The 57,671-nt window shown below is 42.0% G+C and carries 49 protein-coding genes and 1 tRNA gene (1 of these 50 only partly in view); 23 read left to right on the plus strand and 27 right to left on the minus strand.

All coding sequences use genetic code 11. The annotated features are described in order from the left end of the window. Nucleotides 1-1,669 carry the 5' portion of an ATP-binding cassette domain-containing protein gene (locus QL898_RS03130; protein WP_290175760.1) on the minus strand. It extends 275 nt beyond the left edge of the window, so the window shows 1,669 of its 1,944 coding nt (coding positions 1-1,669); the start codon lies at nt 1,667-1,669; its stop codon lies beyond the left edge, outside the window. Between the two features lie 226 nt (nt 1,670-1,895). Between QL898_RS03130 and QL898_RS03135 the strand changes: the two genes are divergently transcribed. The 3 genes from QL898_RS03135 to QL898_RS03145 all read left to right on the plus strand — a co-directional run bounded on the left by QL898_RS03135 (nt 1,896) and on the right by QL898_RS03145 (nt 5,672). Further along, entirely contained in the window at nt 1,896-2,153 is a 258-nt protein-coding gene (locus tag QL898_RS03135) for a SlyX family protein (protein ID WP_290175761.1), read from the plus strand. A gap of 219 nt (nt 2,154-2,372) precedes the next feature. Further along, nucleotides 2,373-3,872 (plus strand): outer membrane protein transport protein, encoded by a 1,500-nt coding sequence (locus tag QL898_RS03140; RefSeq protein ID WP_290175762.1) that lies wholly within the window; start codon nt 2,373-2,375, stop codon nt 3,870-3,872. Between the two features lie 375 nt (nt 3,873-4,247). Continuing rightward, nucleotides 4,248-5,672 (plus strand): outer membrane protein transport protein, encoded by a 1,425-nt coding sequence (locus tag QL898_RS03145; protein ID WP_201547974.1) that lies wholly within the window; start codon nt 4,248-4,250, stop codon nt 5,670-5,672. A 592-nt stretch (nt 5,673-6,264) separates the two neighbouring features. Here the strand turns inward: QL898_RS03145 and putP are convergent. Continuing rightward, nucleotides 6,265-7,764 carry a sodium/proline symporter PutP gene (gene putP / locus QL898_RS03150; RefSeq protein WP_290175763.1) on the minus strand — a complete coding sequence of 500 codons (1,500 nt, stop codon included), beginning with the start codon at nt 7,762-7,764 and terminating at the stop codon, nt 6,265-6,267. Between the two features lie 457 nt (nt 7,765-8,221). Continuing rightward, entirely contained in the window at nt 8,222-9,094 is an 873-nt protein-coding gene (locus tag QL898_RS03155; RefSeq protein WP_101205469.1) for a LysR family transcriptional regulator, read from the minus strand. A gap of 375 nt (nt 9,095-9,469) precedes the next feature. On the opposite strand from QL898_RS03155, the gene leuC reads away from it, so the two are divergent. The 5 genes from leuC (at nt 9,470) to QL898_RS03180 (ending at nt 15,190) form a co-directional block, all read left to right on the plus strand. Then, nucleotides 9,470-10,888, plus strand: a complete 1,419-nt coding sequence (gene leuC, locus QL898_RS03160) for a 3-isopropylmalate dehydratase large subunit (RefSeq protein WP_057759320.1) — start codon at nt 9,470-9,472, stop codon at nt 10,886-10,888. Between the two features lie 142 nt (nt 10,889-11,030). Continuing rightward, entirely contained in the window at nt 11,031-11,681 is a 651-nt protein-coding gene (gene leuD / locus QL898_RS03165; protein ID WP_290175764.1) for a 3-isopropylmalate dehydratase small subunit, read from the plus strand. Between the two features lie 136 nt (nt 11,682-11,817). Next, complete coding sequence (locus QL898_RS03170) at nt 11,818-12,537, plus strand: hypothetical protein (RefSeq protein WP_290175765.1); 720 nt, start codon at nt 11,818-11,820, stop codon at nt 12,535-12,537. 62 nt (nt 12,538-12,599) lie between these two features. After that, entirely contained in the window at nt 12,600-13,703 is a 1,104-nt protein-coding gene (gene leuB / locus QL898_RS03175; protein WP_057759326.1) for a 3-isopropylmalate dehydrogenase, read from the plus strand. A 365-nt stretch (nt 13,704-14,068) separates the two neighbouring features. After that, nucleotides 14,069-15,190, plus strand: coding sequence for a L,D-transpeptidase family protein (locus QL898_RS03180; protein ID WP_290175766.1), 1,122 nt, complete (start codon nt 14,069-14,071; stop codon nt 15,188-15,190). Between the two features lie 260 nt (nt 15,191-15,450). Here QL898_RS03180 and infA read toward each other — a convergent pair whose 3' ends face one another. From infA to dinB, 7 genes are all read right to left on the minus strand, one after another. Beyond that, a complete protein-coding gene (infA, locus tag QL898_RS03185) occupies nt 15,451-15,672 on the minus strand; it encodes a translation initiation factor IF-1 (RefSeq protein WP_021814850.1) in 222 nt (73 codons plus the stop codon). A gap of 120 nt (nt 15,673-15,792) precedes the next feature. Continuing rightward, nucleotides 15,793-16,626 carry a tRNA pseudouridine(38-40) synthase TruA gene (truA, locus tag QL898_RS03190; RefSeq protein WP_290175767.1) on the minus strand — a complete coding sequence of 278 codons (834 nt, stop codon included), beginning with the start codon at nt 16,624-16,626 and terminating at the stop codon, nt 15,793-15,795. A 43-nt stretch (nt 16,627-16,669) separates the two neighbouring features. Then, nucleotides 16,670-17,770, minus strand: a complete 1,101-nt coding sequence (locus tag QL898_RS03195) for an asparaginase (protein WP_290175768.1) — start codon at nt 17,768-17,770, stop codon at nt 16,670-16,672. A 162-nt stretch (nt 17,771-17,932) separates the two neighbouring features. Continuing rightward, entirely contained in the window at nt 17,933-19,600 is a 1,668-nt protein-coding gene (locus QL898_RS03200; protein WP_290175769.1) for a FimV/HubP family polar landmark protein, read from the minus strand. A gap of 51 nt (nt 19,601-19,651) precedes the next feature. Beyond that, on the minus strand, nt 19,652-21,409 hold the full coding sequence (locus QL898_RS03205) for a peptigoglycan-binding protein LysM (protein ID WP_290175770.1): 1,758 nt from the start codon (nt 21,407-21,409) through the stop codon (nt 19,652-19,654). Nucleotides 21,410-21,519: 110 nt separating this feature from the next. Next, nucleotides 21,520-22,722 carry a tRNA preQ1(34) S-adenosylmethionine ribosyltransferase-isomerase QueA gene (queA, locus tag QL898_RS03210; RefSeq protein ID WP_290175771.1) on the minus strand — a complete coding sequence of 401 codons (1,203 nt, stop codon included), beginning with the start codon at nt 22,720-22,722 and terminating at the stop codon, nt 21,520-21,522. A 167-nt stretch (nt 22,723-22,889) separates the two neighbouring features. After that, nucleotides 22,890-23,975 carry a DNA polymerase IV gene (gene dinB, locus QL898_RS03215; RefSeq protein ID WP_290175772.1) on the minus strand — a complete coding sequence of 362 codons (1,086 nt, stop codon included), beginning with the start codon at nt 23,973-23,975 and terminating at the stop codon, nt 22,890-22,892. Between the two features lie 503 nt (nt 23,976-24,478). Here dinB and QL898_RS03220 point away from each other — a divergent pair. Continuing rightward, the gene (locus tag QL898_RS03220) at nt 24,479-24,724 is read left to right on the plus strand and encodes a hypothetical protein (protein WP_057759343.1); all 246 of its coding nucleotides are present in this window, start codon (nt 24,479-24,481) and stop codon (nt 24,722-24,724) included. Between the two features lie 79 nt (nt 24,725-24,803). Here QL898_RS03220 and QL898_RS03225 read toward each other — a convergent pair. Next, nucleotides 24,804-24,890 (minus strand) — tRNA-Leu (locus QL898_RS03225). 152 nt (nt 24,891-25,042) lie between these two features. Further along, nucleotides 25,043-25,816 (minus strand): ferredoxin--NADP reductase, encoded by a 774-nt coding sequence (locus QL898_RS03230; protein WP_101205461.1) that lies wholly within the window; start codon nt 25,814-25,816, stop codon nt 25,043-25,045. A 426-nt stretch (nt 25,817-26,242) separates the two neighbouring features. Between QL898_RS03230 and tsaA the strand changes: the two genes are divergently transcribed. Next, nucleotides 26,243-27,088 carry a tRNA (N6-threonylcarbamoyladenosine(37)-N6)-methyltransferase TrmO gene (gene tsaA / locus QL898_RS03235; RefSeq protein ID WP_290175773.1) on the plus strand — a complete coding sequence of 282 codons (846 nt, stop codon included), beginning with the start codon at nt 26,243-26,245 and terminating at the stop codon, nt 27,086-27,088. 59 nt (nt 27,089-27,147) lie between these two features. Further along, entirely contained in the window at nt 27,148-28,935 is a 1,788-nt protein-coding gene (locus tag QL898_RS03240; protein ID WP_290175774.1) for a GspE/PulE family protein, read from the plus strand. Nucleotides 28,936-28,957: 22 nt separating this feature from the next. On the opposite strand, the gene QL898_RS03245 is transcribed toward QL898_RS03240, so the two are convergent. Then, entirely contained in the window at nt 28,958-29,623 is a 666-nt protein-coding gene (locus tag QL898_RS03245) for an acyltransferase (protein WP_101205458.1), read from the minus strand. 256 nt (nt 29,624-29,879) lie between these two features. Here QL898_RS03245 and QL898_RS03250 point away from each other — a divergent pair, with 256 nt between their 5' ends. From QL898_RS03250 to gspK, 6 genes are all read left to right on the plus strand, one after another. Further along, a complete protein-coding gene (locus QL898_RS03250) occupies nt 29,880-30,668 on the plus strand; it encodes a TatD family hydrolase (RefSeq protein WP_201606833.1) in 789 nt (262 codons plus the stop codon). Nucleotides 30,669-30,901: 233 nt separating this feature from the next. Next, nucleotides 30,902-31,585, plus strand: coding sequence for a TetR/AcrR family transcriptional regulator (locus QL898_RS03255; RefSeq protein ID WP_057759351.1), 684 nt, complete (start codon nt 30,902-30,904; stop codon nt 31,583-31,585). A 324-nt stretch (nt 31,586-31,909) separates the two neighbouring features. Then, entirely contained in the window at nt 31,910-32,608 is a 699-nt protein-coding gene (locus QL898_RS03260; protein WP_290175797.1) for a prepilin-type N-terminal cleavage/methylation domain-containing protein, read from the plus strand. 38 nt (nt 32,609-32,646) lie between these two features. Beyond that, on the plus strand, nt 32,647-33,117 hold the full coding sequence (gene gspI / locus QL898_RS03265) for a type II secretion system minor pseudopilin GspI (protein WP_290175775.1): 471 nt from the start codon (nt 32,647-32,649) through the stop codon (nt 33,115-33,117). After that, nucleotides 33,114-33,971: a type II secretion system minor pseudopilin GspJ gene (gene gspJ, locus QL898_RS03270; RefSeq protein WP_290175776.1), complete on the plus strand. Its 858-nt coding sequence runs from the start codon at nt 33,114-33,116 to the stop codon at nt 33,969-33,971. Before gspI ends, gspJ begins: the two co-directional genes overlap by 4 nt. Nucleotides 33,972-34,019: 48 nt before the next feature. After that, nucleotides 34,020-35,099, plus strand: coding sequence for a type II secretion system minor pseudopilin GspK (gspK, locus tag QL898_RS03275; protein ID WP_290175777.1), 1,080 nt, complete (start codon nt 34,020-34,022; stop codon nt 35,097-35,099). Nucleotides 35,100-35,121: 22 nt separating this feature from the next. On the opposite strand, the gene QL898_RS03280 is transcribed toward gspK, so the two are convergent. The 4 genes from QL898_RS03280 to ychF form a co-directional block, all read right to left on the minus strand. Continuing rightward, complete coding sequence (locus tag QL898_RS03280) at nt 35,122-35,802, minus strand: TetR family transcriptional regulator (RefSeq protein ID WP_057759356.1); 681 nt, start codon at nt 35,800-35,802, stop codon at nt 35,122-35,124. A gap of 104 nt (nt 35,803-35,906) precedes the next feature. Beyond that, entirely contained in the window at nt 35,907-37,331 is a 1,425-nt protein-coding gene (locus QL898_RS03285; protein ID WP_290175778.1) for a deoxyguanosinetriphosphate triphosphohydrolase, read from the minus strand. 264 nt (nt 37,332-37,595) lie between these two features. After that, a complete protein-coding gene (locus QL898_RS03290; RefSeq protein WP_290175779.1) occupies nt 37,596-38,246 on the minus strand; it encodes a hypothetical protein in 651 nt (216 codons plus the stop codon). A 128-nt stretch (nt 38,247-38,374) separates the two neighbouring features. Then, the gene (gene ychF, locus QL898_RS03295) at nt 38,375-39,466 is read right to left on the minus strand and encodes a redox-regulated ATPase YchF (RefSeq protein ID WP_102094907.1); all 1,092 of its coding nucleotides are present in this window, start codon (nt 39,464-39,466) and stop codon (nt 38,375-38,377) included. Between the two features lie 409 nt (nt 39,467-39,875). Here ychF and QL898_RS03300 point away from each other — a divergent pair, with 409 nt between their 5' ends. The 3 genes from QL898_RS03300 (at nt 39,876) to QL898_RS03310 (ending at nt 44,064) form a co-directional block, all read left to right on the plus strand. Beyond that, nucleotides 39,876-42,080 carry an ATP-dependent helicase gene (locus tag QL898_RS03300; protein ID WP_290175780.1) on the plus strand — a complete coding sequence of 735 codons (2,205 nt, stop codon included), beginning with the start codon at nt 39,876-39,878 and terminating at the stop codon, nt 42,078-42,080. Nucleotides 42,081-42,423: 343 nt separating this feature from the next. Then, nucleotides 42,424-43,671 (plus strand): FAD-binding oxidoreductase, encoded by a 1,248-nt coding sequence (locus QL898_RS03305; RefSeq protein ID WP_290175781.1) that lies wholly within the window; start codon nt 42,424-42,426, stop codon nt 43,669-43,671. A gap of 54 nt (nt 43,672-43,725) precedes the next feature. After that, nucleotides 43,726-44,064 (plus strand): RidA family protein, encoded by a 339-nt coding sequence (locus QL898_RS03310; RefSeq protein ID WP_356638460.1) that lies wholly within the window; start codon nt 43,726-43,728, stop codon nt 44,062-44,064. A gap of 188 nt (nt 44,065-44,252) precedes the next feature. On the opposite strand, the gene QL898_RS03315 is transcribed toward QL898_RS03310, so the two are convergent. Both QL898_RS03315 and QL898_RS03320 read right to left on the minus strand, forming a co-directional pair. Next, complete coding sequence (locus QL898_RS03315; protein ID WP_290175783.1) at nt 44,253-45,065, minus strand: enoyl-CoA hydratase; 813 nt, start codon at nt 45,063-45,065, stop codon at nt 44,253-44,255. Between the two features lie 221 nt (nt 45,066-45,286). Continuing rightward, nucleotides 45,287-45,787: a lactoylglutathione lyase family protein gene (locus QL898_RS03320; protein WP_290175784.1), complete on the minus strand. Its 501-nt coding sequence runs from the start codon at nt 45,785-45,787 to the stop codon at nt 45,287-45,289. Nucleotides 45,788-45,894: 107 nt separating this feature from the next. On the opposite strand from QL898_RS03320, the gene QL898_RS03325 reads away from it, so the two are divergent. Next, nucleotides 45,895-46,764, plus strand: a complete 870-nt coding sequence (locus QL898_RS03325) for a LysR family transcriptional regulator (protein ID WP_290175785.1) — start codon at nt 45,895-45,897, stop codon at nt 46,762-46,764. A 111-nt stretch (nt 46,765-46,875) separates the two neighbouring features. Here the strand turns inward: QL898_RS03325 and QL898_RS03330 are convergent, their stop codons facing one another. From QL898_RS03330 to ppsA, 8 genes are all read right to left on the minus strand, one after another. Beyond that, nucleotides 46,876-48,012 carry a glycerate kinase gene (locus QL898_RS03330; RefSeq protein ID WP_290175786.1) on the minus strand — a complete coding sequence of 379 codons (1,137 nt, stop codon included), beginning with the start codon at nt 48,010-48,012 and terminating at the stop codon, nt 46,876-46,878. A gap of 112 nt (nt 48,013-48,124) precedes the next feature. Further along, nucleotides 48,125-49,480 carry a GntP family permease gene (locus tag QL898_RS03335; RefSeq protein ID WP_290175787.1) on the minus strand — a complete coding sequence of 452 codons (1,356 nt, stop codon included), beginning with the start codon at nt 49,478-49,480 and terminating at the stop codon, nt 48,125-48,127. Nucleotides 49,481-49,949: 469 nt separating this feature from the next. Continuing rightward, nucleotides 49,950-50,189, minus strand: coding sequence for a hypothetical protein (locus QL898_RS03340; protein WP_179798876.1), 240 nt, complete (start codon nt 50,187-50,189; stop codon nt 49,950-49,952). A 354-nt stretch (nt 50,190-50,543) separates the two neighbouring features. After that, entirely contained in the window at nt 50,544-51,050 is a 507-nt protein-coding gene (gene rplI, locus QL898_RS03345; protein WP_057759378.1) for a 50S ribosomal protein L9, read from the minus strand. A gap of 20 nt (nt 51,051-51,070) precedes the next feature. Further along, nucleotides 51,071-51,301, minus strand: coding sequence for a 30S ribosomal protein S18 (gene rpsR, locus QL898_RS03350; RefSeq protein WP_010198808.1), 231 nt, complete (start codon nt 51,299-51,301; stop codon nt 51,071-51,073). Nucleotides 51,302-51,317: 16 nt separating this feature from the next. After that, entirely contained in the window at nt 51,318-51,722 is a 405-nt protein-coding gene (gene rpsF / locus QL898_RS03355; protein WP_101205443.1) for a 30S ribosomal protein S6, read from the minus strand. A gap of 290 nt (nt 51,723-52,012) precedes the next feature. Beyond that, entirely contained in the window at nt 52,013-52,981 is a 969-nt protein-coding gene (locus tag QL898_RS03360) for an RDD family protein (protein ID WP_290175788.1), read from the minus strand. Between the two features lie 126 nt (nt 52,982-53,107). After that, on the minus strand, nt 53,108-55,492 hold the full coding sequence (gene ppsA, locus QL898_RS03365; RefSeq protein ID WP_191115062.1) for a phosphoenolpyruvate synthase: 2,385 nt from the start codon (nt 55,490-55,492) through the stop codon (nt 53,108-53,110). 754 nt (nt 55,493-56,246) lie between these two features. Here ppsA and QL898_RS03370 point away from each other — a divergent pair. Further along, nucleotides 56,247-57,080 (plus strand): pyruvate, water dikinase regulatory protein, encoded by an 834-nt coding sequence (locus QL898_RS03370; RefSeq protein ID WP_180952637.1) that lies wholly within the window; start codon nt 56,247-56,249, stop codon nt 57,078-57,080. Between the two features lie 129 nt (nt 57,081-57,209). After that, nucleotides 57,210-57,611 (plus strand): DUF4377 domain-containing protein, encoded by a 402-nt coding sequence (locus QL898_RS03375; protein WP_290175789.1) that lies wholly within the window; start codon nt 57,210-57,212, stop codon nt 57,609-57,611. The last annotated feature ends 60 nt before the right edge of the window (nt 57,612-57,671 follow it).

Here is a 57,671-nt window from a genome sequence, read left to right on the forward strand (position 1 = left end):
CATTGTTGGCAGGTGCTTTGGTAGCACGGGATGCTTCTTCGCGGTTCTTTTGTACGAGGTACTCTTGATAACCACCTACATATTCACTAACAGTGCCTTTGCCATCTTCATCTTCGCCAAACACCCACGTAGAGGTAACGACGTTGTCCATGAATGAGCGATCATGACTGATTAGCAAAATCGTACCACCAAAGCTGGCGACTGACTCTTCTAATAGCTCAAGTGTTGCCATATCCAAATCGTTAGTCGGCTCATCGAGTACCAAAATATTGGCAGGTTTTAATAGTTGTTTGGCAAGTAGTACTCGGTTACGCTCACCACCAGACAAGGCTTTGACAGGTGTACGTGCGCGCTCTGGGGCAAATAAGAAATCTTGTAAGTAGCTCATAATATGCGTCTTACGGCCGCCAACTTCGACAAAGTCAGAGCCTTCTGAAACATTCTGTGCAACGCTCGCTTCAAGGTCTAACTGATCACGCAACTGATCGAAGAATGCAATTTTCAGATTAGTACCTAATTCGACACTACCAGACTTGGTAACTTCATCATCAGACATATCGAGTAGGGCTTTAATAAGCGTAGTTTTACCAGCACCGTTAGGGCCGACAATACCAATCTTATCGCCACGCATAATAGTGGTCGTAAAATCATCTACCAAGACGTTGCCGTCATATTCAAGATGTAAGTTTTTAACTTTACAGACAAGCTTACCGCTTTTCTCGCCTTGACCCATTGTGATGTTTACATTGCCCACTTGCTCACGGCGATCGCTACGCTCTTCACGTAAGGCTTTTAGCTCACGGACACGGCCTTCATTACGGGTACGACGGGCTTTGATACCTTGGCGAATCCAAACTTCTTCTTGTGCCAGTTTTTTATCAAAGTTGGCATTATTCTTTTCTTCAGCCTGCAACTGTAGCTCTTTTAGCTCTTGATAGCGCGCGTAACCACCTTCACCTTGTGTTACGTCATAGCTGGTCAATTGGCCACGGTCAAGCTCAATAATGCGAGTCGATAGCTTATTGACGAATGCTCTATCATGAGTCACGAACAACAACGTTAAGCCTTGCCAATCAAGCAAAAAGCGTTCTAACCATTCGATACTTTCAACATCCAAATGGTTGGTTGGCTCATCTAGTAGTAGCACATCAGGCTTAGTAACTAGCGCCCGAGCAAGTAGCACGCGGCGTTTACGACCACCAGATAGAGATGATAAGTCATCTTCTGGATTAAGGCCCATGGTCGTAATCAGACGCATGGCATCGCGTTCTAAGTCCCAGCCATGTACCGCATCGATATCATGCTGCAGTGTCGCCATATGCTCACACGCGTCCATATCACCATTGGCGCACATATCCACTTGCTTATTGTAATTAATGAGCAAATCAGCCGTGCGGCGACTACCACCCATGACGATGTCTAATATGCGACCACTGGTTTCAGGGACGTCTTGCTCTAGCATCGCCACACGCATGCTACTGTTAGTAATAATCTCACCACTGTCAGGCTGTAATGAGCCATTAATCAGTTTGAATAAGGTGGATTTACCTTCGCCATTGCGGCCAATCAAACACACGCGCTCGCCTGAATTGATAGAGAAATCAATACCATCAAGAACAGGCGCAACGCCAAAGGCTAAGTGAATGTCTTTTAAATGAATCAGTGCCATAGAGTATCTTAAGCTTATATAATAGTGAGGTAGGGGTTGTTGCAAAATTGCCTGCAGTATAACATGCCACCGCGTCACTGTAGTGCGAGTAAATAGTTTTATCAGTACTATTTATTGCTTTTACTAACTGCTGCTAGTCAATGACTATGTTTGTAGATTTATCGCTAATCTATAGCACTATTCAAACTCCTTTCACTTTAATACTTACTATGATCTAGAGAAAAATATGAACCAATCTAAAACTACAACCGATACTTCTACAGTGCAAGATGATCTGCAAGCTCAAGTAATCGATTTACAAATGAGCCTCGCGCACCTTGAAGTTACCGTCGAACGACTGGATGACGTAATCACGCGACAAGACAAAGATATTCATACGCTGCAACGTCAACTACAGCTGATTTATAAACAGATTGAGGGCCAAGATACGGAAGGTGGCATTGCACCATTCGATGTAATGGCAGACAGACCGCCACATTATTGATAAGTAAGATTTGGAAAGAAAATCTTTTAATAACGGAAAATATATACGTATTTTTATATATAGATACTGTTTAATGACTATGTGGTCATAACATGGGAATAATGTGTTTTTGTAGTTGTTTTAGTGTTAAAAAATCTTTACTATCTTCCACCTCGGATGCTGATTGCCTATTAATACTGGGTAAAACAGTAAAACAATGCGGATGTTTGGAGATATAAAATGCGCCACACCTTTCATTTAAAAACTCTTGCAGTAGCTGTTGCTACTTTTTCTGTTGCTAGCGTCGCTAGTGCTGCTGGCCTTGATCGCTCAGGCCAAGATATCACCGCATTCCTACAAGACGGCACGTATGCAGAAGCTGTCTACACTTATATCGATGCTGACGTTACCGGTAAAGATACCTCAGGTAATAAAATTGATGACATCGCAGAGTCTTATGACTTTTTCCGTTATGGCGTAAAAACAGATATCAACGATACATTCAGTGTTGGTATCTTATATGACGAGCCTTTCGGTGCAGCAGCCGATTACACTGGAAATAATAACTTTGTAGGCGCACCAACTGATGCTGTTAATAATATTATTGCATCGCGTCTAGGTGGATTAGGCGTTAATAATGTAGAAGAGTTGAAAGGTTTAGTTGAAGGTACTCAAAACCAGTTAACTGCTGCTGAAACTCGTTTAAGTGCAGTTAGAGAGCAAGTAAGACAAGCCCAAGCAGCTGTTAATCAAAACCCAGCACTTGAGCCTGCACTGCGTCCACAGATTAATGCTGGTTTAGCAGGTATCGCCGCTGGCGAAACGCAGCTAGCAGAAGGTCAAGCACAGTTAAATCAACTTGAGCAATTAGAAGGCTTTGCGGATGGTCGCCTTGCGAATGATGAAGGCACAAATGTTGAAGTCCGTAGCGAAAGCATCACAGGTATCCTAGGTGCTAAGTTTGGTCAAAACAAAGAATTCCAAGTGTACGGTGGTCCTGTTGTTCAGCGTATCAAAGCTGATGTAAGTCTTCGTGGTAGTGCCTATAGTGCTGCTACAGGCTATACCGCTCATATTAGTCCTGATACCGACTATGGCTATATCGCTGGTATATCTTATAGTAAACCTGAAATTGCTCTAAAGGCGGCTTTGACCTATCGTTCTGAAATTGACCACAGCTCGAATATCGATGAGATATATCCAGTAGTAGCAGCTCTAGGTGGCGAGGCGAATCAAGGTAATACGCTGGATATCACTACCCCCAAATCAGTTAACTTCGATTTCCAAACTGGTATTAACCCTACAACCTTAGCGACTGCCAAAGTACGCTGGGTACCATGGAGTGATTTTGCAATCGTTCCACCACTTTATAATGAAGTAAGTAAGCAAGCAACTAATGATGATAAAGGTTTATCTTTAGTCAGCTATGACGATGACCAATGGCAAGTAGAGTTAGGTCTGGCCAAACGCTTAGCGCCAGCATTGGCAGTAAGTGGTACTGTCGGTTGGGATAGTGGTGCTGGCAACCCTGTAACTTCATTGGGTCCTATCGAAGGCTACTATAGTGCAGGCTTAGGCGCTAAATACAACGTTACTGAGAACTGGGCCGTATCTGCCGGTGGTAAATATCTATGGTTTGGTGATGCTAAAGGCCAAATCCCAACGAAAGCTATTGTGAGTGACTTTGAAAGTAATGATGGATTTGTACTTGGGGTAAAAGTTTCTTACCAAGCTCAGTAATTTACAGCTTAGTTATATAGTAAATGTTTTAAATGTTATTGATAAAAAAGCGATCCTTAAAAGGGTCGCTTTTTTTATAGGCAGTATTGTAGTCATGGTGAGTCAGTTTTATCCCGAAAAAATTATCTTGTGGACGTATATATTTTTAGAAAATTCACATTTAAAAGTAGAAGTAAACGACATTGTTTGATTTATATCTTATTTGTACTGTTCAGTCATAATCAAGAAATAAAGCACTTTAATTGTTGTTTTAGTGTCAAAAAGCTATTAGTATTCAACTTAGGACACGACTTTGACACTTTCAATGTGAAGCGCAGCAATGCTATATATTGATTATCAAAGTAGTAATACAACAAGGACCGTTGGAGATACACAATGCGCACTACCTTTCACTTGAAAACCCTTGCAGTAGCAATCGCTACTCTCTCTGTCGCTAGCATGACTAATGCTGCTGGTCTCGATCGTTCAGGCCAAGATGTCACTGCTTTCTTTCAAGATGGTACCTATGCAGAAGCCGTCTATACTTATATTGATGCTGATGTAAGTGGTTATGATAGTGCTAACACTAACCCTTCTCAAAGTGATTATGTACGTGGTGATAAGACAGGTGATATTGCTGAGTCTTACGATTTCTTCCGCTATGGCGTAAAAGCAGACATTAACGATACTTTTAGTGTAGGTATTCTATACGACGAGCCTTTCGGCGCAGCTGCTGAATATACTCAAAGTAACTTTGTCTCACAAGGAGATGTCGACGCTTCTATTGCTTCTATTACTAATGGCGCAGCCCCAAGTCTTGCAGCGGCACAGGCTGGAATTGGTGCTCTGGCTGCAGGAGAAACAGCGGGTGTTTTGACTCCAGCACAGCAGGCTCAGTTAGATGGATTGCGTGGAGCAGTAGCAGTAGCACAAGCTGAAGCAGGTACCGCGGGCGAAAATACTAATGTAGAAGTTCGTAGCCAAAGCCTAACGGGTATTCTTGGTATGAAATTTGGTGCCAACAAAAATTTCCAAATTTATGGTGGTCCAGTTGCACAGCGTACTCAGTCTGAAACAAAATTACGCGGTTTAGCTTATGGACCTGCTAGCGGTTACACGTCAAACAGTAATCCTGATATGGACTATGGTTATATAGCAGGTATTGCTTATAGTAAGCCGGAAATTGCGTTAAAAGCTGCTTTAACTTACCGTTCTGAAATCGATCATGATATACAAATATCTGAGTCGTATCCGTTAGTCGCTATTAGAGCTACAGCAGCAGGAGCTACTCCAGAACAAGCGGCTGCAGCAGCAAATAGAAACAGCAAATACGAAATTACTACTCCTAAATCAGTCAACTTTGATTTCCAAACAGGTATCAACCCTACAACACTAGCAACGGCAAAAGTACGCTGGGTACCGTGGAGCGACTTTGTCATTACGCCGCCACTTTATAATGACACTAGTAAAATCAGTTATGGTCCTGATGGATTAAACTTGGTGGAATATAAAGATGACCAGTGGCAAGTGGAACTAGGCTTAGCGAAACGCTTAACGCCAGCATTGGCAGTAAGTGGTACTGTTGGTTGGGATAGTGGTGCTGGTAACCCTGTAACTTCATTAGGCCCGGTCGAAGGCTACTATAGTGTTGGTCTTGGTGCCAAATATAATGTCACGGAAAACTGGGCAGTATCTGTAGGTGGTAAATACCTATGGTTCGGTGATGCCCAAGGTCAATTACCAACAGGCAAAATCGTTGCCGATTTTGAAGACAATGATGGTTATATCGCTGGTGTGAAGCTTTCTTATCAAGGGAAATAATCTTTCTATATAGTTGTTAAATAATAAAAAAGCGACCTATGATGGGTCGCTTTTTTTACTGGTTCTCTGTTAAGTATTCTATTATTAGTGCTTAAATATAGGTACAACAGCAAAGATAATCTTTATAGTATTAATTTATATAGCATATCTACATTTTATTTGCCTAGTTTAGTTTCGTGTCCATAAACAACGCATATTCTTCGGCTTAAGAGTAGATACGCACTTATACCTGATCGAATATCTAGTAAGTAAGCTGTTAATAACAGCATAATATACTCAAGGTGCACAACGACGTATATGTATGAACAGGTAGTAAAATACAATTCTAAAAAGAATTAGTTGCATTAATAAGGTCTATTTCGCAAAAGTGAGCAGCAGTTGGACTGCCAAATAGGCTAGGACAATCTGGCTTAGTATGTCCAGCACAGAGCTGCTAGATACTACTATCGCTGTCCATATTCCAGTCTCACTTACCATAAGTTCTCTTGGTTTGATACTTTAGTAGGTTAAATATACTAAATCGTTACTCATAAAAAAACCTCGCCAATAGTGACGAGGTTTTTTTATAATAATCTTAAGGCATTACGTAAACTTATTTGTTTAAGTTTAACTCCATCTCTTTGTACTTAGCAGAAACTGAAGGTCTTGGGCCACCAGTCATGATACTAACGGCAAAGATAGCGATAGTACTTAAGATAAAGCCTGGAACGATAGCATATAACCAGCTATTTAGTGCCATACCATCTACTTGGAAAGGACCATAGATCCATAGGATAACAGTCAACGCACCAACAACCATACCAGCAACAGCACCATTACGGTTCATACCACGCCATGTAAGGCTGAAGATAACCAATGGACCAAATGCTGCACCAAATCCTGCCCATGCATTAGAAACTAAGTTCAATACTGAGCTATCTGGATTAGAAGCAAGCATGATAGATACTAGCGCAACCACTACGACAGAAACACGACCAACCAATACCTGACGAGCTTCTGGTGCGTCTTTATCAAAGAATAGTTTGTATACATCTTTAGTTAGAGAGCTTGATACAACCAATAGCTGCGATGAGATAGTACTCATAATTGCCGCTAAAATAGCTGCTAATAGGAAACCTGAAACCAATGGATGGAACAAGAACTGAGTGAATACTAAGAAGATAGTCTCAGGATCATCCAGCGTCATCGCAGTTTTTTGTACATAAGCACGACCAGCAAAACCAGTCATCAGTGAACCAATAAGACTCACAACCATCCAGCTCATACCGATGTTACGTGCGGTCGGTACATCTCTCACTGAACGAATTGCCATAAAACGTACGATAATATGCGGCTGGCCAAAGTAACCTAAGCCCCATGCCATGAGTGAGATAATACCGATGACACTCATACCGCTAGTAACGTCTAAAAGGGTTGGATCAATGTTTCTGACCGCTTCTGTAGTGGCTGAAATACCACCAAGATCAGTAAAGGCAACGACAGGTACGATTATCATGGCAAACAGCATGATGACACCCTGTACGAAATCGGTCATAGATACTGCTAAGAAACCACCGAATAGCGTATAAGCCACAACCACACCAGCAGTAACCCATAGGCCAGTACTATACGATAGATTTAGTGAGCTTTCGAAGAGTTTACCACCACCTACAAGACTTGCAGCGGTATAGACGGTAAAGAATAGAATGATGACCACGGCTGAGATGACGCGTAGCATGTGCGACTTGTCTTCAAAGCGGTTGGCGAAATAATCGGGTAGGGTGATAGCGTTGTCAGCCACTTCGGTATAAACACGAAGGCGAGGTGCTACGATGAGATAGTTTAGTAATGCACCTAATGTCAAACCAAGCGCGATCCAAATACTGACCACACCATCGGCAAACATATAACCAGGTAAGCCAAGTAGTAACCAACCTGACATATCTGATGCACCTGCAGAAAGTGCGGTTACTGCTGGGCCTAAGTTACGACCCCCTAACATATAGCCTTCAGTATCATTGGCTTGCTTAAAATAAGCGTAAACACCAATCCCAATCATCACTAAGAAATAGGCGCCGAGTGATATCAGCACGCCACTAGAAACTCCGTTCATATAAATTGTCCTTAACCAACATGGTTGGCTGTAATTATTTTTTAACTATAAAAGTTTTGTCCTGCAAGGCGATGTTCAAAACAATATTTAAAGACAAAAAAAGCCATTAATTGAGACATAATGGCTTTTTTCAGTATCTTCTGTAGTTTTATATGATTGATGTTGTTCTATGGCTAGCACTCATATAGAGATAGAGAACAACGGGAACATCGCATTCCACTTATCTATTGTTATTGCTCGCATCTGCTATTTATATATGAGTATTAGCAACCTACATCATCAATCTAAACCATTAAACCTACTGTTAACCATCATATCTTACTAGAAGTATTCAATATATGACTATCAGTGTCCTTGTGGTAAATTTTTGTTATAAAAGCAACGTCAAGCGTATTATAACGTATGAGAATCACAAATGCGAATAGCTTAATTTTTAGACTGTTATAGTGAGCTCTTTTTATTCAATAGGCGCAAGTAAGTCTAGTAGGGCGGTCACGCTGCTAGATTGAGTTAATTTTGGATTGATAACCACACCTAAATAGCGTTGTAATTCAATATTGTCAGCCATATCGATACGTTCCAAATCTTGACTGACCATCGTTTGTGGTAGTACTGACCAACCAAGACCAACAGATACCAGCATACGGATAGACTCAAGAGGGTTGGTGCTCATCGTGGCATAAGGCTTCAGATTGTGCTTGGCAAACTCAGCCAAGGTAATTTGACTGGTAAAGGTATTGGCAGAAGGCAAAATGGCAGGATAGCGCGCTAACTGCTCCAACGTCACATTAGATTTAGTAGCCAAAGGTGATAGCGTACCCGTCATAAAATAAAGAGGGTCTGACCAGAGCGTGTGATAAGTTAAGCGCTTATCATATACAGGAGGTAGAGTTACAAAGGCTAAAGACAAATCACCATCTAGTACTGCTTTATGAGCTTTTTCAGAATCTACGAAGTGTACTTCTAACTGAACAGCTGGATAAGCTTGAATGAAGTGTTTAAGGACAGGTGCTAAATGATGTAGGCCAATATGATGGCTAGTACCAATGACTAATTTGCCAGAGACGATATGCTGAGAATGCTGCAAGTTGATTTTAAAATTCTCATAATCTTCTAGCCAACGCTTAGCATGAGGTAGCATTTCACTGGCGGCTTGAGTTGGTACAATTCCGCGTCCTACCGTATCAAACAAAGTAATGTTAAACTCGTCTTCTAAGTTTTTGATACGTTTACTGACAGCAGGCTGAGTAATAAACAGCTTTTCTGCGGCGCCTGAGATACTGCCAGTGTGCATAACGGTAACGAATGTCGTCAAGTTTGTGGTATTCAAACGAATGTCCTTAGCTACTTTATGAGCTATAAATAAAAGTTGGCTGAACCAATCACAACGTATTAGAAATAAAAGTTTGCGTCTGGTTAAAAATCATCAATTATTATTATAGGATTTGCCTGCTATAATCACAAGACATCGAGGCCTGTTGTGACATATTTATTTTAAAAAACTAATGATTTACCATTTAAAGCATATTTTTAGGGTTGGTTTTAGTCATATGTTGAGTCTCATGAAGAAATAATGGTTAAATCTTAGATACGACAGTAATTATTAGACATTATAGATAGATATAGTATTTACATAGAATCTTAGCTTAGCAATGTACAAGTAAGTAAAAAATTAAGTAATTAGTAACCTATAAAGGATAGCAACATGGCTGGTCAAACGTTATACGACAAACTTTGGAACGCTCACGAAGTCACCAAGCGTGACGATGGTTCGAGCCTGATTTATATCGATCGCCATCTGTTGCACGAAGTGACGAGTCCGCAAGCATTTGAAGGATTGGAGTTAGCAAATAGAGCGCCATGGCGTTTGTCGGCTAACATTGCCAGTCCAGACCATAATGTGCCAACCGTCACTAAAGAGCGCCTAGAAGGGGTGCCTGGGATTAAAGACAAGGTATCACGCTTGCAGGTTGTCACTTTGGACGATAATTGCACCAAGTTTGATATTGCTGAATTTACTATCAATGATGCGCGTCAAGGAATTTTGCACGTGGTCGGTCCAGAGCAAGGTTTGGTCTTGCCAGGTATGACGGTTGTTTGCGGTGACTCGCATACAGCGACCCATGGAGCACTTGGCTGTTTGGCTCATGGTATCGGAACCTCCGAAGTTGAGCATGTATTGGCAACGCAGTGTTTGATTCAAAAGAAATCAAAAAATATGCAAATCCGTGTCACTGGTCAACTTGGTGCTGGCGTCACTTCAAAAGATGTGGTGTTAGCTATTATTGCGAAGATTGGTACAGCAGGTGGAACAGGACACGCGATTGAATTTGCAGGTCAAGTGTTCGAAGATATGAGTATGGAAGGTCGTATGACCGTCTGTAATATGGCGATTGAGGCAGGTGCACGTGTCGGTATGGTTGCGGTCGATGACACGACGATTGACTATGTCAAAGGTCGTCCATATGCGCCAAGCGAAGCACAATGGGAACAAGCGGAAGCCTACTGGCGTACACTATATTCAGACGATGACGCGGTATTTGATACTGTAGTGGAAATCGACGGTAGTCAGATCGCACCGCAAGTATCTTGGGGTACATCGCCTGAGATGGTGGTAGATATCACGCAATCTGTACCGACACCAGATCAAGCCATTGATGAAGCTCAAGAAGAAGGCTGGTTACGCGCTTATACTTATATGGGGCTAGAAGCTGGTCAGAAAATTACGGATATTCAACTTGACCGTATCTTTATTGGTTCATGTACCAATTCACGTATCGAAGATTTACGTGATGCGGCAGCGGTAATCAAAGGTCGCAAAGTTGCTGATAACGTAAAAGAAGCGATCGTTGTTGCAGGCTCTGGACAAGTGAAACTGCAAGCAGAGGCTGAAGGCTTGGATACGTTATTTACTGAAGCTGGTTTTGAATGGCGTGAGCCGGGCTGCTCGATGTGTCTTGCGATGAATGCAGACAAGCTTGAGCCGCAAGAGCACTGCGCTTCAACGTCTAATCGTAATTTTGAAGGTCGTCAGGGTAATGGTGGTCGTACGCATTTGGTAAGCCCAGCAATGGCAGCTGCCGCCGCGTTGGCAGGTCATTTTGTAGACGTTCGTACGTTTTAAGTCTGATAATAAGTAGCTGACATCATGCTTGTATTAACGATAAATATATGAGCATGCTGTCAAAGATCGTAAAAACTTATTTACTATTTAACATGCTTATCAAGATCATCAGCCAGCAAAAATATAATTGATAGGAAATTTTATGCAAGCTTATAACACCCAAACAGGTATCGTTTGCCCGTTAGATCGCGCAAACGTCGATACCGACCAAATTATCGCAAAACAGTTTTTAAAGTCTATTAAACGTACAGGTTTTGGCGTAAATCTATTTGACGATTGGCGCTATCTTGACGAAGGCTACCCTGGTCAAGACAACAGTACACGAGTCATCAATCCAGAATTTGTATTAAACAAACCACGTTATCAAGGTGCTACTATCTTGCTAGCACGTAGAAACTTTGGTTGTGGCTCTAGTCGTGAGCATGCACCTTGGGCGTTATCAGAGTATGGTTTCCGTACGGTAATTGCGCCTAGTTTTGCAGATATTTTCTACAATAATTGCTTTAAAAACGGTATGTTACCGATTGTGTTGGATGAAGCGATTGTAGACACGTTAATGAAAGCGACTTTCGATAACGAAGGCTATGAGTTGACCGCAGATCTTGAGCGTCAGGTCGTTATTACGCCAACTGGTGAAGAGTATGCCTTTGAAGTAGACGCTTTTCGCAAGCATTGTCTGTTAAACGGACTTGATGACATTGGTCTAACCTTGCAGCAAAGCGATGCTATCAAAGATTATGAGCAAAAAATGATGCAAAAAACACCGTGGATATTTAACGACGTACGAGCGTAGAGGTCTATTCTATAATCTACTGCTAATAAAATATGAGTAGTCGCAACGCAGCGTTGAGTTATGGCGGTGAACTGTCTAAAATGAAGAATAGTTTTTCACTACATTTTATTATCTCTCTTGAATAGTAGCCGCCATTATGAATACAAAACGTTATGCTCTATGGACAAGTACAATTGTTGCTGCAAGCTTATTATTGTCAGGCTGTCAGCTATTGACAGGCTATCAAAAAATAGATGAAGCAGAGAGTGCCGAGGCATGGGTAGGTAAAATTAAACCTATCGCTGGTGAAGTAAATATTGCCTGTGTGGGTACATATCATTGCGAAATTGTGCAGATAGATAAAACGCTCATTATTGCGCCCAACAGTCATGAGCCAATCAGTCCTCAGATTATGACAACCTTACCACGTCAAGAAGGTATGGCAAAAACATCGATGAATATGGATATGACACCACTGGTCAATAAAAATGCCATAAAAGTTGTGCCGTTAGCGCCTTCGAGTATGCCAGGATTGACCAACTATTATGCACGGGTCATGCCTGCCAAACACGAGGTACATGTGAATTTTTATCCAGAGAATAACATGGGCTATGTTGAGCGTTTCGCGATGATTCATGACTTTACTGAAGCAGGTACTTATCAGTTGCGCGCTTATCAAAAAAAGAACACCGAAAAATCAGGCAGTCTATTAGACACAGCATCACCTGAGCCTTTATGTATTGAGCTATTGCAAGGTACTCAAGTACAGCGCCGATTCTGCAAGCAACTAGACGCTGAGCATCAAGGCGAGTTTGTAGAGGCGGGTATGGTCAAAGCAGTAACATCAGCACCCAAAGCCAAAAAAATGGCAGCATAAAATATGAGTATAAAAAGCTCAAAAATATAACCAACCAATAAAAACATTCCAAAAGGATCAGTATGGCAACGATTTTAACATTAGCGGGTGATGGTATTGGCCCTGAAATTATGACCCAAGCCATTGACGTACTCAAAGCTGTCAATGATAAGTTTTCACTTGATTTGACGCTTGAGTCTGGATTGATTGGCGGTGTGGCTATTGATGCAACTGGTGAGCCTTTGCCAGATGAGACATTGGCCCGTGCTCGCGCCGCAGATGCCGTATTGCTAGGTGCAGTTGGTGGTCCTAAATGGGATGCAATCGAGCGTAGTAAACGCCCTGAGCGCGGTCTATTGAAAATCCGCGGCGAGCTTGGTTTATTTGCTAATCTACGCGTAGCCAAGCTCTATCCACAGTTGGCTAATGCCTCAAGTATCAAACCTGAAATTATTTCAGGTTTAGATCTATTGATCGTTCGTGAGCTGACAGGCGGTATCTATTTCGGTGAGCCTCGTGGTATTCGCACATTAGAAAACGGTGAGCAGCAGGGCTATAACACGATGGTGTATAGTACAAGTGAGATTCAGCGTATTGGTAAAGTTGCCTTTGAATTAGCAAAAACGCGTGCGCAAGCAGCAGGCACAGCAGCTAAGGTATGTTCAGTTGATAAAGCCAATGTATTAGAAGTTACCGAGCTGTGGAAACAGACGATGATCGAGATGCAGCAAGCTGACTATAGTGATGTGGCGTTATCACATATGTATGCTGACAACGCTTGCATGCAGTTGATTAAAGATCCTAAGCAGTTCGATGTCATGGTGACGGGAAACATGTTTGGCGATATCCTATCTGATGAAGCTGCGATGTTGACAGGCTCTATCGGGATGTTGCCATCAGCGAGCTTAGATGAGTCAGGTAAGGGCATGTATGAGCCGTGTCATGGTTCAGCACCTGATATCGCAGGACAAGATAAAGCCAACCCATTAGCGACTATCTTATCTGTTGCTATGATGCTGCGTTATACCTTTAAACAGGAAGATGCGGCACAAGCAATTGAACAGGCAGTTAGTGATGTGCTTGATGATGGTTTACGTACGCTAGATATTTTAGATAGCAGCGAAGCTGGACTTAAGCAGGTAGGCTGTAAAGAAATGGGTCAAGCGGTTTTGGCCAAACTGATATAAGTTAACTTGCGTTTAAAGGCTATTCCTATATAGCATTTTCCACAGTCTCATTTTGCGTGCTATATACCCATAAGCTACCAAGTGGCTTATGGGTTTTTTATTGTTTATCTGTTAGTAAAGCTTATCTATAAGTATCGTATTAACAGAGACGCTGTACAACAAAGCTCCTTTTAACACAAAGCTGTTATATGCTCACAAGGTAATATGACAATATTAGTAGCTTATAAAGGAGCTAAAATATTTCGCTTTTAGCAAAAGTAAAATATCCAAAATCTAGATGCCAAAGGTAAGTTCTAAAAATCCAAAAAACTGTAGTATTTGAAAACTGAAAATAAAAATAGAATTTCTTAAATGAGGAGTATTACATGTATCAATTAACAAGAATCAGTAAAGCATTAACAGTGATTAGTCTCTCTAGCTTACTATTAATGGGGCAAAGCATTGCAGCAGAGACAACGGATAGTGTGAACGCAAATAATAGCGTCAAGGCTCCGGCAGAAGTCAGTCCAGTGACTAATGGCGTAAGTCAAAAATTAACAGGAGATAGTAAAGCTGCGACTTCATTGAATAAGCTACTGCCTATTATTAAATACACAACTGAGAACCTATCTGACAATTCGAAAAAAGTAAACAATGTCACTTGGACGGCAGATGCAGATATTGATCGTAACGTAGGAACAAAGCTGCAGGCTCTATTAAACTGGCATCACAACGGAGTAGGGCCTGTTGATGGCTACTGGGGCAAAAATACTCGCAAAGCCATGCAGGCGTTCCAAAAAGCAAATGGTTTAGACGTAACCGATACGTTAAACAATGAGACGTGGCAAGCGCTGACCAAGAATGAGAAGCTCACAACTCAACCAGTGCTAGTCAGTTATCAGCTTACTGAAGCAGACGTGAATGTCAAAACCACAACCATACCTACTGATTCTGTTGCCAAATCCAAGCTTGAGGGAATGTACTACGAAAGTCTTACTGAGGCGTTGGCAGAGAAGTTTCATATTAGTGAGAAATATTTAAAATCGCTTAATCCTGATGCCAGTTTTACTGCCGGTGAAATTATCACGGTATATAACCCTGGTAATCCTAATACCAAGCCTGTGCATCGCGTCGTTGCTGATAAGGCTACTGAGACACTTTACGCTTATGATGAGAACAACAATTTGATCGCTAGCTATCCGACGACAGTGGGCAGTACAGCGACACCATCACCAACAGGTACGCATACTGTCAAAGTAAAGGTGCACGAGCCCAACTATACTTATACGGCCGATGACGGTAGTAAGTCTATCATTCCACCAGGTCCTAACAATCCAGTAGGCTCAGTATGGATTGGACTTAGTAAACCAACTTATGGCATTCATGGGTCACCCGATCCTGCTCGTATCAGTCGTCAAGCATCAGCAGGCTGTGTTCGTTTGACCAACTGGGATGCGCTTAGTTTGCTCGGAGTCATAAAAAACGGCGCAACTGTTGAATTTAGTTAAATACGATAGTACTAAGTCATAAAAAACGGACAAAAAAATACCGCTAAAATCTAGCGGTATTTTTTATGGTAAGTAGAAACAGTCAATACTAAATAACTAAAATATTGATAGGCAATAATGAGCAGATTAGCATTTTCATTATTATTATCAGTTTCACTACCCAAGCGTCATATCAGCTATCAGCGATAACGTAGCTATTCGGCTATTGGCTGTATCTTACCAATGCTAATACTTTCATAACCATATTGGTCAGTCAGTATTTAGTTTTTACCACGGTAGGTGATACGGCCTTTAGATAGGTCATAAGGTGTCATTTCAACTTTAACCTTATCACCTGTCAAGATACGAATATAATGCTTACGCATCTTACCAGAGATATGCGCGATGATTTCGTGCCCGTTTTCTAAACGAACTTTGAACAAAGTATTAGGAAGGGTATCAATGACTTCGCCTTCAAATTCAATAATATCGTCTTTTGCCATAATTTGTATCAATCAATTAAAAAATAAGCCCATATTATACGTAAGTTAGCGGATTAAAGCAATACGAACCTGCTTTTGGCTTGACAGCATGTAAGTGATATGTATGCCAAACCATAACGCTTAATCAGGTAGATTTAACCAGACAGGCGTTAATGGCGCATCTGGCAATAAACTTTGGAAACGTTCAGGATAATAGGCATTGATAAAATACAATCCATCACCTGAAGCGGTAGGTGGTGCAATCGTCCGATCTTTTTTATGCAAAATCTTCAAAAAATCTGCTGGCTCTAGCTCATGTCTACCAATGGCATATAGTGTGCCCATCAAATTGCGAACCATATGATGTAAAAACCCATCTGCTTGTATATCAAATACGATAAATTGACCATGAGCAAAAAGGTTTGCATGGCTAATCGTGCGCACCGGTTGATTGGATTGACAGGCCGCAGCACGGTAACTGCTAAAATCATGTGTACCGACGATATCAGCTGCTGCTTGCTGCATGGCTTCTAAATCAAGCGGTTCATAGATATGAGTCAATTGATGATTTAGTATGGCAGGACGCTGTGCTTGGTTGAGCGTAATATAACGATAGCGACGAGCAATAGCACCAAAACGCGCGTGAAAATCAGCTGGCATGGGTTGTATCCAGCGTAGAGCAATATCATCGGGAAGTAGGCTGTTCACACCGCGTAACCAGTTATGAGTTGGGCGATACGCATGAGTCGTAAAATGGGCAATCATATTGCTCGCATGGACGCTGGCGTCAGTACGCCCAGCTGCGATGACTTCTACAGGCTCATTGGCAACTTTGCCGATAGCTGTCTCTAAGGCTTCTTGTACACCCAAAACCTCTCGTTGCCGTTGCCAGCCATGATAATGAGTTCCTAAGAACTCAATAGCAATCGCTAAAGTGTAGGTTGATTCAGTTTCGATAATTTCAGTCTCAGACATTAGGGTTTCTAAACTTATAAAATTGGAATTAATTAAAAGTCGCTTATCGCTTTTTGATGCTAGTGCCAGTTTGATTGACATTATTCAACCAACGCTGTCTACGTCTTGCAGGACTATCATAGCGAAGTAGCAACCATAGTAATCGGGCATAAATAGCAGGTATGGTCAAACGACCACCAGCAATGACATGATGCTCGTACTGCCAACTGCCTGCCGCATAACTATCGCTGACGCCGCCAAACGGGCATTGACTGGCTGATATCACCATATGTCCACGCTCATGAGCAAGGCTCAGTGTCTCTGCTAGTGCAGCTGAATAAGGGATGTTACCGGCGCCAAATCCTAATAGAATAATGCCACATGGTGGCTGCGACAATAAAGCTTGTAGCTGGTTGTTTATCATCGAAACATCGTTAGGTAGACAGTATAGCGCATGAACACTCGCGTATTCAGCACGTGTTTTAATACTGGATAGCAAGTCTTGTTGGTCATCAAGCCAATGTTGCCTACGCGTGTCAGGTAGATTTTTTATATAGCTATTGGCTGGATAAGCGGCGCGAGAATGACCAGTAAATGCCATCAGATCATGACTGTGAATTTTCTGTACCGTTTGAGCAGGCCATGATTCGCCGCCAAAACTAATCTTCACGCCTGACTCACCAGCAGCGGCTAGTTTTAATGAGTCGTTGAGATTGCCCCAAGCATCGCTATGTTCATCGATGTTATAGGAATGCAATATCTCACTGTCTAATAATGGGCGCATACTTGCAGTCAGAACAATACAAATATCACTACCTGCAAACGCTTCTGCTAAAAATGCGCCTAAGTAACTCAACGTATCCGTGCCAGTAATGAGTACAAAGCGTCTATCACCTTTGGCATAAGCATTCAGGAGTAGTTGATAGAAATGGGTAAAGTCGCTAGGAGTAAGTTGGCTGCTGTCTTTGATCAGGGTGTTTTCTAACCATGAGACTGTCGGTAAGTTATTCGTACTGTCTTGAGCAGATAAAAGTTTTTGTAGAGTAGGCAAAAACACTTCTGCTGATAATGGCGCTAAAGGTCTGCCATAGCTACCAAAGGTACCACCAGCATAAATCAGTTGAATAGGATCGGATAGATTTTTGAGCATAACAGAAGATGACATAGTATCAACACAGTAAACAAGTATGTAAGAAAAGAGGTGCTGGAGAATTGAGCAACGATGGCTAAAGGGTTCAATAATAGATAGTATTAGAGTTAAATGCAAAAAAATCAGCAAGCATCCCTTGATTAGGAAGTACTTGCTGATAAGAGACTAGACTATTAACTACGCAGTACGCTCAAGTAGTAACTGTGCTTGCTGTTTCTGTTCACTATTACCTTGAGCTATCACCTCATTGAGTAGACGCTTTGCACTGTCATATTCACCCAGTTGCAGATATTGATCTGCCAAGTCTAATGTCACTTGATTACTGTCTAACGACTTTACGAAATCAAAGTCTGCTGCGAAACGTGATGAAAAATCTTCTGCTGATTCAGTTTCTTGAGGCATGACAGGAGTGTCGCTCTCAACTGGTGCAGCTGTAGAGACTGGGGTAGTAGTCGACGGAGCGTCAAATAGAGAATCAGCATCATCGATATTAAAGTCGTCGTGTATCAGTGTATTGTCATCAAACCTCAATGGTGCAGCAGGTGTGATATTAGATTCTTCAACATCATTAACCTCGATATCATCATTGAGTAATGGTTCTTCGAGATTAATATTTGCAAAGTTGTCTTCTTCAAAGGTCATACTCTCAGAAGCATTACTTCCAAAGTCAGTATTTTCTAGAATAAAATTGTCGAAATCATTGTCGTTTTCAGTCGTAGATAGGTCATCATTGGAAATAGTATCGATATCATCTAATGTATCTAGACTGCCCAAAGATAAGGTAAAGTCATCTTCACCGCTTTGGATAGTATCAACAGAGTGTTGTTCTGAATTCGTAGATACGTCATTAGTGACGACATTGTCTTTGTCTGAATCGGCTGCTAAATTATCGAAGTCTAAGATAAAATCTTCTTCTAGTACTGCTTTCTCATTATCATTATGTGAGAGGTTAGTGTCTATAGATGATTCATTCGAAGTATCATCAAATGAATCAAAGTCAAACTCAAAGTCACTAAGATCGTTATCTTCGTTATTACTAACATTATCGTTAGCAGAACTCTCTAAAACGTCGTTATCTACATTGTCCAATGGTGTGACAGGCGTTTCACTTGTTATCTTAGGCGCAGCGAAATCATTCTCTAAATCGCTGAGGGTCAGATCAAAGCTATCATTCGGATTTTCGGTAATAGAACTAACATTGCCGACTTTGTCTGATAACTCTAAGCTGTCGATAGGTTCATTTATTGCAGTCTCGTTTACTGCAGTATCGTTATTATTTTCTTCAATTGGCTGATGATCTACTGCATTCGTATTATCATTCTGACTAATAGGCAGATCAAAATTAATACCGCCAAAATCATCATTGGCATTGTCCGTTGCCAGTGTTTGCGCAGCGACAGGTTCTAATTCATTGAAAAATAGATTTCTTATCTCATTTGCTTGAGCGATAGTCTGACTATCATTATGAGTTTTTATAGACTCATAAACATGGTTGAAATCTTCTGGCTGATTTATCGTCGCATATATGCTGAGTAACTTAAGAGACAATGCACTGTCATGAGGTTTCTCACTTAAACCACGGTTAATGGTTTCGATCGCCTTGTCATAGCGCTGTTGATCAATAAAACGCTGTGCAATAGTAATATGGTCAAATTTATGACTATTGCTGACATTAGTATGGGTAGGAGTACCATAATCTACTTTTTGTGATGGAGTAGATGTATTTTTTCTTGAATTAATAGGCGATGCTGCTGACGATTTCTGCGCCTTGTTTTTGCGCAAGAATAAAGCAGCCACTAACAGAATAAGCGCCAATCCGGCGATGATATATAGCATATTGTCCATAGTTATTCCTACGCCTTTGATCACAATCTAATGTATGAGTCAGTTAGGCAGTTATTGATTACGTAGTTTTTCGAGACGAGCCTGCAGCTCAGCCAATTTTTGATTTTGTAATTGAATTTTTTTAGTGTAGCTACTAAGAGTGCTACTCGTACTTGATAAACGTTGGGCCTGTGATGCTGCTTGTTGCCGTGATGCTTTGAGTGTCTCTAATATATCTGTGCTCAAACCATTCCCTGAGTTTGATGCCGCTTTTGCTTGAGTACCATCTGCATTGCCATCTCGCCCGGGCGCAAGCACAGAAAATTGTGCTTTTGATAAAGTCTGTGTTTTAGTTGTCGTGGCTTTTTCAGGGCGTTTGACCGCTTGCGTACTTATAGAAGGTTTTTTAAAAGGTCTCTGAGCTGTTTTTTGCATCGCCGCTGTATTTGCTCTGCGAATATACTGTCTTTGTGCATCGATGGCCGCTTCTAGATTTTTCTGTGATGGTATGACATCGTAACTAGGTAAAATAAGCTTAGCATCTGCTTTTAATTGATCTGCGTCTTTATTGATAAAGGCATCGGGGTTTTGTGACTGAATTTGCTTCATCACGATGGAAGTATCTAGGTTATTTTCTTGCGCTATCTGCTGAGCAATAATCCATAGGCTATCGTTACGTTGTACTTGGTATTGATTAACTGTCGTACTATCTGTTGCTCTATCATTTGAAGACGCATTATTGATAGCGCTCTTAGGGGTTTTCGACGTTGCACTGCCAATAGAAGCTGCCAAAACGCTAGTATCGTTGTTCTCAGTATTGCTTGCTATGATGCTAGGAATCAGATTAGGTACGGGTGAGGCGTCAGCGTCTGTTTTTTTACGACTCGGTTGTATCTGCCGTGTGACTTGAATATTTAGAGTGTCGAGTGGTTTATCAATCAATACTTTATCTAAGATTGGAGTATTTTTAATGCTTGCCTTAGCGCTATCATTGGCACTAACTTTCTTAGTTTCAGGATTGTTATTTACATTTAAGGAACTGCTATCTAAACGGTTCGCTGAACTAAGTCCGTTATCAGTATTCTTTGCATTACTGATAGTATTTTTTATATTAGAGTCGCTATTTAAACGCCCATTATCAAGACGACTAGGCACGTAAGTAAGGTTGCTATTCCGCGAAGTAGCTGTCACTGTCGGAGCTTGTATGTTAGACAATGATCTGGAAATGGAAGAATCAACTGCTGCTATGTTTGCTAGAGCTGGTTTATTTGCAGCAGCGTTAGATACCGATATTAGTGGCGGCGGTGCACCTTTTCTTACGGTTAACGGTTTTGCAGCGCTTGCAGAAACACTTGGTAAATTGAGTTTTTGAGTGCCTTTTACACTGTTCTTGGAAGCATTATTAATCGGTAAACTATCGTTTAACGGCATTAATAATGTTTTTGGTACGACATTTTGCTGCCCATTATCATTGATCGATAACACCAAATCGGCAAAAGGTTTGGACACGGGCTGCGATGTGCTGATTAATACCTGACCGCTGGTTGCTGAAGTTGCTTGAAAGCGCACCTGCATTGAATCAGTCGGCGTCAATCCCATCTGTTGATAGATAACTGGATTGGCCAAGCTCGCTGAAAAGTCAGCCGCTCGTATGTCGGTAACCATGATACTTGCGCTCAACGGTTCATGCTGATCTGAACTAACGACTGTCTTACCGATAGTTACCGCTTGCGCGCTTGGAATAATAGCGACCAAACTTACAGAATAAAGTAATGCCATCGATACCGCGCGATGTACAGGAGTCAAGCGACGAGATAAATGACAAGACATGAGCAGTCCTTTACAAAATAAGTTATCTTTGCTGTTATAACAAAGTACGGTTTAGTTTACCAGTTTATTTCACAACTGTTGCGTCCAATGCATAAATGTTTATTTAATGTTCAGCTTGTTTTCTTATCAAGTAACATAGCATCGCCATAGCTAAAGAATCGATATTCTTTTTCAATAGCATGTTGATAGGCATGTTCAATCGATGCTTTGCCAGAAAAAGCTGATACCAACATTAGCAACGTCGATTTGGGTAAATGAAAGTTTGTTAACAGTCGATCAATGACACCGAATTTAAACCCTGGATAAATAAAAATGTCCGTGTCCCCTGACCAACTAGAAAGTGCTTGCCCATTGATAGCTGTTTTTTGATACGCCGTTTCAAGGACGCGAGTCACCGTGGTACCAATCGCGATGACCTTATTACCATTTGCGTGCGTTTGATTAATCAGCTCAGCAGTTGCTTGTGGCAGATGTGCATACTCACTGTGCATAGTATGATTGAGCAGGTTGTCTGTTTTGACTGGCGCAAAGGTACCAGCGCCAACATGCAATGTCACAAAAGCAGTATTAACGCCTTTGTCTGCCAACTTATTAAGCACCAAGTCATCGAAATGCAAACTTGCTGTCGGTGCAGCGACGCTTGCAAGCTTAGCGGGATCATGAAAAACCGTTTGATAACGAGTATTATCAGTATCGTCAGCATGACGTTCAAAGTAGGGCGGGATAGGTAGCTCACCGTAAAGTTCTAAATCAGGCAAAATTGGTGCATCAAAGGCTAAAATAAACAAGTTGTCCTGACGACCAATCATCGCGCCACTCATATGACCATCGGCCAGTTGAAAACGTTGACCAAGTTTTAGTGCTTTACTGGCTTTTACATGGCAAAGAGCAATATGTTCTTGGTTGACTGATTCATTATTTGAATCTTCTAAATGCAGTGTCGTTATATCTAAGTCTGAGACAGTAACCAATCGCTCAATCAAAACCTCAAGTTTACCGCCAGTATCTTTTTGACCAAATAGGCGTGCCTTCATCACCTTTGTATCATTAAATACAATCAGGTCTCCAGCATCTAATAAATCAGGCAACTCAGAAAACAAACAGTCTTCTACAGGCGTAGCATTTGTGTCAGTGTGAGCAGGCAAGTACAAAAGTTTTGAAGCAGAACGCTGCGCTAATGGATATCGCGCAATCAAACGATCTGGTAGGTCATAGTCGTAATCTTCCACGCTTAGATAATCTAAGACGTCACTATTGTTATCGGTATCAAGCGGGGCATTAGAATCGGAAGATGCAGTGTGAGCGTTGGTCATAATCAGTCTTTAAATGGATAGAAATTTTGGCATAATTGTAGCAGAAATACTGCTATAAAAGGTTGCTTTACTAAGTAGCCAAAGTGCACAAAATATATTTGAATAGCCTAAGCAAAAGTAATAGTTTTTAACTGTTCTCATGTTTATTACGTTAGTCTTTGTTTATTTTACTCAAATAAATTTAATTGAGGCAATAGTTGAGCTGCAGGTGTCAATGACGAAAAAGTGACCCCGACTAATCGGATAGGGAGCTGGCGCGGAATATCTAAGAATAACTTGTCTAACCAGTAATGAGCAGATTCAGCACTACTAAAAGCGGTGGTTAGCGTGTGTGTACGGGTAATCTGAGTAAAGTCAGCATACTTAACCTTGAGCGTTATAGTATGAGCGACGAGATTTTTTTTGTGCAGTTGCGCGAAGGCATCCGCATTTTGTTCATAGATTTGTACACGTAACGCCGTGTCATCGTTTAGGTTTTCTCTAAAAGTAGTCTCCGAACCAACAGACTTATGCAGGCGCTCAGACTTGACAGCGCGTTCATCGCGACCATGAGCGATATCATGATAAAACTGTCCTCGCTTACCAAACTCATTAATCAATACTTCGGCTGACATACGGCGTAGATCAGCACCGTTAGTCACGCCCATCGCATGTAATCGTCTTGCCGTTGCTTTACCTATTCCGTGAAATCGTTCAATAGGTAGTGTGCTGATAAAAGCATCAGCGTCTTCTGGTGTGATAATAGCGGTGCCGTTAGGCTTATTGATGTCAGAGGCAATCTTGGCCAACATTTTGTTGAAGGACACGCCAGCAGAAGCAGTCAATCCTGTATGTTGCAATATTTGTGTTCTTAACCAATTGGCCATCAATGTCGCTGAGCCTTTATGTACCGTGAGACCAGTGACATCAAGATAAGCCTCATCTAGCGATAATGGCTCAACATGAGGCGTTAAGCTGTACATGATATTGCGAATATCGCTGCTAACAGCTCGATATACTTCAAAACGTGGTCTGACAAATATGACTTCTGGACAACGTTTGCGAGCCTCATAACAAGACATAGCTGAGCGCACTCCAAACTGACGTACCTCATAGCTAGCCGCTGCTACAACACCGCGACCATTTGGATCTCCACCAACAACTAATGGCTTGCCCCGTAACTCTGGGAAGTCACGTTGTTCTACACTGGCATAAAACGCATCCATATCTATATGAATGATTTTACGTGGATTGGATGCTGTAGGAGTTTTCATGATTAATATTTTACATCACTCAATACTTTTATTTCAGTATCGATTATTAAGCGGTAAAGGGGTTTTTCGAATATAGAACCATAAAATATGGCAATATACGAATAATTTATATATCAATAACTAAATATAGTGTAAGGTTAATAGTTGAAGAATAGACAGCAATTAGATGTTGACAAATACACCTTAGTGAACGTATGTTAACTGCATATATTCTAAAATATGCATACATTAAATATTATAGATTTTCTATACCGCCTGTCTGAATATTATCGCCTTCCATCATGAATATTATAGTTATATGTTACAGTTCTAATGCTATCGCTTTACAATATATTAACCACGATAATCAATAGTTATGAAAGTAATAAATGGTCTTTTATAGGAATTGTATTTAACTGATAAGACATTGTTTATAGCTGATACCAAACTTATGAATTGAATACTGGTAAATTAACTTTCTAAAAATATTAATGAGAAAGTTCAAGATAATTAAGGAGCTGATGATGAGTCATGAATTAAAAGGGAGCGATTTGACAAGAGCAATGCTAGCGCGCGGTGATGAAAATATATGGTGTGCGGTTTGTGATGAAAGCGATGAACAAGCGATGATGGATCAGTGTGGTAATGATTTTACCGCTTATATTGTGTCATTTAATGATGGGTATTTTTATTGTAGTGCTGGCATGCCGTGGAGTTATGCAGTACCAATTAAGATAAGCGCTGTTATGCCATTTGAAGTATCGATATAAATGAATTGAGAGCTTGATAGGGCGAATATAATAAGCACAAAAAAACCTCCGATAAAGGAGGCTAGTTTGTACTAAATATTGGTACCAGTGGTCGGACTCGAACCGACACGCTTTTAAAGGCAACGGATTTTGAATCCGTCATGTCTACCAATTCCATCACACTGGCATGTTAGGTGATAATAGTTATTGACTAAATATTATCTAATTGGGCTACAGTGTTGACTGTATAGGCTGCGTATTATAGCAGCCTATTTACTTGCGTCAAGTATTATTTTATACAATTTTTCATTTATTCTAATGATGCTAAATAGCATCATTCTAGCCGACAAAGGCACGCTCAACTGCGTAATCTGCTTGCACACCCATACGTGGTGAAACAGTCAGGCCGAAGTCATCTAAAATGGCGGAAACCTCAGCATTAAAAGGCATACTGCCACAAAGCATGACACGGTCGTCATCTTTATTCATTGGTGGTAAACCAATATCTTCGAACAACTTGCCTGATTTCATCAAATCAGTGACACGACCTTGGTTTCTGAATTCTTCACGCGTAACGGTTGGATAATAGATGAATTTTTCGCGATACCATTCACCAAAGATTTCATCATTAGGTAGCTCGTTTTCAAACATCTCGCGATAAGCCAAATCATGAACATGACGTACGCCATGTACTAAGATGATTTTGTCAAAACGCTCATACACTTCAGGATCACGTGCTAGTGACAAGAAAGGAGCAAGGCCAGTACCAGTAGAGAGCATGTAAAGGTTCTTACCTGGTAGCAGATCGTCCAATACTAGTGTGCCCGTTGGCTTTTTACTGACTAACAGCTCATCACCTACTTTGATATGCTGTAAGCGTGAAGTTAACGGACCATCTTGAACTTTAATAGAGAAGAATTCTAAATGATCTTCATAGTTAGGGCTGGCAATTGAATAAGCGCGTAGTAGTGGCTTGCCATCAACAACAAGTCCAATCATCGCAAATTCGCCATTACGAAAGCGCAAGCCATCGTCACGAGTGGTTTTGATACTAAATAGAGAGTCATTCCAGTGATGAACCTCTGTGACCGTTTCGGTGCGAAGTTTTGACATAAAGTCCTCGTTAATAAGTTGTTATTTGTGTGTTAAGTTTGAATAAGTATTAAATCAGAATGTTCAATGTTAGATTGAACATTGTAAAAACGTATCAGTCTTTTAATCGTTGTCGACACTGCTATTTTTATGAACGAGTAAATGATGAGTAAGCGCAATAGAGCCAGTCTATCAGCTTATATACAGCCATCTATTATGTCATTAGACATAGTAGATTTGCGTCAACGATGACAGCATTACTGGTCATATCGCCCAAATGTAAATGACTCTCATCAAATTTCTTGCTCATAATACCAAACTTTAAAATAAAAATCCGTCTAGCAGTGATTGTCTAGCATGATAAAATGGAATATCGTTAGTGAGTAATTTTGTATCATTTGGCAAAACTGCCTTATCAAGGTGGTCTTGCATTACTGGAGTTGGTCTATGCTTGATGAGAATTCCCTGTTAGATAACTACCATCAAGCTCCTATTATTGGCTATCACCGTGCCCCGCTGTCACAAAAATTTGGTGCGCCACGCCAGCCAAACCTAGTCGCTCTGACTAGTGTCATTGAGATGTTAGCGCCATATGATACGCCAGCTGCATTTGATGGTTTGGATAAGTTTAGCCATATATGGGTGAGTTGGCAGTTTCATCATAATTATAGATATAAAAATAACAATGAAACCAGTACTGGTTTTCGCGCTCAAGTACGCCCACCAAGATTGGGTGGTAATCAAAAAATAGGGGTGTTTGCCAGTCGCAGCATGTATCGTCCTTCAGGACTAGGCCTATCTGTTGTCAAGCTCGAACAGGTCAAAATAGTTCAAGGCCGTGTGTTATTGATTATCAAAGGTGCTGATATGATAGATGGCACGCCAATCATCGATATAAAGCCATATGTGGCCTATAGTGATGCGTTGATTCAGACAGAGAGTGGTTTTGCACCAACTGCTCCAGAATTATTAAACGTAACCGTGACCGATGTTGCTAACGAACAGTTTATGATGCTAGTAAACAACAGTACTCATAATAATAAGACAAGTGTTAAAGACGCAAATACTGGGTCGAATAGTGCGACAGTTGCGTCTACGATTCATCGTATACAAAATCAATTGATAGCCTCAGATATGAGCATTATCAAAGAGCTAATTGCCCAAGACCCGCGTCCAGCTTATCGACGGACAGAGATCGCTACGCCATTTGTTATGCGTTATAAATCGGTTGATGTGAGTTTTCAGTTGATAGAATCAGGACAGCTACAGATAATCGCTGTGGTTACGGTGTAGCTGGCTTGCATCGATAGCGTTTTTGACAACACATTTTAAAATAATAGAAGAAGAGAGATATGTCTGCTCAACAGTACTCGATAGTGATTGATTTGCGTTGGTGTCTAGATGAGCTATTGGCAGATAAAGTGATTGACCAACGCGGCTATAATCTAGTCATTACTAGCCGTCGCGACAAAGCGCAGCATCCTTTACTAACGATTAGTGAATTTGGCTTGCCGAATGACCATGCGACGGACAATAGCGCTGAAAATAAATTAACTTTGGCTTGGCTCAACCAATGGCTAGCGGCTAAAGCAGACATGTCTCTCGTTCGTATTGATCCTCTAAAAGTTGATGTCCCTGCAGTCACACAATTGATGTCATTTGAATATGCACGTTCACAGCATATTTTACCGATTGAGGTCGCTGTAGACGAAGTGGTTATCGGAACAGATCAGCCTTTTTATACTGACTGGCACTCAAGTATTGAAAAGTTAATCAAATCAAAAAGCTATCGTACGGTCTATATCAATCCTGAGCAGATCAAACGCTACCGGCAGGAGTTCTATCAAGTCACCCAAGCGATTGCAGGCGCAAATAGTGTCCATAAGCGTGCAGCTGCCGATGTGACCAATGTCGAAGCATTATTGCAATTGGGTGACAATACCAACCCTGATGCCAATGACCAGCATATCGTCAGAGTCGTTGACTGGTTGTTGCAATATGCCTTTGAGCAACGAGCTAGTGATATCCATTTAGAGCCACGTCGTGAGACAGGTAAGGTTCGCTTCCGAATTGATGGTGTACTCCATACGGTGTATGAGATGCCATTGGCAATCATCGTCGCGGTGACCGCACGTATCAAAATTCTAGGACGGCTAAATGTTGCAGAAAAGCGAAAACCGCAGGATGGTCGTTTAAAGACGCGAACGCCGAAGGGACTAGAGACAGAGCTTCGTTTATCGACTATGCCAACCGCTTTCGGTGAAAAGTTGGTCATGCGGGTATTCGATCCTGAAGTACTGGTGCGCTCCTTCGCTCAGCTTGGTTTATCGGGTAAGCAGCTTGAAACGTGGCATGAGTTGACTGCTCATCCAAATGGGATTATTTTGGTCACCGGGCCTACAGGTTCAGGTAAGACCACGACCTTGTATAGTACTCTCAAGCAGCTAGCGACTGAACAAGTCAATGTTTGTACTATTGAAGATCCTATTGAGATGATTGAACCTGCATTTAACCAGATGCAAGTAAATCCAGGTGTCGATTTAAACTTTGCTGACGGCATTCGCTCTTTGATGCGTCAAGATCCTGATATTATTATGGTGGGGGAGATTCGTGATGCCGAAACAGCCAATATGGCAGTACAAGCCTCATTAACAGGGCATTTAGTGCTCTCGACACTACATACTAACGATGCGCCAAGTTCAATCACTCGCTTGCATGATTTGGGTATTCAGCCATTTTTGACATCAGCAACTATCTTAGGCGTAATGGCACAGCGCTTGTTACGTACGCTATGCTCGCATTGCAAAAAAGCAGTAGAAGTTGTGCCAGATAGCGAGGTTGCCATTCAATGGCAGGAGTTGGTACAACCTTGGCGTGCGCCTGCCCCAGCACAAATTTATATGGCTCAAGGCTGCGAGCATTGTCGACATACTGGTTATCAGGGACGAGTCGGCCTATACGAGATTATGCCGTTGTCTAACGAATTAAAAAAACTGGTCGCAGCCGATACAAACTTAGATGTACTCAAACAACAAGCTTATCGCGAAGGTCTACAGCCATTACGTTTATCAGGCGCAAAACGTATTAGTGAAGGCGTGACAACCATAGAAGAGGTGATGCGAGTCGTGCCTCTTAATTAGTCTCATGTATTTGAAGTCGTGTTTAGCGTTCCCAACGTACGTTTTGGCGAATGATTTTTGCTGGTGTGCCTGCTACCATACAGTTTGGTATAGTGACTGGTTTATTGACGAAGGCACCTGCTGCGATGATACATCCATCAGCGATAGAGACGTTTTTTGAAATAGTCACATTAGCCGCAATCCAAATATGATCTCCTAGAATGACATCAGAATGTGCTTTGTTCACTCGTACGTTAGTATCTATATCGTAGACCTTATGCACATCGGTAGCGCGAATTTCAATACCACGCGATATCATGCAAGACTTACCAATAGTCACACTCTTATCACGTGCCAAGATATAGCAGTCAATGGCAGTGGTATACTCACCAATATGAATGCGTAAATGATTACCAACGACTAATAATTGACCAGAGAATTTAACATGTTCTGCGATAGTGACTTGATTGTGATTACCATTAATGTCGATTTTTAGTTTATTAAGTTTCCCATGACTACCAATGGTAATTCGATTGTTATCACCTTTACGAATAGTAATTGTGGAGTTGCCAATGATACGTACGTCGTTAGCTATTTCAATGTAATTACTATGGCCTTTATCTTGTAATAAAAACCGTTGTTTATACAGTTGCTTGGGCAACAATGTTTTGAAGATATGGGGTAGAGTGATAGTTTTTTTATGGTTCATAGTATGGCACTTATGAGAGGTAATAAAGGTTTTGAAGCTTCGGCTTTTAAAAGATTGTTATGATGTATCGACTAAGTTCGTATCATCCATTTATTTAGAATAAATTCTATTTAGAGTATTTTTGATAGCCATTTAAGGTAGTGTACCGTTAAACAATACTTGAAAACAGCTTCCTTCACAGCAATCAATGCAAACAAGATTCAAATTTTTAATTCCCAGACTTTTAATTGAGAAAGTTTTAATAACGAGATTATTTATGTTTACAGACACTCATTGTCACCTTAACCGTTTAGATTTGACGAAATACGATGGTAAATTATCTGGCGCGATTGACGCTATGAAAACTGCTAATGTTACCCGTGCGATGGCGATTATGTGTGATTTTGCAGAATACGACGAGATTGCCAATATTGTGAGCACCTATGGTGACGAGACCCTAAATCTAGGGATGAGTGTAGGGATTCATCCTTGTGAGGATATCGATATACTGAAATCAGCGACGGTTGAGCGTCTAATCGAGACTGCTGATAAAGACCATGTATGGGCAATAGGCGAGACAGGGCTAGATTACTACTGGTCTACAGAAAATAAAAAAGAGCAGCAAGCCAGTCTTGCACGTCATATCCATGCAAGTCAGCAACTAAAAAAACCGCTTGTCATACACATGCGCGATGCAAAAGAAGATACGATCGATGTCTTAAAGAGTGAAGGTGCTGAGCATGGTATTATCCATTGTTTCACTGAAGACTGGGAGACCGCAAAACGTGCTTTAGATTTGGGATTTTATATCTCTTTCTCAGGCATTGTCAGTTTTAAAAGTGCCCAAAATATACAAGACGCTGCACGACAAATGCCTAAAGACAGAATCTTGATTGAGACCGACAGTCCATATTTGGCGCCTGTGCCTAAGCGTGGTCGTCCCAATGAGCCCGCCTACGTACCCTACGTCGCAAGCTTTATCGCAGATATGTATGGTTGTGATAGTAACGAGGTCGGAGCATTAACCGCAAAAAACTTTGAAAATTTACTGGCACAGTATCGCTAAAATGGTTATGCTATGACCAGTCAGTCATTTATGTGATGGTCTCATAGTTTAATCCCCTTTAGTATTTAATTTACTAAATGTAACTATATGATTATCAATGACTATTTGTAAATATAAGCATATCCCTTTTATGGTATTTCAGCAGTTCTTGTATAGTTTTATACGCTCATTGCCAAATGTACGCACATAATTGATGGTCATATGCTTAATCTTGTCATGTTTTAGGAGAGATTATGAGTCGTCAGCACCAGTTCAAGGCACGAGAAGAGAACATCTTAGCGATGGCAGAACAATTGCTACTTGAGTCAGGCGATGGTGATATCACTTTAGACAGTTTGGCAGATCAGCTCGATTTGGCTAAAGGCACCCTGTACAAGCATTTCTCCAGTAAAGATGAGCTTTATCTGCGTATTATTATTCGTTACGAAGAGCAATTGTTTGAGATTAACCGTATTGATGACTGCCCGTCGGCAGGCGTTGCCCGCATGATTTTCCAACAGTTATTCAACCCGCAAAAAGCCATGCTATTGAACCAAATTGAAGAGCGTCTGGCAGCATCAGTGACTGGGCTCAATCGTTTGTTTGGTGAATTATATGATATCCGTCGCCAGCGCATGAAGCGTTTGATTGATATCATCAGCGCATACTTAAAAGATGAGCACAGTAACTTGAGTACTCGTGATTATCTATCATCTATTTGGGCAATTGGTCAGGGCGGTGCAGGACTATTGAATTCCAGCTTTTACCAACGTTACTTAGGTCGCCGTGATACGCTGCGTTATGCCTTTGTTCAGCAAGTGCTAGAGTTGCCAAGCCATTATCCTGCTGATGATGAAGAGGTCATGGATGAGGATATGCAAGAACTGGTAGAGCAAATCGATACTGAATCAGAAGAGCACCGCAATACCAACTATTAAATTAGTTATCGGTAAAGTAGCTCTTAGTAAAGTAACTATTAATAAAGTAGCAAGTAATTTTTGGGTTGTGAACCTTTCTTAACTTTAATAAACCGTGTTGTAATGCTTACTATTGCAGCACGAATTCATATATCTTCTAATATTCTTCAAAACCCTTTCTCATTCTGCGACAATTAAAATTGGGCTTATAGGTGCAATATGCCGGTCAGTGTTAAGACGCAGTCCAGTTCAGCGGCTACTTGCTCTTTTACTCTAATTAGTCAAACGTCTCAGTCAAGCTGCTTAGATACAAGACCTACAGACCATTGTCGCAGCTGTGCCTGCATATCAACTGATGCTTATCACTTATCATCAGTCTCATCGTTAAACAGTCGGCCACAGGCTGGTTTTACATTGGTGGAAATCGTGGTGGTAGTGGTTATCTTGTCTATATTTGCTGGCATAATGAGTTTGTCTGTCGGTAGCAGTGAATCCCGCAAAAACCGCGCTTTTTATGAGCATCTGACCGATTCATTGAGTTACGTTCGCCTATTGTCGGCTGAACGTATGCAGCCGATGGGTTTGCGTATGCAGGCAGATAAGCAGGGGCAGGTAGAGCCGGTCATCGTTACATTATCAAATCCATATGTCGCGTACCAGACAACAGAGATGATGTCAGATAGCGCCGACAGTCAGCCTAAGAATGCTATGGAGCTGTCGGCAGAGGTTGCTGGTCTATCAGGCTCTACTGATGAGCAAAAACCAACGCCAAGTTGGGAAGTCGAGTCGGATATCAATTTGCCTGAACTGCCCACTGGCGTGAGTATTAGAGTTCAAAGTTTGGATTCTAGCGGTTTACAGAGTACGGGACGAACCCAAACGTTACAGCCTTGGTTTAGCGATCAAAATGTACCGCAGGTATTGTGGTTTGGTACAGGACAAGCAACGCCCGTCACCATTGAAGTGCTTCACGATTCGCGTTTAGTGGGCGAGGTGATTACGATAATGCCAGATGGTAGCATGCGAATCGGACAGGGGTTATAGTGACTAAATTATATAAACCTCCTATGACAAGTCAGCCTATGTCACCAAGATCTATATCACTCAAGTCTAGGCGCGAGAGCGGCTTTACCCTTATCGAAGTGATGGTTGCTCTGGCTATTTTGGCAGTGGTAGCAGTCGCGGCGAGCCGTGCCAGTAGTGCATATCTGAGCTCAGTTGATATATTGCGTACTCGTACGCTTGCTCACTTCGTCGCTCAAAATGCCGCCGCTGATTTGCGTATTCAAGAGACGTGGCTGACAGCCAACCGCACCCAAACCGTGAACGCTCAAGGGCGTGATTGGCAAATATCAATGACAGTCGGTGACGCCATTACACCTGCTCTAAAAGAAGTAAATATCGAAGTTTCGCCTATTATAGATGGACAGACGCGCACATCGGTCACTGATATCACTGTGATGCTAAGTAATGCTGAGCAAGATACGGGCAGTTTGGATTTAAGTGGTCTAAGCACAACAGGTAATAGCGAGCAGGCAGGGGGCGGTCTGTGAGACATCAGCGTGGTTTCACATTACTTGAGCTAATGGTTGCCATGGCAATATTTGCGATGCTAGCCGTTGCAGGCTGGCAGGTATTTGATGGGGTCAACCGTGCTCGTGAGCGCGCACAATTCCATGCTGACAATCTGGCTGTCTTGCAGTACGCTTATTTACAGTTACAGCAAGACATGGGTCAAATTATCCCTTATCAAGCGGCGACCCAAAGTGTCAGTGCAGCGAATAATAATACAAGCAACAGTACTAGTTCAGGTAATAATACTCAATCAAGCGAGCAAATAAATGAAATAGCGCCTGAGCCCTTTATGAGCTTAGATGGCGAGCATATCAGCTTTATACGCTTTGCCGATCCTGATCCACGATATCAGAATAGCAATAGCCTCCAACGTATCGAATATATTTTTGCGGATGAGCGTTTGATACGTCGCCAGTATACCAGTATGGAAGGCGGGCGTGACAGCGTCAGCCTAGACAGCGTATTGCTCGAAGGTGTCACAGCAGGAAGCTGGCAAGCTTATCTACCAGAGCTAAGTACCAAGTTTCCGAGCGATGATGCTAACAGTGGCAGTAGTACGAATAAAGCGGTGAGACAATCAGCGAATACAGCGAGTCCTAAGCCCACATCTTTTTTATTGCCAAAAGGAGTCGCGGTTAGTTTTACTTATCAAGACATGCCTATTACTTGGCAGTGGGCCCTAGCGCCACAACCAATACCCCGTAGTAGCGCAAAGGCTGCTAATAGCAACGGTAATAGTAATAATGATAATAGCAGCGACAATAATAATGGTAGTGATAGTAGCAACAGTAATAGCAGTGCGGATGATAGCAATGTAGGAACGAATAATTGAGAAGGTAGTAGTTAAAATGCATCAATTGCTCAACAACAAAGGCTATGTATGTCGATGACTGCGAACTCTCAACGCGGTGTTGCACTGCTGACTATCTTATTATTGGTAGTAAGTATTACTGTGGTTGCAGGATCAATGCTTGCTAGCCAAAAAATCGCAATTAGGCGTAGTGGTCTGTTATTCGATCAAAATCAGTTGCTGCAAGATATCGATGCAGGTCAACAGTTGGCTGTGACGATGATTCGCGCTGATAGCAACCTCAATGATACGGATAGTGCGCAAGATATCTGGGCGCAGCCTATACCACCTTATACATTGGCTAGTCACAGTGTCAGCATCGAGCTACGCGATGAGTCTGGTCGTTTTAACATTAATAACTTGTATCAAGATGGGACGGCCAATACCACTGCTTTAGCAGTATTCCAACGACTACTCACGCAACTAAATCTAGAGCCTGATATCGCTATTGCTATACTTGATTGGCAAGATGCAGACGGCGAGGTATATCAAGATGGCGGTGATGAAAGTACGGTATATGCGCAGCAGTCAAACGCTGTAGCAACAGATGCTCTGCCAAATCAGCCTTTTGTCAGTATCGATCAGCTACTAGAAGTGAAAGGGGTAAGCGCTGAGACATTAGCAGTATTACGGCCTTATCTTACCGCAGTGCCTTATTATGTGCCGATTAATATCAATACTGCCAGTCCTGTATTGTTAGCAGCACTAATTGAGGGTGCTAACAGCCAACAGATGCAATCACTGGTAGATATGCGCGCACAGCAGGCGCTGACGTCTATTGATACAGTATGGCAATTACCGATATTCGGCAGTCTAAATGATGAGCAACGAAAAGCACTAACACCAATGCTTGCCGTTGACAGCCAAGCATTTATGGCGCTTATCACAGCGATTGATAATGCAACTGTCGGACAGGCGAGAGAGCGTTTTGCCACTGTTTTGATTAGTAAAACTGTCGTTGATAATAATCAAGTAGTTAATAGTAGTCAGACAGCTAATAATAATCAGGCGAGTAATAGTAATAGTAATAGTAGTGAGGTAGACGGTAAAATGCCCAAGGAAGTCAAAGTAGTGACACAGCGACTATGGGCATTTCGTCCGAGCTTTTAGCAGAGGGTATTGAGATCGACGTTTAATCTTTTAGGCGTGTTTCTTCGCTAGACTTCCAATTATATGCCCCGTAAAAAAGCATCTGTGCTTGACGAGTACAGTTATGCAGCATTAGCTGTTTGTTCTCTTCGATTTCGTTTAGATCAATCTCATCATCATGATCTTCCGTATAGGTCAGCTCTAGCCAATCGATAATCCAAGAGAAGAACATATTTACGCCAGCCTCAGCCAATAGGCGACGGTCATAAGCGTTGATATGGGTAAACGCTGGCTGCAACGCTAAGTCGTCGGCCAACCCTTGAGCATGTATCTTAATCAATTCATTAATGGCTTTGCGTACTGCTTCTGACCCACCATAACGCTCACTGACCAAAAACTGCCAGTAATAAGGCTGATCACTGACCATGTACAAGAATAGCTGAATACTTTTTGCGATTTGACGATCAAAGCTACGTTTGCGGCCAATCTGCAGGCTATCACTTAACGTGGCTAACGTACCGCCCAATTCCTCAATGACCAAAGCGCGCCCGAGTGACTCCATATCATCAAAATGGCGATAAAACGCAGTTGGCACAACGCCAACCTCGCGTGTTACTTGTCTGAGACTGATAGAGCTAAAAGATTGCCCTGTCATACATAAATCGAGCACAGCATTAAAAAATGCGTGCCGAGTTTGAAGTTTTTTTTGTTCGCGACTGCTCATAATATTTCAAAATTGTCCGGTAGGTGTTTATCATACTCATTTCAACGCATAAATACGACTGAAATACGCCATTCATGTTAATTTACTAAGCCTGCACTGGTCTTTTAAACCACTGTGCCCCAATGACCTTGCAATTCTTGCGCCAGTCGATATGCTTCGTGGTCATTCATACCTGTAATAAAATCCAAAATATTTAAGACATTATGATAGATATCGTCAGACAAGATGCGGCGATGTTCGTCAAGATGGGGCTGTAGTAATCTTAACAGACGTTGCTGCTCAAAAGACATCGGCGGCTGCATAGTAGCAGATTGCGACCCTGTCCAAGCGAGCGGCATAAAGGCATTCAATAGGCTATGCAGGCATTGATTGGCCATTAGCTCCATTCTTACTTTGCTCGGATGGTTAAATATTTTTTCGCGTGCCAGCTGCTTAGCTTGATTGATACCATTTTGTACGCTGGTATCGCAATGGGCAAATAGGCTACCTTGCAGCGTGCCAGCTAGCAATGCATCACTGTTGGCGACAAAGGCATCGGTGACGGTATTGACCAAACGCATCATGGCTCGTGCCCGCAGTGAGGCTAGGCTTTGTCTGACAGACATATGCGCTGGCAAGTTTACGCTGCTTGGACGCTCACCAATCAGCTCATAAAATATTGTGGCAACTTCGCTATAGGTTAGCATATTCAGATTGATGCCATCTTCTAAATCGATTAGCGCATAACAGATATCATCTGCCGCTTCTAGCAGGTAAGCCAATGGATGGCGCGCAAAGCCATCGTGTTGCTCTGAGCGTGGTAAGTGCAAGCACGCCGCTAACTCTTCTAATTGAGACGCTTCGCTATAAAAGCAGCCAAATTTTTGCACATTATAATGGTTGTCATTGACATCGTTACTGTGAGTTGCCAACCACGGATACTTCATAAAGGCGCCTAGCGTGGCACAGGTGAGCCGCATACCACCCTTGTCAGGATGATGCTCATTACGTGCCAATAGGCGAAAGCCTTGAGCATTACCCTCGTATGCCAGTAAGTCTAATCGCTCGTTGCTGCTTAAATTTTGCAAAACTGCTTGCGGCTCAGGCTGTCTGAACCAGTCACGAATCGCATACTCTCCAGCGTGGCCAAAAGGTGGATTGCCAATATCATGAGCGAGACAAGCTGCTTGTACGATCACACCGACGTCTGCAGGTGAAACTCCTGTTGGTAGGCCGCTACCTAGTGCATCATGAATTTTTTCGGCAGCCATCATTCCCAAAGAGCGACCAATAGAAGAAACTTCTAGCGAGTGAGTCAGACGCGTATGAATACCGAGCTGATTGGTCAATGGATGGACTTGGGTTTTCTGATTTAACTGGCGAAAAGAGTGAGAAAATACCAGTCTGTCATAGTCTTTGTGAAACTGAGAGCGAGTACTGGTATTGGCGTTAAATTTTTTGGAAGCACCAAGACGCTGTGAGTTGAGGAGATGTGACCATTGTGTGGTAGGGGACGATAAGGAAGTTGGTTTATTTAGCATATTAAACATCCGGAACCAAGGGAGCCTCTAGCATAGCAAAATAGCGCCCTTGGTACAGCTATATAGTCAGAGAACTACTAAACGACTACGGCGTTCCCCTCCTTAAAGGTGCTATTTGTACAATCTGTAGTCGGCGGCCTTGTACCCGTTTTAGACTTCTTTGACTAGAGTTAATGCCCTGTAAATTGGATACGGTGTCAGTCTTGCTTAGCCTACTACTGGTAGTAATTTCACTCGCCTTGCTTGTATTCAAATTATATTGAATCAACTATATTAAGACTTTTGACAGTTAAAAAGTACGTCTTCCTTGTCGATAGCTACATCGCTGTCTAGTGTCTTATTGAGCAACGTGGCTTTGTCTCCATTTACTTGCCATATGATGCCGTGGGTATTGTCTAATCCAATATTACTGGTATAGATGCCTTTATCAGTATTAGCTTTAGTATTAGCAGTAGCTGTCAAATCGTATTCGATACCATCGATGAGCAAATGCGCTGTCTGCGGTGTACTGTCGCTATGATAAGAAACGCCGATAGTAGCAGTAGGCTCACAAGAGAAAGGAGTGCTGCTGCTGGCATGAGCGGCATGATCGTGACCTGCGTGCGCATATTCTTCGTGGCTATGACTCTTATGATCGTGTCCTTCATGATCGTGTCCTTCATGATCGTGTCCTTCATGATCGTGTTCCATATCGCTATGCTCTTTGTGACCGTGATCTTCGTGCTCTTCATGATTGTTTTCTTCGTGAACATGCATTTCATGACCTTGTTCATGTTCGGCGTGATGATCTACTGGTGCTCCTTCAGATACCACTGTATCGGTATCGCTGTTTGGCTGACAACCCAGTAAAGAGCCTGCCATCACACTACCTAGTATCGTAATACCTGCAAGTCTAGAAAAAGGAAAAGAAAAATAATTAGTCACAGTATGAGTCCTCAAATAAGCAAAACAAAGATATGTTATAATATAACAATATACTGACAAAATAAAGCCGATGATGGAGAATATCCAACATCGGCTAATTAACTTTAAACAAGCTACACTATTTAAAATTATACGTTAAATCTAAAGTGCATTACATCGCCATCTTGTACGATGTAAGTTTTACCCTCTAAACGCGATTTACCAGCAGCAGCAGCGCCTTTTTCACCGTTATATTCGATAAAGTCGTCATACGCAATGACTTCAGCGCGAATAAAGCCGCGCTCAAAATCAGTATGAATCACGCCAGCTGCTTGCGGTGCTGTAGCACCAATAGCGACAGTCCAAGCACGTACTTCTTTTACGCCAGCGGTAAAGTAAGTCTGCATATCAAGTAAGTCATAGCCACCGCGAATGACTTGGTCAAGACCGGCTTCTTCCATGTCCATTTCAGCTAGGAAGTCTTTTTTATCATCTTCATCGAGCTGTGCAATTTCAGATTCGATCTGATTGCATAGCGCGATGACGATAGAATCTTCACCAGTGGCATAGTCACGAACAGCGTCAAGATATGGGTTGTTTTCAAAACCATCTTCAGAGACGTTAGCGATATACATGGTCGGCTTTAGCGTGATTAAACCATAGCTTCTGATCAGTTTTTTCTCATCAGCGTCTAGGTTAGCAGCACGAGCCGCTTTGCCTTCTGCTAGTAATGGCTCAATCTTTTTGAACACATCAAGCATGGCACCAGCGTCTTTATCGCCGCCTTTTGCTTTTTTGGTCAAGTTAAATACCGCACGTTCAACAGCTTCTAAATCTGCAAGTGCCAGTTCAGTGTTGATGGTTTCGATATCATCAATCGGGCTAACGCGGCCATCAACGTGTACGACGTTGTCATCATCGAAACAGCGTACAACGTGAGCAATTGCATCGGTCTCACGGATGTTCGCTAGGAACTGGTTACCCATGCCTTCGCCTTTCGATGCCCCTGCGACTAGACCTGCGATATCGACAAACTCCATCGTCGTTGGTAATACGCGTTCAGGATTGACGATATCAGCCAGTTGCTTTAGGCGTGGGTCTGGTACTGGCACGATACCCGTGTTGGGATCTTTGGTACAAAATGGAAAGTTTTCAGCGGCGATACCCGCTTTGGTCAACGCATTAAACAAGGTGGATTTGCCCACGTTTGGTAGGCCGACGATGCCGCAATTAAAACCCATAACATTCTCTCAATGTATTAATAAAATCAGTTGGTATAAAGTTTGGTTAAATGATAAATCAAAATTGGGCACATTGTAGCAAATTTACCTGAATAGGGGTGAGGTTGTTACGGTATATGCTCAGGTTTTTACTCGATGATAATACGCAGCTTTATGATAAAAGTAGGTCATATTTGAGGCTTGAAAATGAACAAGGCGAATCAATAGGAGTGACACATAGCTTATGTGGGCTGATAAAGCCTATTTTTTAATATGGTAAACTGTCACGTATAGATAAGGGCTTGAAGTTCATGTAAATTCAGCACATATACTCTGCTATGTTTAGCAAATAATACTTACTCTAAAGCTATAAACAATCAGACATACGCTGATAATATCGCCAAAATAAAATGTAAGGCAATTTTAGACAATGACAACCTCGATTTTTGACACACGCCACTATAAATACCCGCAAAACTTCCTTGAGATGAAGCCTAAACTGTCTCGACTTGAGCAGGCTATTAAAAAACTAGAGGCAAATTTAATTGATACGGCTGAGCCGACAAACCTTAAGTTATTAAAGCAGAGACTAGATAGCGGGTTGGGGTTAAAGGTCGATTATGCCAGTGAGCTAAATCCCGATCAGCTAATGGCAGCGACTACGATCGATGGCAAAGTATTGGTCATTGCTGGTGCAGGTTCGGGCAAGACCAAAACTTTGACCTATCGCACCAGTTATCTATTAGAAAACGGAGTGTCGCCTAAAGAGATTTTGCTACTGACCTTTACGCGTAAAGCGGCAAATGAAATAAAAGATCGAGCTAAATCCTTGCTGGCAAGTAGTCCTTCAAATCAAGAGCTATCAGATGAAGAGTTGGCTGAGGATAAGCTGCCAACTGATAAGGCATTAAATAGCATCACTAGTGGTACTTTTCACTCGTTTTGTAATATGTTACTGCGTCAATATTCAGGGCTGCTCGGTATTAATCCGCGATTTACGATTTTGGATACGGGCGATAGTGAGGATGCTATCGACTTAGTGCATAAAGAAAAAAAATATCCTGCTCAAACCAAGTCACAGGCTTTTCCACGCAAAAAAACGCTGCAAAATATCATATCGACGTCTAGAAACAGACGTATACAAATTCGCGACTTAATCGAAAGCAATTACCCCGATATCGCCGTGCATATTCCTATCATCGAGCAGCTGGCAGTTGACTTTCATGAGTACAAGCGCGCCAATCACTTATACGATTTCGATGACATCATCAGCCAAGTCGTACGCCATTTGAAAACCAACGACACCTTTAGGCAGCGACTTCAAAACACGTATCGTTATGTCATGGTTGATGAATATCAAGACACCAATATTCCGCAAAAGCAGCTAATTGACTTAATATGTGAGCCTGATTCGGTGTCACTAATGGTCGTTGGCGATGACAATCAAAGCATCTATGCCTTTCGCGGCGCCAATTACGAAAATATTTTGCTCTTTGGTGAGACATATCCCAATGCCAAACTTATCAAGCTTGAACAAAATTATCGTAGCTCGCCGTCAGTTTTAACATATATCAATGCGTTGTCAGCACAAATCACGCTAGGCTATCAAAAGCAGCTTTACTCTGACGCACCGATAGAAGGGGAGAAGCCAATATTCCGACGACTCAGCGACGAGACAAAAGAAGCCAGCTATATAACTGACAAGATCATCACGCTAAAGCCAGAGTATGACTACAACGACTTTGCTGTATTATGCCGCACGTCTTTCCAGTCCAACTATGTGCAGCTAGAATTTATGGCGCGCAATATTCCCTTTATCGTGGTAGGCGGTATTAAGTTCATTGAAAGACGCCACATCAAAGACGTGTTAGCATTTGTCAAAATCCTCTATAATCCAAATGATACGATTGCTTGGCACCGCATCTTGACCTTGTTCAAAGGAGTAGGCGCAGTCACCGCGACACGGTTGACCCAAGCCATTACTGCTGACAATAATGCGTTTGAGCCGTTACTGGCCGCGCCTTTTGCAAAAAAGAGCAATCAGCTAGAACCTCTATATCATGCGCTTACCAAAGCACAGCAAGCTGAATCGGTCGAGACAGCTATTGAGCATATTCTTGAGTTTTATATTCCAGTGTTAAAGCTGATTGAAGAAAATTGGCGTGAGCGTACCGAAGATTTTCGGGTATTAAAGAATTTAGCGACAGAGCACACAAGCCTTGATAGCTTTTTAGAAAATCTCGCTTTAGACCCACCTAATGACTCGGTGGCTGTGATGGGCAATTCGGATAATGGACAAGACAGTAGCAATGACAAAGTCACTATCTCCACCATTCATAGTGCTAAAGGCCTTGAGTGGCCAGTAGTGTTTGTCAACTCATTGGTAGATGGCATCACGCCGCATCATCGTTCTTTGGATGACTTTGAAGCATTAGAAGAAGAGCGTAAGCTGTTCTATGTTGCCTGTAGTCGTGCAAAGACACAGTTATATTTGACCGCGCCAAATTACTTTTCTAGTTATTCTGGATATTTTGACAAGCCGTCACGTTTTATCGCTGAGCTATCTGCAAACGAGGTAACGGTTGAGACGACAAGGCGGACCATGATAGAAGACGATGACCCAATTTGGTGGTAATACTCTATGTTTAGTTGATTCTCCAATCAATTAAACATAAGCTAACAAAACCGTTCAGTAATATAGATAAGTGAGCTTTCGAATACTTGAACGTTTTATAACTAAAAACATTGGATAATTTGACGCTATTTTCATCAAATTTGTTGCTAGATTATTGCTCGAAGCCAATATTATTCCTATCAAAAATACCTTCTCAAAAACCCCATAACCAAAAGTATATGACGCGAAAATATTTCTCAGATAAGGGTTTCAAATTTATCCTAATGCGTTACTATTACCACCTAATTTGGTTAGACCCTTATATTTGATACTCTGTATTAACACCCTAAGAAAAGGATAGGTTATGCGCTACGAAGTTATCGTTATCGGTGCAGGTATGGTTGGCACGTCAATCGCGTGGCATCTACAAAAAAATAACTCAAATGTATTACTCTTAGACAAGAAATTGCCAGGGTCAGAGACCTCATACGGCAATGCAGGATTGATTCAGCGCGAAGCCATTCATACACATCCTTTTCCTCGTCAGCTGACAGAAATGATCAGAGTGTTGCCAAACCAAGGTACCGATATTCGCTATCGTATCCCGGCCATTTTGCGTTATCACCAAGCACTGCTTCAGTACTGGAAATACTCTACGCCAGCATCCGTCAAAAAGATCGAATCAGAGTGGCAGACGCTGATTGAGCATTGTACTAGTGAGCACCAAACCATGATTAGCGCCTCTGGTGCTGACGAGCTCATTACTCGTGATGGTTGGTTGCAATTGCATCGCTCAGAAGAGACGTTTAAAGAAGCTCAAGTATCAGCTATCGACGCACGTAACCAAGGTGTTGAGCATAACGTACTGAACCTTGAAGCGCTAAAAGCAATGGAGCCTAGCGCCAATTTTGAAGGTTTTGTTGGCGCAATTCATTGGAAAAACTCTTGGCAAGTATCGAACCCAAGCTCGCTCGTGAAAGCTTATGCAAAAAACTTCCAAGATATGCAGGGTACGATCAAAGAAAGCGATGTGAAAGAAATCGTTCAAGATGGCGAAGGCTGGAAAGTTATCACTGATAAGGATACCTACTATAGTGACAAATTGGTTATCGCAGCAGGCCCATGGTCTAATGATTTGATCAGACCACTTGGCTATAACTTGCCACTATTCCCAATGCGCGGTTATCATCAGCATTTCAAAGTGACAGAAAAGAACACCATCAATCACAGTATGTTTGATATGGACAAAGGCTTTGTGATGGGGCCGATGCAGCAGGGTATCCGTATTACTACTGGTGCTGAGATGACCACGATGAATGCGCCAAAGAACTTTGGTCAGTTAAAAACCGTATTGAAGCTGGCGAAAAAAATCTTGCCATTAGAAGATGCAGTTGAGAGTGAAGCATGGGCAGGCTCTCGTCCTTGTATGCCTGATATGAAGCCAGTAATCGGTCCTGCTGACAAGCATGACAAACTATGGTTTGCATTTGGTCACAGCCATCAAGGCTTTACCTTAGGTCCAATGACAGGTCGTCTGGTTGAAGAGATGATCCACGATAAGCCTACATTGGTCGATCTTGCACCATTTAGTGCCCAGCGTTTTTCTAACTAAGCGCGACTTGACTGACTAAATACAGATTCAAATTAATAAAAAGGTATAGACATGATTAAGAAGCTACACAGCAATCAACGTATGAGCAAAACCGTAATCCATAACCAGACGATCTATTTGTGTGGTCAGGTAGGTAACGCAGAAGACGATATCAAAGAGCAAACATTAACTTGTCTAGAAAAAATCCAAACGTTGCTAGAAGAGGTAGGCAGTGACAAATCAAAGCTACTATCAGTCACGGTGTGGATCAAAGACATGGCTGATTTTGCTGCCATGAATGAAGTCTATGACCAATGGTTTGAAGGCATTCAGCCACCAGCTCGCGCTTGTGGTGAGTCAGCTTTGGCACGTCCTGAGCTATTGGTTGAGATGATCGCCATCGCTGCTGAGTAAAGACTACTCATAGTACCTATAACACCTGTATTAAATAGAAATGAAAAAGGCCTTGATAATGATATCGTGGCCTTTTTTATGCTTGGCAATAAGCAAATTTAATTACTGAAAAAGGGCGTGCTAGCTTTCTAAATAAAGCACACGCCGTATAACGTCAGCGAAGCAATACAGTGATTACATTATAGGAATTAGCACCCTTTCCATACCGCTTGGCGCTTCTCAATAAAAGCATCAATACCTTCACCCACATCGTCTGCCATCATATTGCCCGTCATTACTTCACTGGCATAATCATAAGCATCTTCGATATTCATACCCAACTGCTTATAAAACATATCTTTGCCAGTTCTTACTGCTACCGAAGACTTGGTAGTAATCGCCGTTATCAATGACTGTAGTGTTTGATCGAGTTGCTCTGCTGCTGCTACTCGATTGATCAAGCCATATTGTAAGGCTGTGTGCGCATCGATAAACTCACCTGTGATTAACATCTCAAACGCTTGCTTACGAGGTAGATTACGGCTGACGGCTACAGCAGGTGTAGAGCAGAACAGTCCCACGTTTATCCCAGAGGTGGCAAATTTTGCGTTATCAGCGGCAACGGCTAAGTCGCAAGCTGCGACTAGCTGACATCCTGCGGCTGTGGCAATGTCTTGTACTTTTGCAATGACGACTTGTGGCATACGGTTGATGGTAAGCATCATTTTGCTACATTGTTGGAATAGGGCACGGTGAAATGCTGCATCTGAGTGTGCGCGCATTTGTTTTAGATTATGACCAGCACAGAATGCCTTGCCTGTCGCTTGAATAACCACTACTCTGATCGTATCGTCTTGAGCGATGTGGTCTAGCTCTGCTTGCATAGCAGACAGCACTTCAACGGACAACGCATTAAATTGCTTGGGTTGGTTTAAGGTGAGCGTGACAACGCCACTTTCTTTATTGTCTTCTCTAATAACCAGAAGTTCATTTAGGTCTAGAATAACGTCGGATTGTGTCATTTATCATCCTTGATAATGGGTGGTTTGGTTTGGCAAATATTATGATTTATAAAGTTATATAAAGCGTTTTAAATAGTAGCATGGCTCATATTCTATACGATAGATGGAGCACATAGAAAGCGCACGAAAAAATAGCGCACTCAGGTGATGAGTACGCTATTGGTTTTTCAGTTAAGTATAAGCTTAAATTAAACCTATACTAAGCTGCATTTATAATGAGCTTAGTATGCGCCTTCGCTATAGATAAGCTCGTAGCTGTGGCTATAAATTTCAACGATGTTGCCGAACGGGTCTTCCATATAAATCATGCGGTAAGGTTTTTCGCCAGGGTAGTAATAGCGTGGTTTTTCCATACGCTTTTTACCACCTGCTGCAACCATACGCTCAGCCAGTTCTTCAACGTTTGGATCTTGAACGCAAAAGTGAAAGATACCTGTTTTCCAATATTCAAAGTTATTTTCAGGGTTTTCTTGATTTTTAAATTCAAAAATCTCAACACCGATACGGTCACCAGTCGACAGGTGAGCGATACGAAAGCTGCCCCAACCAGCACCAAATACTTCGGTACACATCTCACCAATGGCACTGTCATCTTCGACAATCTCAGTTGGTTCCATGATGGTGTACCAACCCATCACTTCAGTATAAAATTTTACGGCTGCATCTAGGTTAGGGACTGAAAGACCGATGTGCGAAAAGCTTCTTGGATAAACGTTGTTCATAGCTTGTGCTCCTGTTTGCTGTACTCTTGTTTAACGTGAGGCCAGTATACAAACGCACATTCATTATGTAAAATTATCAAATATTATATAAATAAGTATGAAACGTAATGATAAATATCACATGGTTACGTACTTTCTGTACGCTTGCCGAAGTTGGACACTTTACTCGTACGGCTGAACGTCTATATATGACGCAGTCTGGTGTGAGCCAACACATAAGTAAGTTAGAGGAGCAACTAGATACGGACTTGTTGATTCGTCAAGGCAAGCAGTTTTCATTGACCAATGCAGGTGAGGAGCTTTATAAAGAAGCAGGCGAGATATTGCAGCGATTATCAAATTTAGAACAGCGTATCGGTGAAGATCCACCTTATGAAGGATTGGTGCGTTTGATGTCACCGGGTAGTGTGGGACTTAAACTATATCCGCAGCTTTTGTCTTTACAGCAGCAGCATCCAAAACTAGTGATTGATTACCGTTTTGCACCCAATTCTGATATTGAGCGGGCGCTGGCAAATCACGAGATTGATATTGGTTTTATGACAGATATATCAAACGATGAAACAGTTAGCTGCAAACCTATGGCACAAGAAGCATTGATACTAGTAACCCCTGCGGCTACAGTGGAGCCTAGTTGGAAGCAGCTTATCGAGCTTGGATTTATCGATCATCCGGATGGCGCCCATCATGCAGGCATGCTACTGACTGCCAATTATGAACAATTCCAGCATATCAATGATTTTGAGAAAAAGGGCTTTTCGAATCAGATTGGTCTGATTTTAGAGCCTGTCAGCAGAGGAATAGGCTTTACGGTTTTACCTGCACATGCAGTGGCTGCTTATCCGAAGCCTGAGCTGATTAACTGTCATTATCTACCAGTTGCCGTTAGTGAGACGCTATATCTGGCAGTCAGACGACAGCAGGCACTCTCTAATAGAATGCATACGGTCATTGATAAAGTAAAAAAATGGCTATAGATATGTTGAGAGTGATAAATGCACAGCTAACAAAGGGTTAATCGAAAGTTCAATAGCTGTGCGTTTAGTGGAGGAGGTTCATTGATAGATTGCGCCTATGAAAGATTGCGTCTATCTTAAAGTCTGCCCAAGTTTGATACTTGCAGCGATATTAGCAGCAGTAGTCTCAATATTGTTGTAAGCAGAGCCTAACACATTATCGATCGTATCTACTTTTTGGATACTTGGCATGACCACATCGAACTGACTGGTTTGAGCAGGTTTTAGTCCATCAACACTGCCGCAGATAGCGATGACAGGTGTACGGCTGGCCTTAGCGATTTGGCTGATACCGCCTGCCACTTTACCCATGGCTGTTTGCGCATCAAGCTTACCTTCTCCAGTGATGACAAGATCAGCTTCTGCAATATGCTGTGACAGGTGAGCCACTTCGGCAACCGTATCAAAGCCTGACTTTAGCTGAGCTTGAAAGAAAGTCATCATCGCATAGCCAAGACCGCCCGCAGCGCCAGCGCCTGCAACGTGTTGACAGTCTTCATAGCCATGCTGTCCACAGATGGTCGCAAAGTGACCAAGTGCCTTGTCCAAGGTATTGACTTGCTCTGGACAAGCGCCTTTTTGTGGCCCAAATACTGCGCTTGCACCCAGCAGACCGCATAATGGATTGGTCACATCACAAGCAACCTCAAATACCGTGTCTGATATCTTTGCATGAAGGCTAGTATTATTGAGCTTATGTAGGCTGGCAAGTGCGCCACCACCATGAGTCAGTAGGCTATTATTAATATCATGAAATGTTATGCCTAGTGCCATTAGCATGCCAAGGCCTGCATCATTGGTTGCGCTACCGCCCAGACCGATAACGATACGTTTAGCACCTTCTTCTAACGCATCTTCGATCAGCTCCCCAACACCATAACTACTCGCAATTACGGGATTACGCTCATCGGCTGTTAATAGGTGCAATCCGCACGCTTGAGCCACTTCGATAACAGCGGTCGCATCAGGCAATAACAGATACTTTGCAGTAATCGGTCTCATTAACGGGTCATGTACTCTGACTTCTTTCCAGCGCCCGCCTAATACATAAGACAATACCGCTGAGGTGCCTTCACCACCATCAGCCATTGGTAATAGCTTATAGTCTGCATCTGGAAACACTTGGCTAAAGCCAGATTGAATGGCGTGGCACACGTCCAGTGCTTCTAAACTTTCTTTAAACGAGTCAGGGGCGATCAAAATTTTCATACGGCTCTCTTTGCATATCTTAATGACACGATCATTGCGATAGTGTCATGTTTTAAAACGTTTATTTAACACTCATCAAATAAACGTATATATAAGTACCCAATCTTATGAATTAGATAAATACTAGGGTCAATAACCAGATAAATACGATGCTAGTCACACCTTGGATACCAGTAGCCATTGAATGAGCTTTGTACGCTTGTGCCACGCTCATGCGACTAAACTGGCTAACGATCCAAAAGAAGCTGTCATTGGCATGTGAGATGGTCATGGCACCGGCACCAATTGCCATCACGCAGAACACGCGTCCAAGTTCGCTATCTAGGCCAATCTGGCTCAATAGTGGGGCAACCATAGCAGAAGTCGTAACCAATGCGACTGTGGTTGAGCCTTGTGCTGTTTTTAGCGCGGCAGAGACGATAAATGGCATGAAGATACCTAAACCCAAAGCAGATAGCGTCGAACCTAAGTAATCGCCAATCGGTGTCACTTTCAGCATGGCACCAAACGCGCCACCAGCACCAGTAATCAGTAGGATAGGGGCTGCTACTACCAAGCCTTGCGAGATACTGTCGCTGATTTCTTGCGTTTTTTGGCTTGATTTAATTAAGAAGAACGATAAGAACAAACCGATAAGTAACGCAGTCAATGGATTACCAATGAATATCAAAATCTCCGCTACCATGCTACTGCCAAATGGTGCGCTTGGGAAATTAGCAACCGAAGACAGGCAGATTAATATGATAGGAACGATAATCGGTAAAAACGCCATTGTCGCTGAAGGCAAGTGATTATAATCGTCACGAGTTTTCATTCCTTCAGGCATTGCTGCTGGAGCATCTGCCGCATTAATATTGTCGGGAGTGGCGTTAAGGAAGCGATTAGACCACCACCACCCAGCCAGTACCGCAACTGCTGTCACGACTACACCGACCATGATGACCAAACCTAAGTTTGACTCTAGGCCTAAGTTACCTGCCGCTGCGATTGGGCCTGGCGTAGGCGGGACAAAGGTGTGGGTAGCGTATAGACCAGTGGCCAAGGCAATGCTCATCGCGACACTTGATACATGTAAGCGCTCAGCCAAAGACTCTTTTAGAGAGTTCAAGATAATATAGCCAGAGTCACAAAATACAGGTATTGATACCACAGCACCGACGATAGACATGGTCAGAGTAGGGAAGCGTGGCCCCAATACTTTGATAACAGACTCTGCCATTACAATAGCAGCACCAGTTTTTTCGAGGATTAAGCCAATAATCGTACCAAATACAATCACAAGACCGATATAGCCTAAGATACCACCGAAACCATCAGAGATCGTTTTGGCGACCGTATTAAGTGGTACTTGATAAAATAGTGCGACCAAAAAAGCGGATAAGATCAATACTAAAAAGGGATGCCACTTTAATTTTGCGGTAGCGAAAATAATAAAAAGAATGGTCAGCACAAGCCAAAATACAATCATCACTGTCTCAATATGGTTTATATCTCAATTGATTACCAATGCAAATATAGCCAATTATATCGAGATTAAACACGGTATATAGCTTGCTAAGTCTACTCTATGTAGTACTTTCACACGCTTTTACCATGTCTACATTTAAACGATATCGAACCAACTATCTGCATCACTAACGATACGAAATTTTAAAGGGGCATATTTTATAGCAAATAGACGCCGCTAGGAAATAGATTCGTTAAATAGTTGGCGCTGTTGACAAAAAATCGAGAGAGACTTAGTTTTAAAATGACGAAAATTAGTAAGAAAACGTCGAAGACGTGTGTGGAAATACTTTTATAACTAGCAATTGCTAATACTTCAAACCAAAAGAACTGGCCATTTATAATGACCAGTTCTTGTCTAAACAATATTTACCTACCTGAGTAATAATTATTTTTAAGATAGGTATTCTAAGAAGTATCCTGATTGACAATTAGGCAATCTTATCAAAAAAAGCTTTGTTATTGGTAGCAGTTGCAGTATCAAAGCTGACGTAAATGCCTTGATCATCCAACGTAGCATACCAATGATCATCATTGCCACTGGTCAACAGCTGAAAGTATTTGTCATTGACTATTCTACCAACTGTATATACCTCACCTTCGGAGTAGTATGCATTACCTTGAGTACAGATAAGCTTGTCATTGGTATGGATGTTATTATTTTCTTTCATGTTCTTGCGCCCTATTAGTACATTAGATAGCAGTAGATTATCAACTCTGCTAATAGTAATAAAGATGATTATATAGGCAGTATCTTGTTGTTTGGTATAGCGTTTTTAAGGTAGTTGTTGCATTTGGTTACTACAACATTGCATAGATAACACCGCTATCATCGCAATAGATTTTTTGAGAATCCTAAGTTGTTTAGGAATACATAAAATCTTAATTTATCGAAATAAAGGGGTGCAAGTTAGCAATATAAATAGTCTAAATACATAGACTCTAATGTCAAAAATGACGCACGTAAAAAAGCCAGCAACCTAAGTTGCTGGCTTTTTGCAAACTGAGTCTAACTATATAGAAGATTACTCTTCAGAATAGTCTTCTTCAGCAGCTTCTTCGTCAGCTGAATCTTCGTTGTTACCATCTTCAGAAAGAATAGTAACTAAGATGCTAGCAGTAACGTCATGGTGTAGCTGAATATCAACATTGTATTCGCCAACTTGACGTAGAGTGCCTTCAGGTAGCTTGATTTCAGCACGATCTACTTCTAGACCTGAGTTAGTCAATGCTTCAGCGATATCGCGAGTACCGATAGAGCCGAATAGCTTGCCTTCGTCACCTGATTTAGCACGCATGATAACATTAACGTCAGTCAATGCATCAGCACGCTCTTGAGCAACAGCGATCTCTTTTGCTTCTTCAGCTTCAAGTTCAGCACGACGTGCTTCGAACTTTTCAATGTTAGCTTTAGTAGCAGGTAGTGCTTTGCCCTGAGGGATAAGAAAGTTACGTCCGTAACCTGGTTTTACATCGACAGTTTCACCGAGTTTACCAAGGTTGACGATACGCTGTAACAAAATAATTTGCATGAGTCATTCCTAGTTAGCGGTTAACCTTGATGGTTATCAGTGTATGGAAGTAGCGATAAGTAACGAGCTTGCTTGATAGCAGTCGCTAATTGACGCTGATATTTAGTAGATGTACCAGTAATACGGCTTGGTACGATTTTACCATTATCACTAATGTACTGTTTTAGCAATTCAACATCTTTATAGTCGATGTGAGTGATGCCTTCAGCAGTGAAACGGCAGAATTTGCGACGGCGATAGAAACGTGCCATGAGTATTCTCCTTTAATTAGTCTTCACTGTTGTCGTTGTCGTCATTATCGTTTTCACGATTGTCTGGACGACGAGTAGTTGCTTTGCGTGCGCGTTTTTCATCGGCATTCTTGGCTAACTGCGACTCTTCAGTGACAGCTTCGTCACGGCGCATAACTAGACTACGAATGATCGCGTCGTTATAACGGAATAATTCTTCAAGTTCAGCTAAAGTTTCACCGTCAGTTTCAATGTTGAAAAGAACGTAATGAGCTTTGTGAATCTTGTTGATTGGATAAGCCAGTTGACGACGGCCCCAATCTTCTAGACGATGGATAACACCGTTGTTGTCTTGAACTAACTTGATGTAGCGCTCAACCATGCCGACCACTTGGTCGCTTTGGTCTGGGTGTACAAGTAACACCAGTTCGTAATGTCGCATTATGACTCCTTACGGATTAGTAGCTATTAACCCTATGTTAATAGCAAGGAGATTTATAAGGTAAGCCCAATTCTAGTCATATTTTATAAAAAACAATCAAGAATAAGCTTAGTTTATAAAGCGCCGTATTATAACAGTACTCGGCAACTAACACAAAGGTTAATCACCAAGCTACTGTCAATAAAATATAAAAAGAGACTAAATAAGCTTTGCTAAATAAAAAAGCCGCGATAGTACGCAGCTTTTTTAAGTGTAACGAGCTATAAAACCAATAGCCAAACTAAATACTGTTATTCAGATTTTGACTTCTTTGCCAATTGGCTACTGTCTGCTTTGACGACTAAGGTTTTGGCAAGTTTGTCATGCCAACCAATATTTTCAGGGCTTTTAGATGCCATGTAGTAATGGATAGCGATAATCACAAAGCCTAAAAAGCTGGTAAACGAAAACAGTAAGTTATAGATAATAAACAACAATAACGTACGTGTACCGATAAGCTTAATAAATGAAGGTAGGCGATGCGTGGTTTGATCCACAACACGAATACCAGTGATCAGCTTGCCTAGCGATTGACCACGCATGGTAATAAATACCAATTGCAAGGCAAATAGCCCAAAGACCATCACCTGTGACATCATCAATGTGCTACTAGGAAGACTTTCCATTAGCGTCATTGAATATTGATAGGCGGCGTCCATATCTTGAATGTTTTGGAACTTGGTATAGTCCACATCCATCTTAGTCAATGCCATTACTAGCGGCAGTATGGCCAATATATAAAGTAGGCCATTCAATGCAGTCGCCAAAATGCGTGACATGATTGGTGCAAGTACCACGTTGCCGACGACTTTATCGTTGTCTGCAACAGCCTTTTTGAGAGTAGACTTGTTTAATGAGACATTGTTGTGCGGCGTTTGATGACGATTGGTTGTCATGTCGGCTTTTACGTTTTTAGGACGTTCAGGTTTGCCATATAGTCTATCTAACGATACTGACTTATCATCTTTCGCTTTATTGGTATCTTCAGGGAAGACGGTCACGTTATTGATGATAGAGTCGTTTACTTCAGGCGTGTTAGCACTGGTCGGGCGATAAACCGTTTGGTTATTGGTAAGATCACCTACGCGCTGCCACTGGGCTAAGCCTTCATGCCACATCAGATCATCAAGCAATACTTCACCAGATGCCAGCATGATATTCAGCTGCTCCAACTGATATGGGCCAGCTTGTACGTTATTTCGAGCAAGGAAAATCTGCATAATTGCCTGCATAGTTAGTCATGTCTTAGGACATTATATTAGGGTCTATTTGAAAAAATCAAATAGACCCTAATAGTGGTATCTTTAATGACTGTGTGAATGACCGCCGTAATTAAACGCAGCGGTTTACTTCGCTTCTTCACCAGCTAAGAAGAACCAAGTATCTAGTACTGAGTCTGGGTTCAATGACACTGAGCTAATACCTTGCTCCATCAACCAGAACGCTAGATCTGGATGGTCTGATGGACCTTGACCACAGATGCCGACATACTTACCAGCTTTGCGGCAAGCTTCGATAGCCATAGACAATAGTTTCTTAACAGCAGGATCACGCTCATCAAATAGATGTGAGACGATACCTGAGTCACGGTCAAGACCAAGTGTTAACTGAGTCAAATCGTTAGAACCGATTGAGAAACCATCGAAATGCTCTAGGAACTCTTCTGCTAATAGGGCGTTGGTTGGTAGCTCACACATCATGATGACGCGTAGACCATTTTCGCCACGTTTTAGACCATTTTTCTCAAGTAATTCGATGACTTCTTTGGCTTCGCCAACAGTACGTACGAATGGAATCATGATCTCAACGTTGGTCAAGCCCATGTCATCACGTACACGTTTTAGTGCTTTACACTCAAGCTCAAAACAGTCACGGAAGTTATCAGACACATAACGGCTAGCACCGCGGAAACCAAGCATTGGGTTCTCTTCTGATGGCTCGTATAACTTACCACCAAGCAGGTTAGCGTATTCGTTTGATTTGAAATCTGACATACGAACGATAACTGGCTGATCCATAAAGGCAACAGCTAGGGTTGAGATACCTTCAACCAATTTGTCAACATAGAAGTCAACAGGTGATGCATAGCCTGCGATACGCTCTTGGATGGCTTGCGCAATTTCACGTGGCAAGCTGTTCATGTTTAGCAAGGCTTTTGGATGCACACCAATCATACGGTTGATGATGAACTCTAGACGTGCAAGACCAATACCTTCGTTTGGCATTTGGGTAAATGAGAATGCGCGATCTGGGTTACCAACGTTCATCATCACTTTGAATGCTAGCTCTGGCATAGATTCCACAGAGTTAGTCTGTACTTCAAAATCAATCTGGCTCTCATAAATGAAACCAGTGTCACCTTCAGCACAAGAAGCCGTTACGTCTTGACCATCAACCAATAGCTCAGTTGCGTTACCACAACCAACGATAGCTGGCACACCTAGCTCACGCGCGATAATCGCAGCGTGACAGGTACGACCACCACGGTTAGTGATGATAGCAGAAGCGCGCTTCATAACTGGCTCCCAATCCGGATCAGTCATGTCTGATACGAGTACGTCGCCTTCTTCTACTTTGTCCATCTCGTTTAGGTTGCTAACAATACGCACTTTACCTGAACCGATACGTTGACCGATTGAACGACCTTCACACAATACTTTTGCGCCAGTCGTGTCGATGACATAACGTTCCATTACGTTGCTGTCTTGACGGCTTTTCACAGTCTCAGGACGTGCTTGAACGATAAAGATCTCGTTAGTATCGCCATCTTTTGCCCACTCGATATCCATCGCTTGGCCATAATGCTGTTCGATCGTTACCGCTTGCTTGGCAAGTGAGGTTAGCTCTTCAGTAGATAAAGAGAACTGCATGCGATCTTGTTTTTCAACATCGACAGTTTTAACTGATTTAGCAGTGCTGCCTTCATCACCATAAACCATTTTCTTATGCTTGCTACCTAGGTTACGGCGGATAACTGATGGCTTACCGTTTGCTAGCAATTTCTTAGAGATGTAGAACTCATCTGGGTTAACCGCACCCTGTACAACCATTTCACCTAGGCCATAGCTTGAGGTGATGAATACCACTTGATCAAAGCCACTTTCGGTATCTAGCGTGAACATAACACCAGCAGCACCAGTCTCTGAACGTACCATACGCTGTACGGCAGCAGATAGTGCAACACCTTCGTGCTCAAAACCTTTGTGTACACGGTAAGAGATTGCACGGTCGTTATATAGAGAGGCAAATACTTCTTTAATAGCAATTAGGACGTTATCAATACCGCGAATGTTCAAGAAGGTTTCTTGTTGACCGGCAAATGACGCATCTGGCAAATCTTCAGCAGTGGCAGAAGAACGTACAGCAACAGCGATGTCTTCGCCGCCACTCATGGTTTCAAATGATTGACGTACTTCTTGCTCAAGATCTTTTGGCAGTTCTTGTTCAATAATCCAAGTACGAATCTTTTTACCAGTAGCCGCAAGCTTATTAACATCATTTACGTCTAGTGTTTTTAGCTCGCTGTTGATTTTGTCAAGCAAGCCCGTTTCCGTCAAAAAGCGGTTGAATGCATTTGAAGTGGTGGCAAAGCCGCCTGGAACACTAACGCCTAAATCAGAAAGATGGCTGATCATTTCGCCAAGCGAAGCGTTCTTACCACCAACCATTTCGATGTCGTCTTTTCCTAGCTGATCAAGATTGATTACAAGTGCTGTAGATTGCGCTGCCATGATAACTCCAGAAAATAAGGTTATTTAGTAAAGATTATAACGGTGAATTATACCGCCATATTAGGACAATTTCGAGGGTTTTCACCAAAAAACTTGTTAAAAATATACAAATTGTGGGGTTTGCTACATAAATTAGGGCCAGTCTAATCAAGTTTCGTATTTACTAGGATGAAAAATATCATTGTTAGTGATGATGCTATACGCTTTCAAAAGCCAATTACTGCATAAAATAAACGTATTCAAATAAGCCACATTTAGAGTATTTCCATAATTTATGTTTCAATCTTATGTATCTGTATAAAAGAAGCTTAATAGAAGAAGCATAAAAAACGCCTTAATGAGAAGTGAATTAATTATGACGACAAGTTGAAAGACAATGTTGGTGCTAAGTGTACGCCTGTAACATTGATTTCTATTAAGAGGCTAATATGCGTATAATGTAGCGCATAGATAGTTGATGCACATTGCATGGTAAATGTGCAGTATAGGTGCTGAAAAATGCTCGTTTTAAGAAGGCGGTTATAAAGCCTAGTTATACAAGTTATAAAGGTAACTATAAAAAGCCGAGTAAAATTCACGCTATTAATAGTCAATAACTGCTAAACGTCTACCAAGTCTGAATTATTACTAAGATCTATACCAAAAACTAAATGAAGGTCACTATTGAGTTTTCAACCGAGGTGTCAACGATATGTACTCAAGCAATCCATCTGAACAAGTTAAGTCCACTATCCAAAATCGCCACGCGCTAAACTTGGACAGCTCACAAGCCATTAGAACGGCGTTTTTTATCTCAGATGGCACAGCTATTACGGCTGAGACACTTGGACGCGCTATTTTAAGTCAGTTTGCCTCAGTTCCCTTTGAAACAAGAGTATTGCCATACGTCGATAGCTTAGAGCGTGCGGAAGATGCGGTTGAACAAATCAACATGGCGTATCAGCGCGATGGGTCGTTGCCATTGGTTTTCGATACGATCGTCAATCCTGAGATTCGCGAAAAGATTAACTCAGCGCATAGCTGTAATTTAGATATGTATGAAGGTCTGATTGGTCGTGTTGCAGAAGAGACTGGTGTGGAGCCAGATGGTCATTCAGGGCATGCACATGATGATGTTGACTCTGAAACCTATAAAGAGCGGATCGATGCAGTGCATTTTGCTTTAGACAATGACGATGGAGCGCGTACTCGTCACTATAATGCAGCCGATATTATTCTGGTGGGTGTATCGCGCTCTGGTAAGACGCCGACTTCTTTATACTTAGCGTTACAATTCGGTATTCGAGCGGCTAACTATCCTTTGACCGAAGATGATTTGTACGACAATCAGTTACCGAAAGCATTACGTGAGCACAAAGACAAACTATTTGGTTTGCTTATTGATACTGATCGCTTGGTAAAAATCCGTCAAGAGCGCCGTGCAGGCAGTCGTTATTCTAGCTATCAGCAATGTCAGCAAGAGCAGCGCGCGATTCAGGGTATCTATATCACGCATGGTATCCCAAGCTTAGATGTATCAGAGATGTCTGTTGAAGAGATTGCCACACGTATTTTGCAGATGACAGGTCTCAAACGCCGTATTGGATAATGAATGTCAGCTTAAACAGTATCTGTTCAATCGGTATCAATAAGTGTTCAGGCAGCTTTAATAAATGCGCAAAAAACACTAATAAACATACATCATTTCATCCTAGATAATTATCATATAGAGAATATTATGATTTCAGCCTATCAATCTATAAAGCCATCGTTGTTGCTGGCAGGTTTAATCAGTGCAGTGACTTTACTGAGTGCTTGTCAAACATCACCATTTGCAAAGGATCCAGTACCTGAGCCGCGCTATATTCCAAGTATCGTATTGGGAGAAGCGCAGACACTGACCGTCATGCCAAACCGTGTGGCTTGTGCTTCAGAATTGCCAATGCAGTGCCTACTTGCTAAGTCTAAAGACGGTAGCGTGTTCCAGATTCCTTATGACTGGATCGACGACTTCAAACCAACCCTTGGTACAGAGTACATCATTAGCGCCCGCCCGCAGATTGATGAAGGGCAACAGAGCGCTACTGGTCACTGGACATTGCAAAACATACTGTCACAACGTATGGTGGGCATGCCTTAGTAGGGCGATACTCAGTCATCTACATGATACAAACTCATCTACATATTGATTCATTTATAT

Origin of the sequence: Psychrobacter sp. APC 3279 (assembly GCF_030407795.1) — a bacterium.
GTDB lineage: Bacteria > Pseudomonadota > Gammaproteobacteria > Pseudomonadales > Moraxellaceae > Psychrobacter.

What these genes read in the sequence shown, in the direction of transcription:
- QL898_RS03360 (WP_290175788.1), bottom strand. Translation starts at nt 52,981, where the DNA reads ATGCAGATTTTCCTTGCTCGAAATAACGTACAAGCTGGCCCATATCAG.
- QL898_RS03300 (WP_290175780.1), top strand. Translation starts at nt 39,876, where the DNA reads ATGACAACCTCGATTTTTGACACACGCCACTATAAATACCCGCAAAAC.
- putP (WP_290175763.1), bottom strand. Translation starts at nt 7,764, where the DNA reads ATGAACGGAGTTTCTAGTGGCGTGCTGATATCACTCGGCGCCTATTTC.
- QL898_RS03230 (WP_101205461.1), bottom strand. Translation starts at nt 25,816, where the DNA reads ATGTCAAAACTTCGCACCGAAACGGTCACAGAGGTTCATCACTGGAAT.
- QL898_RS03325 (WP_290175785.1), top strand. Translation starts at nt 45,895, where the DNA reads ATGATAAATATCACATGGTTACGTACTTTCTGTACGCTTGCCGAAGTT.
- rplI (WP_057759378.1), bottom strand. Translation starts at nt 51,050, where the DNA reads ATGCAAATTATTTTGTTACAGCGTATCGTCAACCTTGGTAAACTCGGT.
- ychF (WP_102094907.1), bottom strand. Translation starts at nt 39,466, where the DNA reads ATGGGTTTTAATTGCGGCATCGTCGGCCTACCAAACGTGGGCAAATCC.
- QL898_RS03170 (WP_290175765.1), top strand. Translation starts at nt 11,818, where the DNA reads ATGAATACAAAACGTTATGCTCTATGGACAAGTACAATTGTTGCTGCA.
- QL898_RS03220 (WP_057759343.1), top strand. Translation starts at nt 24,479, where the DNA reads ATGAGTCATGAATTAAAAGGGAGCGATTTGACAAGAGCAATGCTAGCG.
- QL898_RS03255 (WP_057759351.1), top strand. Translation starts at nt 30,902, where the DNA reads ATGAGTCGTCAGCACCAGTTCAAGGCACGAGAAGAGAACATCTTAGCG.
- rpsR (WP_010198808.1), bottom strand. Translation starts at nt 51,301, where the DNA reads ATGGCACGTTTCTATCGCCGTCGCAAATTCTGCCGTTTCACTGCTGAA.
- QL898_RS03200 (WP_290175769.1), bottom strand. Translation starts at nt 19,600, where the DNA reads ATGGACAATATGCTATATATCATCGCCGGATTGGCGCTTATTCTGTTA.
- truA (WP_290175767.1), bottom strand. Translation starts at nt 16,626, where the DNA reads ATGTCTGAGACTGAAATTATCGAAACTGAATCAACCTACACTTTAGCG.
- infA (WP_021814850.1), bottom strand. Translation starts at nt 15,672, where the DNA reads ATGGCAAAAGACGATATTATTGAATTTGAAGGCGAAGTCATTGATACC.
- QL898_RS03240 (WP_290175774.1), top strand. Translation starts at nt 27,148, where the DNA reads ATGTCTGCTCAACAGTACTCGATAGTGATTGATTTGCGTTGGTGTCTA.
- gspK (WP_290175777.1), top strand. Translation starts at nt 34,020, where the DNA reads ATGTCGATGACTGCGAACTCTCAACGCGGTGTTGCACTGCTGACTATC.
- QL898_RS03135 (WP_290175761.1), top strand. Translation starts at nt 1,896, where the DNA reads ATGAACCAATCTAAAACTACAACCGATACTTCTACAGTGCAAGATGAT.
- leuD (WP_290175764.1), top strand. Translation starts at nt 11,031, where the DNA reads ATGCAAGCTTATAACACCCAAACAGGTATCGTTTGCCCGTTAGATCGC.
- dinB (WP_290175772.1), bottom strand. Translation starts at nt 23,975, where the DNA reads ATGAAAACTCCTACAGCATCCAATCCACGTAAAATCATTCATATAGAT.
- QL898_RS03280 (WP_057759356.1), bottom strand. Translation starts at nt 35,802, where the DNA reads ATGAGCAGTCGCGAACAAAAAAAACTTCAAACTCGGCACGCATTTTTT.
- QL898_RS03180 (WP_290175766.1), top strand. Translation starts at nt 14,069, where the DNA reads ATGTATCAATTAACAAGAATCAGTAAAGCATTAACAGTGATTAGTCTC.
- gspI (WP_290175775.1), top strand. Translation starts at nt 32,647, where the DNA reads ATGTCACCAAGATCTATATCACTCAAGTCTAGGCGCGAGAGCGGCTTT.
- QL898_RS03140 (WP_290175762.1), top strand. Translation starts at nt 2,373, where the DNA reads ATGCGCCACACCTTTCATTTAAAAACTCTTGCAGTAGCTGTTGCTACT.
- QL898_RS03315 (WP_290175783.1), bottom strand. Translation starts at nt 45,065, where the DNA reads ATGACACAATCCGACGTTATTCTAGACCTAAATGAACTTCTGGTTATT.
- QL898_RS03245 (WP_101205458.1), bottom strand. Translation starts at nt 29,623, where the DNA reads ATGAACCATAAAAAAACTATCACTCTACCCCATATCTTCAAAACATTG.
- QL898_RS03145 (WP_201547974.1), top strand. Translation starts at nt 4,248, where the DNA reads ATGCGCACTACCTTTCACTTGAAAACCCTTGCAGTAGCAATCGCTACT.
- queA (WP_290175771.1), bottom strand. Translation starts at nt 22,722, where the DNA reads ATGACCAACGCTCACACTGCATCTTCCGATTCTAATGCCCCGCTTGAT.
- leuC (WP_057759320.1), top strand. Translation starts at nt 9,470, where the DNA reads ATGGCTGGTCAAACGTTATACGACAAACTTTGGAACGCTCACGAAGTC.
- QL898_RS03250 (WP_201606833.1), top strand. Translation starts at nt 29,880, where the DNA reads ATGTTTACAGACACTCATTGTCACCTTAACCGTTTAGATTTGACGAAA.
- leuB (WP_057759326.1), top strand. Translation starts at nt 12,600, where the DNA reads ATGGCAACGATTTTAACATTAGCGGGTGATGGTATTGGCCCTGAAATT.
- tsaA (WP_290175773.1), top strand. Translation starts at nt 26,243, where the DNA reads ATGCTTGATGAGAATTCCCTGTTAGATAACTACCATCAAGCTCCTATT.
- QL898_RS03375 (WP_290175789.1), top strand. Translation starts at nt 57,210, where the DNA reads ATGATTTCAGCCTATCAATCTATAAAGCCATCGTTGTTGCTGGCAGGT.
- QL898_RS03205 (WP_290175770.1), bottom strand. Translation starts at nt 21,409, where the DNA reads ATGTCTTGTCATTTATCTCGTCGCTTGACTCCTGTACATCGCGCGGTA.
- QL898_RS03285 (WP_290175778.1), bottom strand. Translation starts at nt 37,331, where the DNA reads ATGTTTAATATGCTAAATAAACCAACTTCCTTATCGTCCCCTACCACA.
- QL898_RS03305 (WP_290175781.1), top strand. Translation starts at nt 42,424, where the DNA reads ATGCGCTACGAAGTTATCGTTATCGGTGCAGGTATGGTTGGCACGTCA.
- QL898_RS03195 (WP_290175768.1), bottom strand. Translation starts at nt 17,770, where the DNA reads ATGTCATCTTCTGTTATGCTCAAAAATCTATCCGATCCTATTCAACTG.
- rpsF (WP_101205443.1), bottom strand. Translation starts at nt 51,722, where the DNA reads ATGCGACATTACGAACTGGTGTTACTTGTACACCCAGACCAAAGCGAC.
- QL898_RS03340 (WP_179798876.1), bottom strand. Translation starts at nt 50,189, where the DNA reads ATGAAAGAAAATAATAACATCCATACCAATGACAAGCTTATCTGTACT.
- QL898_RS03330 (WP_290175786.1), bottom strand. Translation starts at nt 48,012, where the DNA reads ATGAAAATTTTGATCGCCCCTGACTCGTTTAAAGAAAGTTTAGAAGCA.
- QL898_RS03335 (WP_290175787.1), bottom strand. Translation starts at nt 49,480, where the DNA reads ATGATTGTATTTTGGCTTGTGCTGACCATTCTTTTTATTATTTTCGCT.
- QL898_RS03320 (WP_290175784.1), bottom strand. Translation starts at nt 45,787, where the DNA reads ATGAACAACGTTTATCCAAGAAGCTTTTCGCACATCGGTCTTTCAGTC.
- ppsA (WP_191115062.1), bottom strand. Translation starts at nt 55,492, where the DNA reads ATGGCAGCGCAATCTACAGCACTTGTAATCAATCTTGATCAGCTAGGA.